The following is a 57671-nucleotide window of genomic DNA, read 5'->3' as shown; positions in this document are numbered from 1 at the left end:
TACTTTTTAGGTCCATAATTTCTAAGTAGCTCTTCTTCTCCCATTTGTACAAGTTTTTTGGTCATAAGTCCACCGACATATCCACCTAACATTCCATTTTCATGGGATGATTTACTTGCACCACCAATATTTGAATGTGGTAATCCCAATTCATCTGCATATTCTAATTTCATTAACTCTAAAGCTTTTCTAGCTTTTTCATCTATTATTTTATTTCTGCTCATTTTACTTCCTCCTTTTTTTATTTTCATATCTATTTTTTGATTATTTTTAAAAAATAATCTAAAAGCTTAAATATAAATAAATTCAATGTTTTCCATTTATCAAAATATAATCAATTAAAATTTTATATTTTATTTGTTTAAAGTGTTTTTTACGTGGTATATATTTAGTATCGAGAAAAAAATAGTAAGTATTTTTAAATATATAGGAGGAATTTATTATGAAAAAATTTATTTGTACTGTTTGTGGATATATACATGAAGGAGAAACTGCACCTGAAAAATGTCCAGTTTGTAAAGTAGGAGCTGAAAAGTTCATAGAAAAATCAGGGGATTTAGTTTGGGCTGATGAACATAGAATAGGTGTTGCCAAAGATGTAGATCCTGAAATAATAGAAGGTTTAAGAGCTAACTTCATAGGGGAATGTACTGAAGTTGGAATGTACTTAGCTATGTCTAGACAAGCTGATAGAGAAGGTTTCCCTGAAGTTGCTGAAGCTTACAAGAGAATAGCTTTTGAAGAAGCTGAGCACGCTGCTAAGTTTGCAGAATTACTAGGTGAAGTTGTTGTTGCTGATACTAAGGCTAACTTAAGTGCTAGGGTTGACGCTGAATACGGTGCTTGTGATGGCAAAAAGAAATTAGCTACTCGTGCTAAAGAATTAAACTTAGATGCTATACATGATACTGTTCATGAAATGTGTAAAGATGAAGCTAGACATGGTAGAGCTTTCAAAGGTTTATTAGAAAGACTTTTTAATAAATAATAATTATTTTAGTAATTATTTTAGATCTGTATAAATATAATTTATATTGTGGTAATAAAAAATATATTTTGCATAATTGGAGGGAATTATTATGAAGAAATTTGTTTGTACTGTTTGTGGATATATACATGAAGGAGAAGCTGCACCTGAAAAATGTCCAGTTTGTAAAGTAGGTCCTGAAAAATTCATAGAAAAGTCAGGGGATTTGGTTTGGGCTGATGAACATATAATAGGTGTTGCTAAAGGTGTAGATCCTGAAATAATAGAAGGTTTAAGAGCTAACTTCATAGGGGAATGTACTGAAGTTGGAATGTACTTAGCTATGTCTAGACAAGCTGATAGAGAAGGTTTCCCTGAAGTTGCTGAAGCTTACAAGAGAATAGCTTTTGAAGAAGCTGAACACGCTGCTAAGTTTGCAGAATTATTAGGCGAAGTTGTTGTTGCTGATACTAAGGCTAACTTAAGTGCTAGAGTTGATGCTGAATATGGTGCTTGTGATGGTAAAAAGAAATTAGCTACTCGTGCTAAAGAATTAAACTTAGATGCTATACATGATACTGTTCATGAAATGTGTAAAGATGAAGCTAGACATGGTAGAGCTTTCAAAGGTTTACTAGAAAGACATTTTAATAAATAATATTATTTTTATTGCATAGATTACCATTTAATGGTTATAATTTTATTATATAGTTAATTAATCCACTATATAATTTGCTTTGCTACAGGAATAGGGCTAAGGTTAATACCTTAGCCCACTTTTTTTATATTAGTTTTTCTGCTTGTGGAATTACTATAAGTCTTGTTCTTGGACCCGTTGCAACTCCATAAGCCGTTAGAAATCTAGGTTCATTGACTAGTGCAAATATTAAAAGACCTTTTTCTGAAATAAAATTAGCTCTATCAGGGGTTGCACCTATCATTAAAAATTGTTCATTTGCACCTATCATTGTACCAGTAGCAGTTATTAAACCTTCTCCTCCATTTACAGCACTTAGATAATATCCATTAATCGTTCTTATAGCAACTTTGTCTCTATTTAATCCTTGTGGTATTAATAAAAAAGTCTCACTTGGGCCTATTGTAATTGAATTAACAAATACATATCCTCCTCCGCCATTTGCAGCAGATACAAAAAAACCACCATCAATTTTTAATGCTACTTTAATTGTATTACCTGCTTTTAAGCTTTGTATTATTTTGTATATAGGAAGGTCATATTGCTCTTGTAATTCAGGAGGAATTATAAGTTGACTTGGCTGCTGCCTTTTATATATATTATACATAAGTACGCTCCTTTAACTATAATATTTAATACAGTATATGAATATCACTAACAAGGTGAAACAAAAATAACAACGCCAATTGGCGTTGCTACATAAACTAATCTTTGATCATAATTATCTATTTGTCACCTAATATTTTATCATAACAATAAAAAGGTTTTTCTTTTCCTAAAAAACTCATTTCCCCAATAAGCTTATATCCACATTTTTTAAATAATGAATTCATCTTTGTATTTATGGAATAAGTATCTGTTTTTAGATATCCTATATTATTTTCCCTTGCTAATTCTTCTGCAAATTTCATTAAACTTGTAGCAACCCCTTGATTTCTATATGCATTGTTAACTGCCATTCTATGAACTACCATTGATTTTTCATCTAAAGACCAATTTAAACCTGTGTATTCATCAGGCTCTATGTAATTAACACATATAAAACCTGCAACGTCATCATCTATATCTTCAACATATAAATCTTCTTTTTCTATATCATGTGCAAAATTCTTTGCTTGAGGATAATTTTCATCCCATTGTGTATTATTATAAGAACGCATTTCCTCTACTGTTTCTTTTATAATATTCATAATACTATTTAAGTCATTTGATGTTGCTTTTCTTATCATAATTATCACTCCTTATAATGTTTTGTTTCATACCACTCTTGTTCAATATTTTCTCTCATCTTTTTTGCTAGTTTACACATAATATCCTTTTCTTCTTCAGTGAATCCATTAAAACAGGTTTCTATATTTCTGTTTTCTTCTTCAACTATAAGATTGTAAATCTTAAGTGCTTTTTCTGTAGGATTTAGTCTATATATTCTCTTATCTAATTCATCTTGTTCCTTATTTATATATCCTTCTATTATAAGTTTTTGTATAGCTTTAGTTGTTGTTGTTTTATCAACTTTTAACAAATTTGATAGATTTATTAGATTAATCCCTGGGTTTTCACATACTCTAGTCAAAAATATAAACTGACCCTTTTGCAAATTCAATTCTTTAAACTTCAAATCACTTATTGAGTGTACTGTTCTAGATAATTGGCCTATTTCTCTTAAAACATTACTTTTTAAATTACTAATGGTAATCACCTCTCATTTTAGTTGAACATTCAACTTTATTTATATTATCATAATATAGTTGAATGTTCAACCATATTATGATATAAAGTTATCTATATTTGTGTATTTAAAACACATACTTTAAATATGCAAAATTACTTATGAATATAATATATCTACTCAACATATAATATAAAATCTTAATTTGTATATTACTATAGGAGGTTTATATTATGAATGAAAAGTTATATTTAGTTTATGAAAATCATCTAATAGGCAAGTCGTATATTACATCTGTCTCTAGACACGAGTTATGGAGTTTGGATAATATTCACGGTAATAGTTTCCAGGATATAGCATATTCAATAGGAGATGTGTCTGCAAATATAGCATTTTCTAGTTTTTCTAAAGACGAAGCAATAAGAGATTATAGCGAAAGAATAAGTAGATTAGAAGTAGAATCACCAGTATATTAATAAAAAACTCCTCTGGATATCCAAAGGAGTTTTTTAGTTTCATAACTTATGCCAATATCAATCTATCACTTAATGAATCTTCAGGTTGAGCACTTTCAAATAAACTTAGTACCTTTTCTATAGTTAGTTCACTTTTTTCCTTTCCTTTTAAATCTACTATAATCTCTCCTCTATGCATCATTATAAGCCTATTTCCATTATTAATTGCATGATTTAAATTATGAGTTATCATAAGGGTTGTAATTTTCTTATCTTCAACTACCTTATTAGTTATACCTATAATCTTTTCTGATGTCTTTGGGTCTAATGCAGCAGTGTGTTCATCAAGAAGAAGCAACTTAGGATTTGATGCAGTTGCCATTAAAAGAGAAAGTGCCTGCCTTTGCCCCCCTGACAAAAGGCCAACCCTTGTATTTAACATTTCTTCAAGACCAAGGTTTAATTCACATAAAATCTTCTTAAAATAAGGAATATCCTTTTTATTAATACCTAATGTTAGATTGTATTTATTTCCCTTATTAAATGCCATAGAAAGATTTTCAAGTATTGTCATTGAAGGTGAAGTTCCCAAAGTTGGATCTTGAAACACTCTTCCAATAACCTTAGCTCGTTTATGTTCAGGAAGATTAGATATCTCCTTATTATTTAGCTTAATAAAACCACCATCATTCATAATATTTCCAGATATCATATTTAAAAGTGTAGACTTACCTGCTCCATTACTTCCAATAACAGTTATGAAATCCCCTTCTTCTATATTTAAAGATAAATTATTAAAAATAACATTTTCATTTATAGTTCCTTTATTAAATACTTTGCATAGATTTTGTATTTTTATCATTTTTAACTTCCCCCTTACTAGTCATTATAATTGACTTAAATTTAATAAAATCTCCATTTAAACTAAGTGCACCAATTACTACAACAGAAGTTATTAACTTTAAGTCCGTTGGGGGAAATCCTAAATTTAGCGCTAATCCTACACTTGTTTTATATAGTATTGAACCTACAATTACAATTGTTGTAGCTTTTAAAATTGAAAACTTTCTTAGGGCAGATTCTCCAAGTATTATAGCTGCAAGGCCCATTACAATTATTCCAGTTCCCATACCTACATCTGCAAACCTTTGATGTTGAGCCATTATAGATCCTGATAATGCTACTAATCCATTAGATACCATAAGAGCAATTATTTTCATTATTCCTATATTAACACCTAAAGATGTTGCAACACTAGGGTTATCCCCTGTAGCTCTTACAACAAATCCAAGTTTTGTGTTAAAGAAAATATCTAAAATAACTTTAGCTATAATAGCAAATATAAAAATTATCAATACCTTAGAAATATTACTTGAGAATATTGTTGTTTCATTGAATAAAGGTATATTTGATTTTCCCATAATTCTTAGATTTATTGAATAAAGGCCTATCATAACTAATATCCCAGAAAGTAGGTTTGTAATTTTTAGTTTCACGTGTAAAAATCCAGTTACAGCTCCTGCAATAGCCCCAAATAATGTGGCTACTATGCAAGATAAAAAAGGATTTACTTCTTTAGTTATCATTGTAGTAGCCACTGCTGCTCCAAGGACAAAAGTTCCGTCTACTGATAAATCTGGGAAATCTAAAATTTTGTAAGTAATATATACCCCAAGGGCCATTATTCCAAAAATTAGCCCCTGTTCAATTATAGTAATTAAGAGATCTATCATTATTACTCAACCCCCTTAAGAAGTTGAGCCTTTTTATTTAACTCATCTGGAATCTTTATATTAAGTTTTTTGGCTGTATCAAGATTAATAACTAGATTGGTATCTTCTAAAGTAGTTACAGGGATTTCCTGGGGTTTCTTTCCATTTATAATATCTACTGCCAAAAGACCTGTTTGTAACCCAAGTTTGTAGTAATCTATACCTTCAGTTGCAAGAGCTCCTTGTTTAACCATTCCTTCTTCTGATGCTATAAAAGGTATTTTTTTCTCAATGCTTTTATTAGCTATTAAAGATGTTGAAGATGCAACTAGATTATCAGTTGGTGCATACAATACATCAACTTTATTCAATAAAGATTCAAGTGCTTGAGGTACATCATTAACACTAGTAACCCCTGCTGTAATTATTTCAAATCCAAAATCCTTAGACATTTTTTTAATAGCATCTACTTGAATTTCAGAGTTTCTCTCACTTGTATTGTATAATACACCTATTTTCTTAGCATTTGGAATTAATTGTTTTATAAGATTAAACTGCTTTTCTATTGGAGTTGCATCACTTGTACCAGTAATATTTGTCTCTGGCTTTTCCATAGACTTAACTAAACCAGCATCTACTGGGTCAGTAACAGCAGTAATTAAAGTTGGGATTTCAGTTGTTGCATTCAAAACAGCCTGGGCTGTAGGAGTTGCAATAGCAAGTATTAGATCCTTTTTGTCTGATACAAAGCTTTGCGCAATAGTTTGAGCTGTTGGCATATCCCCTTGAGCATTTTTGTAATCAATCTTTATATTTTCACCATCTTTAAATCCCTTTGATTTAAGAGCGTCAATAAATCCCTTTCTTGAACTATCCAAAGCAGAGTGCTCTGCTATTTGAGTTATTCCAATTTTAATAACCTTGTTTTTTTGTGATTCATTACTAGACAGGTTTTCTACTGAACAACCTGTTAAAAGAATTGAACTCGTTAAAAGAGTTGAGATTAGAACTTTGATTTTTTTACCTACCATGCTACCATCCTCCAAAATATTATAATTTTTTGTATAATAAAAAAGCTCTCCGCAGAAAGCACTATACACTTAAACAATCCCTAATCAAGGGCCCCTACAAACCTACCATGCTACTATTATCCTACTTAGCTTCTATCCTACTTAATCTTCCTATTCTACAATAACTTCTATATTCTATTTTTTTATATAAACTATTTATATTTATTATTGAAACTAAATATACCAACTAAAAATTTTAATTAATACTGTATACAATATATACTTAGTTATTATTATATAAAACATTTTTATTTTTGAAACATGTACTATACTTTTTCTGCAATTATACGATGCCCCAAACCTATAACAACTTCATTGAAGTGCAAAAGACCCATACTTGCAAATACACAAACACATAGATGTTCTTTATATCTTGCAATTCCAATTTTCCCTCCAACATTAAACCCTGTAGCTTTAGCAGCAACTTGCATAATAGCTTCTCTTGTTGCTCCTGCTACTCCACCATCATGTGAATGGCTCTCTATTGTTATTCCACTTCTTCTAGAAGCAATAATTGCTCTTTCAACTACTTTGGGAATAGATGTTATTAGGTCTCCTCCGATGTTTACAGCAGCTGTTAATATCTCCTTATTCTTGTAATCATTAATGAGTTTTTGTTCATCATTTCTCGAAGATATAGCCATTTGTATTGATGCCTTTGCAATATCGCTACTGTCCCATCTCATTTTTTCACCTTCCCTTGGTTTTACTTAAATTATTATATATAATATATCAGTTAACAAAATTTGTAAATAATAATTTATAAATATCAATTAACTTTATTTTTTAGATTATCAAATGACAATATTTTACTTGTTATTTTGCAGCTTCTTTCGTTTTTCTAAATTCTTTTAGTAAAAATAATATTACTATAATCATTGCCCCTATATCTGCTATTGGCTGTGAAATCCACACTCCATTTAGACCATATATTTTAGGCACTAAAATTATTACAGGTATCAATATTATAACTTGTCTTAATAAACTTAAAAAAATAGATATCTTTGCACTACCAATTGATTGGAAATACATTGCTCCTAAAATAGAAATACCTATTGTAGGTAATGTTATTATATATTTATTTAAACCGTTAAGTGCTAATTTCATAAGCTTAGCATCATTTGTAAATATCCCAACAAATAATTCTGGGAATAATTTAATAATTATACACCCGATAGTTAGTATAATAGTTGATAATATAATAGCCAATAATAATGTTTTTTTAGTACGTTCGGGCTGCTTTGCTCCATGGTTATATGCAATTATAGTTTGCATTCCTTGACTTAATCCAAATACAGGCATTAAAAACATTAAAGATATTGATGACACAGCTGTCATAGCACCTATTGCCAAATCTCCTCCATATACTTTTAACACTCTATTTGTAATTAAATGTATAGACCCTGCTGCAAGCTCCATAAAAAATGGAGTTAATGCTATAACTACTATAATCTTTAATAACTTTTTTTCTAATTTTATATTTTTTATTTTTAATTTTAGGCTTGATTTACCTAGTGTGAAATAATGAGCTGACCACAAAAATGTTACTAATTGACATATTACAGTACCCACAGCCGCACCTCTTATTCCCATATCAAATAAGAATATAAATACTGGGTCTAATATTAAGTTTAGAATACAGGTTATTACCATCATTTTTGCTGCTAAATTTGGATTTCCATCAGCTCTTATGGCACTATTAAGAGCAAACCCTGGTAAGTTAAACCATGCTCCTGCAAATATTACACTCATATACTCTCTTGCATACTTAATAGTATCCTCACTTGCGCCAAACATATAAAGTATATTATCTAAGAAAAATATACCTACCAATACCATTACTATACCTACAACTAATTCTAAAGCAACTGTATTCCCTAGAATTTTTTCTGCTTCATCCCTGTTGCCTTCCCCTAGCTTTATTGATATATTCGTGCTTCCACCAATTGCTATAGCTACACAAAATGCACCTAAAATTGTAAATAAAGGCATAGTTACTCCAAGCCCGGATATGGCAAGCGCTCCTACATCTTTAATAGACCCTATAAACGCTCTATCTACAGTATTATATAAAGATGCTGTCATCATAGCTACTATTGCAGGTACTGAGTATTTTAATAATAAAATTCCTATTTTTTCGTCTCTTAATGCCTGTTGGTTGTCCATAATTTCCACCTATCCTACCATATCATAAGTTATGCATACTGGTTTTTTATTTCTAGGATCTTTTACAATCTCTGCATCTATATTAAATAATTCCTTAAGATTTTCCTTCGTCATAACTTCATCTGCATTTCCTTCACATGCTATCTTTCCTTTTTTTATACCTATCATATGATCTGCAAATCTAGCTGCATTGTTAAGCTCATGTATTACCATAACTATTGTTGTACCATGTTTTCTATTTAACTCTTCTAATAAATTAAGTACTTCTAGTTGATGTGCTAAGTCTAAATATGTTGTAGGCTCATCAAGTACAAGTATCTCTGTTTGTTGAGCCAAAGCCATTGCTATCCAAGCCCTTTGTCTTTGTCCTCCAGATAAAGCTTCTATTGGTCTATCTCTAAACTCTTTTATTCCAGTTACTTCTAATGCCCATGTAACAATGTCATTGTCTTCCTTCTTTAACTTACCAAATCCCTTTTGATGAGGAAATCTTCCATAGGCTATTAATTCTTCTACAGTAAGACCACTTGGTGCTTGAGGACTTTGGGGAAGAACAGCCATTGTCTTTGCTAATTCCTTTGAACTTTGTTCTTTTATATTTTTATCATTTATATATATATCGCCACTCTTAGGTTGTAAAATTCTAGCTATAGTTTTTAAAACTGTTGATTTTCCACAGCCATTAGCTCCTATTATTGTAGTTATTTTTCCCTTTGGTATATTTAAATTTAAATCTTTAACTATATCTATATTTCCATATGAAATATTTAAATTTTTAGTACTTATACAGTTCATAACTATATCCTCCCGACTATTTAAGCAACGGACCTGTTTTTTAGGTCGTTGGCGACTTTTTATTCTGATAACATCAAATAAATGAAGTATGGAACTCCAATTATTGCAACTACTATCCCTACAGGAATTTCCATAGGTGCTATCAAGTTTCTTGCTATTGTATCAGATACTAATAATATTAATGTTCCCACAAGTGCAGCTGTGGGAATTAATTTTTTATGCTTAGGCCCTACTAGCTTTCTAGATATATGAGGTGCAACTAAACCTAAAAATCCTATACTCCCTGCTACAGATGTTGCTACACCAGCTAAAATTACTGCATATATTATTAATTTTCTTCTTTCTTTTTCTACTTCTATACCAAGTCCCGTTGCTAATTCATCGCCTAAATTAAGTACATCTAAATACCTTGACTTATATATTGTAATTGCGATAAATATTATTATAAAAGGCAAAATAGCTAGTACATACTTCCAACTTGCACCCCATATACTACCTGATGTCCAAGCCATTATTCTATTGAACTCTGTCGTTGTAAATTTTAACTGAAATATAGTAAGCAGTGATGTAAATGCAACATTTATTCCTATTCCGATTAATAATAATCTTGATGAATTTATTCCATTTTTCCATGCTAATATATAAATTAAAAATGCTCCAAATATTGCTCCACCTAGTGCTACTACAGGCATTGTAAATATTGTCATATTACTTATACCATCGTAAACATTACCATTCATAAAATAAATATAAATTACAACAAACAATGCTGCTCCAGAGTTTATTCCCAAAATTCCTGAGTCTGCTAAATCATTTTTGGTAACTCCTTGTAAAATAGTACCTGCTGTAGCCAAAGCTGTTCCTACTAATATTGCTATGACTATTCTAGGCAATCTTAGCTTAAAAATAGCAATTTCATGACTTTTAGAACCTTCTCCTATTAATGTCTTTATTACATCTAATGGAGCAATAGATAGTGATCCCATATTTAAGGAAACCAAAAATGTAATAAATATTAACAATATTAAACTCCCTGTAACTAGGGCAAACTTTTTATTTTTATTCATATTCATAATTATTTTGCATCCTTTCTTACAAGGTATATAAACATAGGAACTCCTATCAGTGCAGTAAGTGAACCAATTGGTGTCTCATAAGGAGGATTAATCATCCTAGCCATAATGTCACTGTATACCAATAAAACTGAACCTAATATCATCGAGCTAGGTATTATATATTTATAATCTGATCCTACTATAACCTTAGCTATTTGAGGAACTATAAGACCTACAAGCACTATATTTCCAGCAACTGAAACCGATGCTCCAGTTAAACATATTACTATTATTAAGGATATAAATCTTACTAAATTTGTTTTTTCACCTAATCCTATGGCTACTTCTTCTCCTAGGCTTAGAATTGTTATTTTAGGTGCCATTATTATAGCCCCTATTAATGCAATGCCTCCTACTATTAACAATAGTTTTACCCCTTGCCAATTAGCACTTACTAGCCCTCCAGAAATCCAAAAACTTAATTGTTGAGCTAAGTTGAAGTACATTGATATTCCCATTGCTAAGGATATTAATAATGTCCCCAGTGCTGTTCCAGCAAGAGCAAGTTTTACTGGGTCCACCTTTCTAGCTGACCTTGAACTAACAAAATAAACCAAAGATCCACTTATACTAGCTCCAAGAAAAGCAAATATCATAAGTCCAAAACTTCCAATAGCTAAGTTAGGATATATCCTTTGCAGTACAAATGCTACTGCTATCATAAATGTAGCACCTTGCGTTATACCCATTACCGAGGGCTCTGCAATAGGATTTCTAGTTATTCCTTGCATTATTGCACCAGCCACCGCCAAAAATCCCCCTATAAGTGCTGCTGCAATAGCTCTAGGTATTCTAACATCTCTAATTATTTTTATATTTACATCGTTGTTATTTGTATATAAACTTTGTAGTATTGTTGAAAAATCTATTTGTTTAGCCCCTAGTGATATAGACATTGCCATACCAGCTAAAAGTAAAACAAGTCCTATAATCATTAATGAATAAGCTAAAGTTTTTTTCTTCAATTTTGCCATTTTGAGTCCTCCCATAACTTTAACTACACGTGAAACATCCCATAAAACTTAAAATTTCACTTTGATCATGTCTTAAGTGACCTTGAAAAACAGGTCTGTTCCTCAAAAATATAAAATAGTAGGTGCTGAAAATAAAGTACTTTCATCACCTACTGAATATTTAGCTACTATTTTACAACTTCATCTTTGATTGATTGTAATACTAATTCTCTTCCTATTGGATTGTAGGCTTGGCTGAAGTATGGGCTTGCATCAAGTATTGTTACATTGCCTTCTTTTACTGCTCTTATTTGTGACCATACTGTACTTTTATCTAAATCAGTTTTATCTGCTTCTGTAGCTATAACTATTATATGGTCTGCATCTATTTCAGTTAATCCTTCCATAGTAACAGTTGGCAAAGTTATACTATCTTGCTTAGGCATATTAGCTGGTTGCGGTAATTTCATATCATCTTTTAAAACTGTTCCAATTCCACCTTCACTAAATACCATGAATTTGCCTGACATAGCTAGTACTGTTAAATATGTTTTATCTCCATTAGCTTCTTTTATTTCTTTACCTAACTTTTCTGCTTTTACATAATAATCATCTAACCATTTTTGGGCTTCTTCTTCTTGTCCAAATAATTTAGCTACATCTTTAAATTTAGCTTCCCAGTTATTTGATTGATCTTCTAACATAACTGTTGGTGCTATTTCTTTTAATTGATCATATATTTTTTCTTGTCTTGGTGCCATTATTATTAAATCTGGTTCTGCTGCTAGTATTGCTTCAATATCCATAGTGTCCTGCATTGAGTGACCAACTACTTTTGCATCTCCTAATTTATCTTCTACATATGTAGGAACCTTATCCGTTTGGTATGAATCTACATTTGCCGTACCTACTGGAGTATGTCCTAATAATACTAGCTCTTCACTATTTCCTGATATATCAACTATTCTTTGTGGATCAGCTGGTATTTCAACTTCTCCCTTTACTGACTGTACTATTCTTGTTTCTGCTTTATCACTGTTACTTTCACTGCTTCCCGAACAACCAGTAACCAATCCAAGTGTAGCTACTGTTACTCCTAATAATACTAATGATTTTAACCTTTTCATGTAATATCCTCCTAATGATTTTTCCTATGTAATTATTATCATTCACTCTTGTTAATAATAATTATTATCAATTGACTTATAAATTCATTATATCATTTAAATAATTTATGTCAACATTTGTTAAATATATAATAATTTTTTATATTTTTATTATATATTTGTATGTAAATCTATCTTAAAAGATCAAGCAATGATGTTTAATAGAACTTTTGGCGATCTTCTTGTACGAGCAGCAAATTAGCTATTGATGTAGTTGGTTTAAAAAATGATGCTGTTACAGAGTGTACTCTAAGCTGAAAAAATATTTGAGTCTTTAAGACTTTATAAAACAAAGAAATTAAGGTCCTTAGAATGCAAAATTAGATATATAGCACTACCATTATTGTCAGACCATGTATTAAGAGAGGTTAATCATTTCTTAATATTGCTTAGAAGATTTAATGGAGAGATATAAAAAGGAGTGTGTTTTTAATTAAAAACACACTCCTTTTTAAAATAACTTCTCAATATTATCTTTTGTTTTTTAATTTTTTTAGTTCATCCATTATGTTATCATTTAATATCCTTATGTGAGTCCCTTTCATCCCTAGAGACCTTGACTCTATAACTCCTGCACTTTCGAATTTTCTTAATGCATTTACTATAGATGATTTTGTTATACCGACTCTTTCAGCTACTTTACTTGCAACAACTACTCCATCGTTTCCGTTTAATTCTTCAAACATACGTTTAACTACCTCAAGTTCTGAATATGATAATGAATCCATCGCTATTTGAACAATAGCTTTCTTTCTCATTTCATCTTCTAATTCTTCACCTTTAGCTCTTAGTATTTCAAGACCTACAATTGTAGCACTATATTCTGCTAGTACTAAGTCTTCATCACTAAATTTTTCTTCAAATCTAGCTAGTACTAATGTTCCCAATCTTTGTCCGCTACCTAGTATGGGTACTATAGTAGTATACTTGCTATATCCTGATATATCATCAGGGAAAACTTCTAGCAATTCGTTTCCTGTTAGATTATCTACAGTTTCATTTAACTTCATTGCATTTATTGTGTATTCTATTGGATACGTCTTTTCAGTAGTTTCTGGGTCTTCTATAAGTGCACTGCTTTTTTCATGGAGTAAATAAAGTCCTATTAATGTACCCTTAGAACTTAATATATATATGTTAGAATTTAATACATCTCCTAATACATTTGCTAGTTGGTCAAAAGATACATTAGTACCTCCAATAGACTGTAGTACCCTATTTATAGTTCTTGTTCTTTCTAGTATTTTACTTGACAAACCTAATCATCTCCCAATAAGATTTATATAAAACTTTCATAACATAGTTAAATAAAGTTTTTGTAAATATAGTATTTTTTTTAACATTGTGTCGACTATTTATTATAATAAAGAATCATAAAAACTTTTGCAGGTTCATTACTCTCGTTGATATATGCATGTGGATGATCTGCTTCAAATTTTATAGAATCACCTTGAGAAAGCTTATATATATCGTCTTTAATACGAACTTTCAAAGAACCAGAAGCAATAAGGGTATATTCTTCTACACCTTTATAATGAGGTTCTGACTCATGGATACTTCCAGGGTCATATTCATTTAAATAAATTTCGAAATTCTTTTCATCGTCATATTCAAATAACGTGTAAGAATTGTATAATTCTGTACCTAAAATAGGGTTAAGCGATTTGTTGTATATAACTGATACAGGTGGCTTTTTTTCCTTTACAAGGGTACCAAAGGCAACTTTTATTCCATTGGCAATTTTCCACAGAACTGTAACAGTGGGATTTGTAACACCTCTTTCAATTTCACCTAGCATACTTTTACTTACACCTGTTAAATTAGATAAATCTTGTAGTGTAAGATTCCTTTCCTTTCTAATAGCATTTAAATTTTGTCCAACTATAGACTTAATATCCTCCATGGCAACCTCCGTATTTTATATCGTGAAAAAGTACGATATATCGTATAATGTACGGCATAGCATATTTATTTACATTATATAATATTTTTTAAAAATTTAACAGTACAAGAAAAGGTGTAAATACGACTAATAATAAAGTAATACAACTTAAAAAATTAAATGTTATGGATGAAATAAAAGACAGTGTTCCTATTTCCATTGGCTGTATTCCCGTTGCAATTACATTTGGTTTTCTTGCAAAATCATATGGTATTCCAGATATTATAATACTCTTAATGTTTATAGTAATTTAAATAGAATTGTATAATCTACAAATTTTCTTTTTTATATAATTCTCTCGTTACCTTCAAAAACATTATTTATTTAGTTTGATTTCGTAGATTAGCAAAAGATTAACAAACCACATAACTTCGATTTATTGTAAAAAAATAACAACGCCTATAAGCGTTGCTATTACTGGTGCGGAAAGGGGGACTTGAACCCCCACGAGAATACTCCCGCCACCCCCTCAAGATGGTGCGTCTGCCGATTCCGCCATTTCCGCATGTTTAATTATATAATTATATTTTAAAGAATTTTCGCAAAATAGTCAATAACAAAAGAGCTTATAAAAAATTATAAGCTCTTTATTTTATATTAGTTTATTTTTATTCATATAACCCCATAGATAAATACTTTTCTCCTCCGTCTGGAGCTAGTGTTACTACAGTTTTTCCTTTTCCTAATTCTTTAGCAACTTCAATTGCTGCAAATATAGCTGCACCTGATGATATACCTACAAGCATTCCTTCTTCACTTGCTACAAGTCTTGCTGCATTAAAAGCATCTTCATCTTCAACAGTTATTATTTGATCAACTAAATCTGCATTGTATATACTAGGTACAAATCCAGCACCTATACCTTGTATTTTGTGTGGTGATGGGCTACCACCTGATAATACTGGAGATTTTGAAGGCTCAACAGCTACAACCTTTATATCAGACTTTAATTCTTTTAATTTCTTTCCTACTCCTACTACAGTTCCACCAGTTCCTACACCAGCTACAAATGCATCTACATTTGGTACATCTTCTAATATTTCTTCTGCAGTAGTTGCATAGTGTTTCTCTGGATTTGCTATATTTTCAAATTGTTGAGGTACAAAATACTCTTCTCCAGCAGACGCTATTTCTAAAGCTTTTTCTATAGCACCTTTCATTCCTTTTGCACCTTCAGTTAATACCAATTCAGCGCCATATGCTGATATCATATTTCTTCTTTCAACACTCATAGTTTCTGGCATTACTATTATAACTTTGTATCCTCTTAATTTTCCTATCATAGCTAAAGCTATACCAGTATTTCCACTAGTTGGTTCAACTATTATACTTCCTGGTTTTAATAATCCCATTTCTTCAGCTTTTTCTATCATTCCAAGTGCTGCTCTATCTTTTACACTTCCGCCAGCATTGAATTTTTCTAATTTTACATATATATCAGCCATATTTTCATCAGCTATATTGCTTAATTTTAACATTGGTGTTTTACCTATCATTTCTAATACACTATTAAATATCATTTTTATTTCCCCCTTTATATTCTTCCTTAATTCCTATCAATTTACTATGTTTTAATTATACAACTTAATACATTAAAATGTCAATAATAAATTACTATGTTTTTGAACTATAATTTCCCAAATAAAAAATAGGGATTTATCTTCATAAATCCCTATTTTTATTTTATTTATATAGCTTGTTCAGTTAGTTTATCTACGTTTGCAAGAATCTCGCCTATGTTTCCTTCTATAAATAAATCACAGTCTATATCTTCAGTTTTTACATCATCAATAACTACTAATTTACCTTTAGTAAGCTTTTTAACTTGATTCTTTGGTGACAAAAGTAAATTTGTTCCTATAACTACTACCAAGTCAGCCCCTTGTATATCCCCTATAGTCCTAAACCACTCGAATTCACGATAAGGATCTCCATATAAAACTATATCTGGTCTTAAATGCGATGAACACTCTCTACATTTATTTTTATTTAAAAAATCCTCAGATGTATGTTTAGTTTTACAGTTTTTACAATATATATTATTTATTCTTCCATTTAAATGATAAACTATATTACATCCAGCATATTCATGAAAGTCATCTACTGCTTGTGTAGCTATTGAATGAACCAAACTGTCTCCTTGCCATTTAGATAATATTTTATGGACATTGTTGTGATTACATTCTTGTAAATCCTTCACCCTTGTACTGTAAAATTCATGGAATTTATCGTAATTATTATCCAAAGAATCTACCAAAGCTGCTATTTTAGGATCGGCATCATTCCACCATCCTTCTTTTTCAAAAATATCTGGTATATTACTATCTTCATTTATTTTATAGCCTGTTATGACTATTGTGTTTTTAGAATCTTTTAGATAATTGGCTAGCAATCTTTCATTAGTCATACGTTTATCCCCCTTTAAAGTCTTTCATGTTATTTTTCTATATTAAGGCTCTCTATTCCTTCATATATATCAAAATCATTTGAATTAAAATCCCCTTTTATTCTTTTGTTTACAACTATATTGTCGTTAGTTATAGCAAGTGGTACAAATAAAACTTTATCTCTTACATATTTTTGAAGCTTATGATGACTTTCAATATCTTTTTGTTTTCCTTTATATACCAAAGTATCTTGAAGATATTGAGTTAACTTATCATCTTGATAATTTAATGAGTTTATTATAAAGCTTGGATCTGGAACATGAGAAAGCTCCCATCCAACTAATGCTATGTCGTACTCCCCTTTTGATAAAGCTTGTGTCATTTCATCTTCACTTAATTCTAGTGTAGTTACTTTTATGCCTATATCAGCTAAATTATCTCTTATTGTGTAAGAAGTTTTTATTCTTTCAAAGTTATCTTTATTTACTATTAGTTTTAACTCTATTTTTTTCTTGCTAGTAACTACATTTTTATTCTCAGCAGTATTATTTGAATTACTTTCGTTATTTGTATTTTTTTCACTTACTTTACTTAGGTATTCCTTTGCCTTTTTCTTATTATATGGATAAGGTTTTAGGTTTTTATTATAGTATTTAGATGTTGGATATAGAGCAAAACTAGTTCTTTGTGCCTGGTCTATATAAGCTTCTTTTACTATGCTATCCCTATCTATTCCATGTATTATAGCTTTTCTAAAATTTATATCTTTGATATAAGGATTATTAAAATTAAGTATCATATTTTCAAATCCTCTACCTTCATAACTTATAGTTCTAAATTCATTTTCTCTAAAACTAGCCAAATCCTGTAAACTTACTTTTGTTATATCAGTTTCTAAGGCCATAGTCATCGTAACCTGTGCTTCTTCATCAGGAACTATACTAATTCTTATATTCCTTGCATCTTCTGGTATATCATCATGATAGTCAGTATTTGGGACTAAAAGCATGTAGTTTCTCGGTTCGTACTTTTCTATTTTGTATAGTCCAGTTCCAACTAAATTACTTCTATCAGACTTTATTTTTTCATCATCTAATCCATCTAAAATATGCTTTGGTATTATAGGAAATGTAAGTGTTTCTATAGAAAAAGCATATGGAGTAGTAAAGTTTATAGTAAAGTCCTTTGAAGTATTTACTACTACACTAGATATATTAGCTACCAAAGGATTGTATGGATTATCTTCCTGTGCTTTTATTGTATCTATAGTAAACTTAACATCACTAGCTATTAATTTTTGCCCATCATGCCAATTACTATTTTTTAAAGTTATATTAAGAGAATTTCCCCCGCTCCCGAAACTGTAACTTTCAACAAGTTGCGGAACTACATTGTAATTTTTATCTATTTTGAATAAACCTTCGTATACTAATTTCATTACATAATCTACAGAAGTATAATTATTTAAAATAGGATTTAATGTAGCTGGCTGAATCATAGATAAATTTATCTCATCAGAGTTAATAGCGCTGACAACTTCATTTTGCTCATCTTTTTTATTTAATATATTTTTACTACATCCGAAAAGTAGAGATGCCGTTAATACAATCATTAGTATAACTCTAACTTTTTTCATTAGTATCTCCTTCCATTTACTCTCATGTACTAGTTGTACAACTCTGTATATGTCCTGTGATTTTTTTGTACTTTTTCTAAATAGTTTGCCGTTTCTTTAAAAGGTATAACATGAAGCTCATTTCCGTCCTTGCTATACTCTTTATTTTTAAGCCATTTAGCCACATTTCCAGAACCGCCGTTATATGCTGCTATTACTAAATTTGTATCTTTAAACTCCATATACAATCTATTCAAATACCAACATCCTATTTTTATATTTGTCTTTGGATCATATATATCTATATCTTTTAACTTAAGTTCTTTTTGTGCCCACTTTTGAGTAATAGGACTTATTTGCATAAGCCCTTTTGCATCTTTATGTGATATAGCTTTTGAATCAAATTTACTTTCAGCCTTTATTATACTAAAAACCAAATATGGATCTATATTATATTCATTAGAATACTTAAATACATATTCATTGTATTTTATTGGATATGCAGTTTTTAAAACTTCTTCACGTTCAAACATTACCCCTACTACCAAAGCTATGATTATAGCTATAATGACAAGGATTTTTTTAGTCACATCATATCTCCTCCATATTTTTCAAAAATTCCTCCACTTGTTTATTAAGCATTTCTAGATCATATGAATTATCTATTATATAATCTGCGTATTTTTTCTTATCGACCTGACTCATTTGAGATTTTATTCTAAGAATTGCATCTTCCCTAGAACAATTATCTCTTTTTATAATTCTTGTAATTTGAACTTCCTCATCACAAACTATTAAAAGAATTTTATCCACTAATTCACAAAAATTTGCTTCTATTAATAATGGCGCATCAACTATCACCATTTTTTCATTATTTATTTTATATTCATTTATTCTAGACTCGATAATTTGTTTAATTTTTGGATGAGTTATGCTGTTTAATTTTATAAGTTTAACATCATCATTAAAAACTATATTTCCTAGCTTTTTTCTATTTAAAGTTCCATCAGGATTTTTTACTTCATCTCCAAAGTAATCAAATATCTCATCTAAAGCAGTTGTGTTATTTAGTATTTCTCTAGATATTTTATCTGCATCTATTATATTTATATTTTTGCTTTTAAGTATATTAGATACAGTACTTTTCCCAGTTCCTATACTTCCAGTCAAACCTACAACTAACATATCTTCACCTACTTTGTATCGTACCATGATTTACCTACATTTAAATCTACCTTTAATTCAACATCCATAGAAATTGCATTTTCCATTTCTTTTCTCATTATATCTTTTACTATATCTATTTCATCTTCATAAGTTTCTATTATAAGCTCATCGTGTACTTGAAGTATAAGCTTAGATTTTAAGTTGTTTTCTTCAAGTTTATTGTAGACATTTACCATAGCTATTTTTATTATATCTGCTGCACTTCCTTGTATTGGAGCATTCATAGCAAGTCTTTTTCCAAAGTTTTTAAGAATATTATTTCTCGAATTTATCTCAGGTATATATCTTCTTCTATTTAATATTGTTCTTACATGGCCATCATTGGTAGCTTCCTCTATAACGTTGTCCATATACTCTTTTATCCTAGGATATTTTGCCAAATAAGTATCTATATATGTCTTAGCTTTTTTAACTGGTATATGTAAGTTTTGAGATAAACCAAAGTCACTTATTCCATAAACAATACCAAAGTTAACAGCCTTTGCAGCACTTCTAAGTTCGCTAGTAACTTCATCAAGTTCCACGTCAAATACTTGAGATGCAGTTTTTGTATGGATATCTTCTCCATGTTTAAACGCATCTATCATATTTTCATCACCACTTATACTAGCAAGTACTCTAAGTTCTATTTGAGAGTAATCTGCATCTACAAACTGACAGTGCTCATCTGAAATAAATACCTTTCTAAGATTTCTACCAAGTTCAAGTCTTACAGGTATATTTTGAAGGTTAGGTTCTGTAGATGATATTCTACCTGTTGTAGTTATAGTTTGGTTAAACGATGAATGAATTCTCTTACTTACTGGATTCATTATATTTAATAAGCCATCTACATAAGTAGATTTAAGTTTAACTATTTGTCTATATTCTGATATTTTGTTTATTATAGGGTGTTTGTCTTTTAGTTTTTCTAAAACTTCTGCATCAGTTGAATAACCTGTTTTTGTCTTTTTAACTACAGGCAATTCTAGTTTTTCAAATAATATAACCCCTAATTGCTTAGGTGAATTTATATTAAATTTCTCACCTGCAAGTTCAGATATATCTTTTTCTAGAATTTCTATAGAAGCTGTAAATTCAACACTTAACTCTTCTAATTTTTGTTTATCAACCTTGATTCCCTCGTATTCCATAAAACCTAGTACTTCAACTAAAGGCATTTCTACATCATGAAAAAGACTATCCATATCCATTTCTTTTATCTTTTCTTCCATCATAGGCATTACATTATATACTACATATAATATATCACCCATGTGAATTTTAAGTGTTTCAAAATCTAATTCCTCGTATTTCTTAGCCTTTACACCTTTTCCTAGTAATTCTTCCTTTGATGTTAGCTTTTTATTTAGATATTTAGCCACAATATTGTCATATGAATAAGTGGAACTAGCTGAATCTATTAAATACTCTGATATAGTTATATCAAAACTCATATTATCAAGCTTTATACCGTAAGATCTAAGGGCTATATAATCTTCTTTTAAGTTGTATCCGTATTTTTTTATTTCTTTACTTGATAAAATTTCTTTGAAGTCTTCTATATTTTCTTCATTTATATAGTATATGTTTTCACCATCTAAACTAAAGAACATATGTAATATGTTTTTGTTAAGTAAATTGTCTACCTTAGTTACAGTTTTTAATAAAACATATTTTTTTTCTTTTATTTGATTTATAAAATCATTTATATTTTCTAATTTATTTATACTTATATTTAAATTTTCTTGGACAACCTCTGAACTTTCATCACCTGATGCATTGTTAGAAATCTTTGATATTAAGCTGTTAAATCCAAATTCATTAAATAATTTTATAACCTCATCAGTATCGTATTGCTCTAATCTTAATTCATCTAAATCTATTTGTATTGGCATATCTCTAATTATTGTAGCTAGCCTTTTACTCATTATTGCTGATTCTTTATTTTCTTCTATTTTAGTTTTGACACTGCCCTTTAATTTGTCAGTGTTTTCTAGTAAATTTTCTATACTTCCAAATTCTTTTATAAGTTTTATACCTGTTACTTCTCCTACACCTGGTACTCCTGGGATGTTATCCGACTTATCTCCCATAAGTCCTTTCAGGTCTATAAATTGATTAGGAGTCATTTGATATTTTTCCATTACTTTATCAAAGTCGTATTCTTCCACATCAGCTACACCTTTTTTAGTTATAAGTGTTGTAGTGTTGTTTGATGCTAGCTGTATAGCATCTTTATCTCCAGTAACAATGTATACCTTGTAGTCATTTTGTTCTGCTACTAATGATACTGTCCCTATTATATCATCAGCTTCAAATCCCTCTAATTCAAGTCTATGTATTTTGAAAGAATCTAATAACTTCTTTAGAGGCTCTACTTGTACCCTTAGTTCATCTGGCATTTTTTTACGCCCTGCTTTGTATTCTTTGTATTCTAAATGTCTAAATGTTGGGGCTTTTTTGTCAAATGCAACGCTTATGTGTGTTGGCTTATATGTATCTATTATCTTAAATAGCATTGTTGTAAATCCGTATATTGCATTTGTATGTAATCCATCTTTATTCATAAGTTCTGGAAGTGCATAAAATGCTCTATTCATTATTGAGTTTCCATCTATTATAATTAATCTTTTGTCCAAAATTATCACTCCTAAAATTATTATGTTCTTATTATAAACAAATCTGCTATATATTATATTATCACAATAATTACTATTGTATTGCATAAAGTTTCCTGTGGTGTTATAATATATTTAGTTAAATAATGAGCCGGTTTGCTGGAATCGGCAGACGGGGCGGACTCAAAATCCGTTGTCAGCAATGACGTGTGGGTTCAAGTCCCACAACCGGCACCAATAAACAACTAGAAACAGTTGTAAAGATTGAAAATACTAAGTTTTATAACTTGGTATTTTCTTTTTTTATGCCCTAATACCCCAACCACAGAAAAATGTATCTTATACCCCAATAATTTAAGGAATAAAAAAGAGCATGATCCAAAATAGACCATGCCTATGAGTGAGATTATCGCTGCATTCAAATAAAAGGTATTCAGAATATATCCATCTTTATATCTATTTATACATATACTTATTAAATTGACTATGCTTAAAATGAATGTTTAGATTTTTAAATATGGCTCTGTTTTAATATAGTGTTGAAATTGACTATATATTGAAAAGGAGGAGAAATATTTCTCCTTCTTTTGCTTCATGGTATATAAATATTGTGCAGTTAATTCTAATCTTAAATTGTAATGTGTTATTTATAACTATATTACTCCCATATTATCGTTATAGATTATATTGTTAGTATATATCCATTATACCATCCTATAATTAAGCCTTCATAACATGCTGCAATAAGGAAAGCAGCTACTAAATGCCATATCCAGCTACTACGCCCATTTCGTTTTAGTTTTAAAGCGCTACCTATATTCATTGCTGCAAACAACCATGCAATCGTAAACCAGAGAACAGAAAATATATAACGACCTAATGTTTCGTGTGGGTCATAAAGCCAAGGAGAAAAATAAAACCATAGTACTATAGGTGAGAATATTGCTGTTGCAAGATATATAAAGTTCAAATAAATCTAACCCCCTCCGTACAACTTCTTTTTAGCACACAGTTTTATACAACTGTGTAATAATCTATAGTTTGATTATATATTAAATATAACAATTTCAACACTGATTTAAAACATAGCCTTAAATATAGATAAATAGATTTAATAGTCTTAAAATATTTTTTTAATCTAGCGTTATTTATAAAAAGTATTTTTTGAGTATTTTTTCTATTAAATCTTTTGCAGGCAATCATACAAAGTATTGTTTACTTATCTTTTTAAATTAAACATCACTTTCCTAAATCGCCTTAATTATTTTATTGAATACACAAAACTAAATATAAAGTCTGCTGTATCTATAAGACCAACAAATAAAAAGGATGCCCTGTTAAGAGTACCCTTTATAAATTATTTTACTTCTAATATTTCGCAAATTTCATTAAACCGTTCTATAGCTTCTTCTTCAGTTGCGAAAGACTCTATATACTTAAATGTTTCTACTTCATCATATTTTGGGATTCCATATTCTATATATACTTTATTTTTAGTTCTATAAAATTCATTTATGTTTTTTGCATTAATTACATAAATTGATGATTGCTGATATACTTTTAGAAATTTACTCATAACAACCTCCTATTTTATTTTTAGAATTAAAATAAAATACTTTGAGTTATAATTAATACACTATATATTGCTAGGTATGATACAATTCCAGTGGCAAACTTCTTGTAAAAATTCTTACCTTTTAAAGTTATGACATCAAATGTTATTGATACAATCGCTATTGAAGGAATAATCGCTATTACTAAAGCGAGTATGAACTCTAAATTAATAACATCAGGCTTAACAGCAAACATCATGTATGTACCTAATAAAGCTGTAATGATAGTTATATATAATTTTCTATGTTTTGCAAGATGTTCTGCTCCTTTATCTACCTTATCAAAGAATTGAATTAGTTTATCCAATATACTCACCTCCTCCCTATCCGTTTTTAATTAATGTATATGTTAAGATTTGGAGGTTTAGACATTACTAATCAATTGTAATTATTAATTACAATTGATTTTGGATATGTTTTTAATAAGTGCTAAAAATATATATTAGAAACGGCATTTTAAAATATATCTGAGAGGTAAAAAATATGAAGAGAATAATATTAATATTTTGTATGGTAAGTATGTTTATTATAGTTGGAGGATGCTCTAATAAAGTAAATAAACCGAATTTAGAGAATTCAACTGACCAATTAAATAAGCCAAATTTAGAGAATGCGATAACCAAACCAAAATTAGAGAATTCAATAGACAATTCTTCTGAATTCGATTCAAATAATTTTAAGCAAGAATTTAGCAAAGTTTATACATTTAATAATCTAATGCATGGTTTTTTGTCTGTAACTCCCATCATTATTGAAGTAGATGACGAAAAAATTTCGATATACGAATATAAAAATAAAAGCAAACTCCAAAAAGATGTTGATTCAATAAGTGAAGATGCTTCGAGGGTAGGCTTTAATACTTGTATACTTTGGGACCGCCCACCACATTATTATAAAAAGGGCCTTATTATTGTTGAGTATTTTGGAGATAATCAAGAAATTATAAAAAATATTGAACAAGTTATGGGAAGCCAATTTGCAGGTCATAAGCCCCGCTAATATTGAATATAGACACTGTAAACAGTTGATATTACAGTTATTTATAGAGGATTAATAGTATTAAGAAGCTTTTAGAAGTAGCCTAAATTCAATTTAAATAAGCCTCTTTTTAAGGACTCAAAAAACTCAAGATATTTCTTTTTAGGGAGTCAGAAAAGTCAGGAATGTAATTATGTATTAGTGGTTTTGCTCAAATAGAAAAGGAATTAGATATAACCTAACTCCCTAAACTTATCTTTAATATTTCTATCCAGTTTATTTAGTTTCTTCCTATCCATATTCATCATTTGCTCCACTACTGGCCATTTATAATCGTCTCTATATTTTAAATCTAAAATTTGTTTTGCCTCTACAGTTAAATTATATATAAGATCATCAATAGAGCTAACTATCTTACGCATTTTAAGTTGAGTTTCTTTATCGTATTTATCGTAATGATATTCAAACTGTGCTCTTATACTTATGTATTGTCTAATTACTTGTTTTAAAAGCATAATATCACTCCTTTTTTAAGGTGGGCGAAATGGCCGAAATATATAGCCCAACCAACTCAAATTTGAGGTCGTCTCATAAAGTAAAATGACCTAACGGATTGTTAGGCCACCTGGTTGGGTTTTTAGTTTAAATAATTATATACACAAATGACAATGCGGGGTAAGCATTGAATACTTATATTATACCATATGTAGTGTTATGCGTAATACTGTTCTATATAAATATTACTGTTAGAATATATGTTTTTATTTGCCTAACATTTTTCTTATTCTATCTGATCCAGCTTTAGCTTTAAATATTATTATATTGTCCCTCTCTTGCTCTAACTTCTTTACATCCTCTATAATCTTATAATATTTATCATACCTCATGTACTTTGGCTTACCCTCTAATAATAAATACCTGCTAGGATAAGGATATTGTAATTTATGTTCAGGTACATTTAATTTAGATGCTAACTTATATATTTTATATTCTATTAGTGATGTACCCCCTTCGTCATAGAGGTTTGTTCTATTCTTATATATGTTTATACCTAATTCTTTCAAACAACTCCTACAGACTAAGTTTAAGCCCTTAAAATATAGCTTTGTTCTATTTTCCCCACAATACGGGCAAGTTAGAAACCTTTTATATCCGTATCCTGTTTTCTGATAGCTTATATATATTTCTTCATCATTTATATTAATTATGTCATCCTCTACAGTTATGTTTAGAGTAATATTATTTATCTTAATACTACCTTTTACATTTTTCTTAGATAAATTGTTTATGTCTAGGTAATACATTTTAAAACCTCCTAAATACTAAGCTTATTCCATATATACATTATATCATTTAAACTTATTAAAAACCTTATATTTACTAGGCTGTAAACACTATTAATTGATTCCGTTATTAGCGGATTTGTTAATCGACCGAGTACCGACCGTCCTCGACCTGGCTCCCTCGTCCTGGGTTGTGACTCATATTCCGACTCATACTAATAATAGGAGTCGAGTTTAGAATTCTTCTTAATCCTTAACTTATACAGTTATACCTACAAATAAAAAAGATATAGCACTTAAGCTATACCTGATATTAATATATTTATTTACTTTAAGCACTTCCTACAGGCTATTTCTAACCCTTCAAAATACAGTTTTGTTCTATTGCCATTACATACAGGACAAACTAAAAGCCTCTTGCGACTAAAGCCCTTTTTCTCATATGTAGTATGTATTGCTTTATCATTTATATAAGCAGTGCCATCTTTAATAGTCATGCCGTAGCTAATATTATCCAATACTACAGTGCCTTTTAAGTTATCCTTAGGAAAATTCTTTATATTTAAGTGATTCTTCATTTAATACCTCCTAACTATTAAGCTATACCTATCCTTTCAAAAAAATTAAGTCTTATTAAAGCCACTTCCTCGGCTGTTTTCTTATATGTCATAGTTTCAGTTTGTTTTATTCTTTTAGCTTCATCATACCTTCTGAAACCTTCCCACTTTTCGCTTATATATTTACTTCTACGTTTTAACATTCTCCTAGCTCTAAAGTCATTGTCTCTAGTAGCTGTCTTCGATACATTTAATTCTTCAGCTAAGGTTGTAAATGTCTTACCTTCAAATAGTCTTGAATATAATACGTAATACTCTTTTTCGCTCAAATACTTTTTCATTTCTCCTATATAGAAACCTATTATTATCTTATCCTCGGTCTCTTGCTCTATGTCTACTTTATGATCCTGGATTGTATCCTCTATTGTTTTATCTTCATCATCACCAACTGTAGTATTAGTTGATATTGTTTTTATATCGTCTTTTCTTTTATCGTAATTTCTCAATTTAATTTCTTTGTATATTTCTCGACTTATACAAGTAGCTAAATAATTAAGCTTAGGAATGCCAATATCTTCTTTAAAGCTTCTTATGCCACCTATTAACCCTATAGCTCCTATTTGTGCTAAATCCTCTTTAGTTAAATCATTATATAATCCATTTAATTTCCTATGTATTTTATTAGCTATCTTGTATACTAGTTTTTTCCACTGTTCCCATACATCATTATTTAATTCTTCCATAGCTATTCCCCCTATAGTCAAATAAAAGAGGGCCTATTAAAGCCCCCTATGTATTTATATTGTAGCTAAAAATGCTAATTGATTTAATGTTCTATTTTCGTCTCCCTTATCCATTACATGCATATTTTGTACTGTTATATTTACTGTTTTATTATTACTAACTTCTTTATCCTTTTTATCTAATCCTAATAATCTAGGTAATTCTTTAATAGGTAGTATAGCTTCAGGTCCTCGTTCTCCGCCTATCATAGGATTAGGGCCATTATATCCAAATACAGTAGGTTTAGTTAAAATACCACCTTTAGCATACCATTCTAACTTTGGTACACTTGGAGGATTTATACCTAATGATCCAGTTATTCTTACCTTTGGTAATTTTGGTAATTTGATTTCAGGTATCTTTAATTCTAATTTAGCAAACAATCCTTTTATAAAGTCTATAATAGTTGTTATTTTAGTTTTAGCTGACTCTATAGGTCTAAGCATAGCATCCTTAATATTATTCCATATAGGTGTAGCTTTTGCTCTTATGGTATCCCAGTTTCGCCATAGATAAATTCCTGCAACTGTTAATGCTCCTATTGCTAAAGTTATTAAACCTATAGGACCTGTTACAAATGCCATTGTAGTACCAAATACTTTTGCTGCTATATCCATTCCGTATAATGCAGCTATTGCTACAGTTTCGGCAGTGCTAAATAGTTTTGTAGCTATAGTTGCTGCATTTACTGATATAGCATATACTCCAATTCCTGTAGCTAAAGTTCCAAAAGCCGCCGCTAACATTAATAATCCAGTTTCGTTTTCTTTTGTCCATTTTTTGAGATCTTGCATTTTATTGCCTAAAACTTTTATTTTCTTGTTTGCATTCTCTATTTTATCAGTCAAGCCTTTGATACCACTAATGACATTATCAAGAAATGGGGCTCCTATGGTTGCCATAAAAGATTTAAATGTGGTAGTAAGGTTCTTTGTACTATTAATTAGATTATCAGCTTCCCTTGTTCCTTGCCCTATAGCTCCATTTCTTTTATAGGTTTCCTCCATTAAATCAAGAGCCATATTCTCACGTTGAATAGTAGTAAGTTCGTTCCACTTCTTACCGTATCTATCAGTTGCTTGTCTATTTATTTCTAACTCATTAGTATAAACCCCTATGTTATCTATCATGGCAAAGTTACCTTTTAAGAAAGATACCATAGCTTCATTCACATAATCTAAGTCCTTATCATAATAAGCGGCTGCATCAGAAGCTAATCTTGTTGCTCTTTCAGTCATGGCTAAAGATTTAGAAACATCAGCACCTCCACCTTTAAACATACTGAAATACATTGACCAGTTTTTCTTTAGATCATTAACATGTACGTTCAAAGTTTTAGATTGCTGATTTATAAGCTTTAAGGCTTCTTTTGCTCCACCGCTTTTAAAGGTTTGTTCAAATTGTGCGTTTAAGGCCTGGGTATCAGCAGATGCTTTAATAATTGCAACACCAAAATCTTTTATTTTATCAATAGCAAATCCTGTGGCTATAAATGCACCTAATTTTTTAAATACTCGTGTCATCTTATCAGAGCCTTTTTCTGCTTTATTTACTATATCATCAATACTTTTATTGGCTTGACTGTTATCTACTGCTATCTTTCCAACTATTTTAAAAACCTCTAACATGTTCCAATCACCTCCTTATATATATTTTACCATTAAAACGTTGAAACTACAGTGTTTTTACCAATATAAATTCATTAATATGTAAATATTTCAGAACCTTACAAACGGATATCAAACTACACTAGAATAGCAAGAAGACGTTAAGAAGAAAGGATATAAATATACATATTTAATACCTACATAACTATGTTATAATACCTTCATACTTAGCTAAATAGGGGGTATTATGATATTAGATAAATTATTTAAGAAGAACCTAAAAAGTAAAGTGTCAGAACGCGTAGAATTATTCAAGAAACTTAAGAATGAAGATTTATTAATCGAGGAGTTTATGATTGATAAAAAAGGAGAAGATATATATCTAATAGTTACAGTTTCAGACTATGGTAGAGCTAAAATCGGAAAAATACATATCTTTGATTATAAAGATAGTAAGGATAAAGTGATTTTTACCATTAACAATAATGAACTTGTCATAGCAGATATTCAAATATTTAATAGTAAAAATAGGGGAATTGGAACTAAGGTTCTATCTATTTTAGAAAAAATAGCAATAAATTATAGTGTAACTAAAATTACAGGAAAGCTATTTAGCACAGATGAATCTAATTTAGAGAGACAAGTACATTTTTATCAGAAAAATGGATTTAAAATAACAAACGGTTTATTAGAAAAAAGTATAACATATTAAAGTACAACAAATAGGTTGACATATAGTAAAAAATGATGTACAAGCGCATATATGATAATTGAGTAACAGAAAAAGTAGTAGGATTAATTGCTTGCTATCTTCTTTTTTATGCCTATTTTGAATAAAATCTATTTAATAAGAAAGTATTGTTTTCTCAAATTTGAAAATAAACATTTATCTTTTTCTGCTTTGACTATTTTTTACTGTAATAATTGTAAACTACATAGGTTTTAAACTGTATATCTTTTAATATATATAAACAAGCAAATATAAAGAATACCCTGGAAAAAGGTATCATCTGCAAACTTATATTATGCTTAGGATTTTAGCTATTATATTAAAATATTTTTCAGGTTATAACGCCCCTAATAAGCTATTTCTTCAGGAGTATTTTTGAATTCTAGATTAATTAGTATTTTTTCTAACTATTTTTATTATTTTGGAGGTTTTTATAATTTTCTACAGAATATTAATATTAAGTTACCAAATATATATTAAAGGGGGGAAATGCTTATATGCATAAAAAATTAAGCAAACTTATAGCTATTGGGTTAATTTCTGTACTTTCATTATCTACAGTATTAACTACTGTAAATGCAGCTGAGAATTCCGATAACACAATTCTAGAAACACACTTGGAAAATGCAGAAATTCAACCAGGGGATATTGAAGGGGCAATGGATTTACTAGATAATATTCAATTTGATTCAGTGGATTCTGATAATGAAAACATAGGTTATGTACAAGAAGGAAATTACGAATCTATAGTAAATACGGAAACAGGAGACATAACACACATAATTTATGATTCTAATGGAGAAATATCAGAACAATATACGACTAATTACTATGAGAATATAAAAAATTTCGAAACACAGACGCAAGAAGAAGCACAGCCACAAGAAAATGTACAAAATACAACATCAGTAAACACGGTTGCTGCTTATAGTACAACGGGCATAATAGACTCAAATAGTACGACAGGACCTACAGATGCACTATTTTACGCCGTTAACAGAACTACTAGAGATTATATACAAATAAAAAATTCAAGCGGAACAACTAAAAATTATTCAAAAGCCTTAGGAACTTACTATTCTGGAAATACTAAATATTTTATGGATTCTGTTGATAATGCTGATAGATATGTAAATAATCTATATGGTAGCATTGGAGGTACTGCACTTGTTGCTATAGTAGGTTATTTTGGATTAATAGGTGGACCACTTACTGCTACAGCAGTCAAAGGGGGCTTAGCAGCACTCGGATTAGCTTCTTTATATAGTTTAGTTAACAGTATAACTACCAATTTTAATGATTATAGATATTGGGTTCGACAAGCAAATCACTATTATTACAATATTTAATAAGAGGGTATCTATATGCAAAAATATATAGCAATATTTAGCCTAGTACTAGTTATATTAATTAGCACTATTGTATTCATGTTTTTTAAAATAAATGATTTAGATAGTAATGTTAAAAAATTAACACATGAGTTAGATTATATCAACACACAACTAACTCAAATCAAGGATGAAGTAAAACAAAATAAATAATTTACATAGTTAAATTAATATAATTACAAAATAAAGTGGCCTAACGATTGTTGGGCCATTAGGTTTGGGTTTCATATACTTAAATAAAGACAACCATAGAGAACAGATAGCCTTATAATACGAGGTGGGTTTACTAATTGTACTCATATATCTTTTTATACATTGGATGATGCTAGATATATAAGTATAGGAGAAGATTTAGTTCTAATGATAGAAGAATTAAGAGGATAGTTAATAACTATTCTTTTTTTATGCAAAAAAATAAGGACATAAGAGTCCTAAAAATTATTAATAAATATTATAAGTCTGTCTAAACATCCTTTTGCACATACCCATTACTTCACTATCGTAAAATTGCACTTTATTTATTAAAGCTTGTAGTTCGTTTGCAGTATAGTCAAAATCTAAATCAACGTTATTGTAACATTGGAAGACTTTTCTTACAGCAATTTCATATATTCCTAAAGCCTTTTCTAATTCATCTATATCGCATGGAAGTAAAATGATATCATATAGTTTAAAATTAATTAGTATTAAAATAGAATTAAATTATATTATGATATTTAAAATTAATCACATCTAGAATTTATATTAAATGTATTGTGCAATTATGTGACGGAGTTAGACTCAATATAATTATAGAAAATTGAACATGAATAAGCTCCTATACATTAATGTATAGGAGCTTATTTAATAATTTCTAATTTATTCAGTAACTAAGTTGAATTCTTTTTCAACTTCAACCATTTCTTCAGGAGACAGTTTTTCCATTGTTATTCCTGTAGCTCCATATAATAATGAAATTAAAGGATTTATTAAGTTAAGGAATGCGTATGGTAAATATGCTAGTGGAGATACCCCTAGTGTAGCAAACATATAGGCACCACATGTATTCCATGGTATTAATGGTGATGTTAATGTACCACTATCTTCTAAACATCTCGATAAGTTCTTAGGATGAAGTCCACGCTTTCTAAATTCATCTTTATACATTCTTCCAGGCAGAACTATAGATAAATATTGATCCCCTGTAACTATATTAGTAAGTGTACAAGAGAATAGAGTAGCAGCAACTAATCCAAATGTACCTTTTGCAAACTTTAATATAGACGCTGCTATAGCTTCTAACATACCTGTTGCCTCTAGTATACCTCCAAGAGATAGTGCACAAAGTATAAGTGAAACTGTCCACATCATACTATCAAGCCCGCCACGGCTTAATAAATCATCAACAGCGGCAACACCAGTTTCTGAAACATATCCATAATGTGCAGCATTTATTATATCTCCTAGTGATGCCCCTTGGAAAACTCCAGCAAATACAGCACCTAATAATGCACCTGCTATAAGACCAGGTATAGCTGGAACTTTAAAAATTACCATAGCTATAACACCTATAGGAGCTATGAACAATACAGGAGTAAGTGTATTGAAGTTACTAGCTAATGAACTTCTCATTAGTTCTATTTGTGCAATATCAAGTGCTTGACCTGAATATTTCATTCCCATTATAGCGTATATAATCAATGATATTATTAAGGCAGGACCTGTAGTAAATATCATATGTTTTACATGTTCAAATAATGTAGTCCCGGCCATTGCAGGAGCTAGGTTAGTTGTATCTGATAATGGAGACATTTTATCTCCAAAGTAAGCACCTGATATTATTGCACCAGCAACAACAGGAGCAGGTATTCCAAGACCTTGTCCTATACCTATTAATGCTATACCAACAGTACCAGCAGTTGTCCAAGAAGAACCTGTAGCCAAAGCAACTATACAACATATAACTGTTGTAGCAACTAAGAATATTCCTGGTGATAGTATTTTAAGTCCCCAATATATCATTGCAGGAACTACACCACTAAGTATCCAAGTTCCTATTAATGCACCAACTATCATAAGTATAAGAATTGCCTGCATTGCCATAGTAATTGTATTAAGGATACCTTCTTCAAGCTCACCCCATGAAAAACCTAATCTTGTAGTAGCGACTAACGTAGCTACTATTGCACCAAGTATTAATGGAATATGAGGAGAAGCTTCATACTTAAAAATAGCAATTGCTAAAAATGCTATTAATGATAATATAGGAATTAGTGCTTCTAATAAATTAGCTTTTCTTTTGATTTTCGGATTAGTACTCATAATATACCCCCTAGGCTTTTGTATATATTTTTGTAAACGTTTTCCGTATTTGCTATATTTCTTACATTTATATTTTTAGTACCATAAATTTTAAAGAACCCCTATCTGATTATCTTGTATTATCTCCTTCTAATGCAAATGTTGTGTTAATTACAGGTCTGTCTAACATTACAACATCTAATGCTAGAGCTATGCCTTTACTTAGCTTTCTTAATACCATTTGTTTTCCCCCTTTTGAATTTAGTTTTGACATGATGATATAAATACCATCTATGTATAATAATACCATAAATTGGTACAATAGTCATAATTATTGTTATTTTTTATCACCTAGGTTTTAATTCTATTAGTCCTTAGAATTTAAAAATACTTACATTTAATGTAAGTATTAGACACTATTAAAAATATTTAATTTTATCCATTAAATGTTCTGACTATTATGTTCTCCAAAATGTAGTTATATTGATTTTCAATGTCTTTGAAATCGCCCTTTTCCCAATCATTCAAAATACTTAACAAATATTCCTCATCTTTATAATTATACTTTTTTATTAACTTTCTAGCTTTATTTATATTAAATTTGCTTATTAATCTTTTGCCCCAGATACTTCCCTCTTCAGATATTACTTTTGTATTTCCCATTTGAAGCATTAAACCCATTAATTCTTTATAATTTCTTTCAAATTTTCTTGGACTAGGCTTTTCAGCTACCATACCATCAACAAGAATAAACTTTTCTGATGAAGATGGATCAGAATTTAATTGCTCTAAAAAATTATTATCTAAATATACTCCATAACTAATTAATACACCAACTATAAATAATATTATTGCATTTTTCTTTATTTTACTTCTATTGCTTTTTATCCATTCCATTTTCCCACTACCCCTTCTGTGATACATAATTACATTTTATATTATAAGCGAGTTTATAATAATATAAAACTAATATTAGTAGTCTATTTACTTATAAAATAAAAACAATAAGAGAGCTCTTATTGTTTTTATTTTATATCTATTGTTGAACTGGATTATTTGATAATTCTATTAAACTTATTATAGGAGGATTAAATACTCTAAATTGTAAAAACTTTGGTCCACTAGCACCTAACCCCGGAGATACATATTGAACTCTCCCATTATAATAATGAACCCCTTTAATATTAATTTCTCCTGGGAATAATCCAGTATTAGGTGAGCCAATAGCTCCAATAAAGGGAAGTCTAAATTGCCCTCCATGTGTATGGCCAGATATACTCATATCCCAATTAATCCATTCATTATCAACTGCCTTTAGAGTATTTGTTCTATAGAATTTTATGTTTTCATTCTCATAATTTATTTCCGTAGGCACATGTGCTACCTCAATTTTAAATGGATCGGATTCATTTGAAAATTCTTTTTTGAAGTCAACTTCAATACTTTTAACTTCATCTGGTTTTTCCATAGCTATTTCATTAACTGCAACATATGGACTAAATGTAAGCCAAATAGATGCATCATCTTTTTTAAGTTTTACTCCTGGATATAAACTTTTTACATTATATTTAGTAAACAAGTCTACATACTTATTTCCCTTTACTAAAGTTGATATTGAATTGTCTACATCTGCATTACCTAATATAAAATATTTTTCAACATCTTTAGGTAAACCTTTCAATAAATCTTCTAATGGCTTTAAATCTGGATTATCTTTATTTACATAATCTCCAGTAAATAAAATAGTTTCATAATCTACTTCATTTATTTTTTCTATAAGCTTTTCTTGGTTTTTACCAAATTTTTTTCCATGTAAATCCGTTATTTGCAAAATCTTATACCCTACAAACTCTTCTGGTAAATCTCTATGATTCATAGTCACTTTATCTATAGTAACATTTTGATTTTCAACGAAGATATATCCAATAACCCCCATAATTAAACACATAACTATAATTGCAATTTTTCTATATTTCATTTTTATCCTCCTAAAAATTAATTTTATTATCCCAGCACTTAGTATAATTATTAATTCTTAAGATTTAGCATCTATATTTCTTAAGTATTTCTTACGATTTTAATTTAAATATAAAAATTTTGTGTATATTATTCAAAATAAATGACTAATTATTTTTAATACACAATATTTTGTTATTATTCAGAATGTTATCCACTACATATTGTGGTTAATGTTGATAACAAAGTATATTTAGGACTTTTTTAATAAAATTATGTAAACTTATCCACAGAAAACAGTAAATATACATTTTTTGGATTTATATTTATTAAAAACTTGTCCTTCTGATATAATTTATTTAACTACTATACTTAGGGGGATATTATGAAGAAAAAAAATAAAAAATTCAATACTAGTACAATTGTTATGTTATTATTTGGAGCTTTATGTGGAGTTGCTATGGGATTTATATCTAGCATGGATTTTGCTCTTTCCTCTCAATCAACCCCTGATTATATAAACATAATTATATTTTTATTAACATATATAGGTGCCGTTGCGGTACATGAACTTGGTCACGCAATAGGATTTACATTAAATGGTCTAAAAATGAGAGCTTTATTTATAACTATGTTTTTACTTATAAAGGAAAACAAGAAATGGAAGTTTAAAATCCGTCCAAATAATGTTACAGCAATTGGTGGTATCGCTATTCCTGACTTGGATGTAGTAAAAGATGAAAATGAATTTAATAGACTTCAAAAATCATATGCAAATGCAATTATATCAGGACCAATTACATCTACTATCCTTTTAATTGGAGGATTGGCAATTTCAACTAGTTTTATATTTTTAAGTTCTGATATATATTTGCAATCTATATTTTTTAGTTTTGCTAAGTACCTTACTATAATTTCATTATTTTTACTTGGTACTTGTTTCTTCAAAAGCGAAATAGCAATTGGGGATTTTCCAGCATACAAACTTTGCAAAAAAGATGGATTTTTTGTAGCTATCCAACTATATCAATATGCTCTATTCTCATCAGACCCTAATAAAATAAGAAGTGAAAATAAATATTTAAAAGAAGTTATACTAAATGGACTTTCCCAAAAACTAGAAGATAAGGATACTAGTATATTTACTTTAAATATATTAGATACACTTATAATTGAATATTTATCAGGAGTATCTAAGGATTTGCCAAAGGTGGTAGAAGATTATATAGACTTTTTAATTGATAATAAAGAATGGATGTCGAGGTTAAAAAATTATGAAGTATCTCAAACTTTGCGTTTTCATATAATAAGGCTACTTTATATAAATGAGGAAAATAGAGAAGAATCAACTAAGCTTTATGAAGAACTTAAAAATGATGTAAATATGAAAAAACCATTTATAAAATACTTCATAAAACAAACAGATCACCTTTTTGGATATGCTGACAATAGCAATTATCTCAAAGATAAAAACAATATTGTAATTTCATCGGCACATGGCTTATGGAAAAACTTCGATGGGTACTTTATAGATGAGACGAAATTAAATGAATTATAAACTAAAAAGACCATATAGACTAAACTATATGGTCAAAATTATATTTTTCCTACAAAATACCTAACATCTTAAGAGCAACTGGAGTCCACGAACTTAGCACCCAAAGTACCAACATCCCTAGAATAATTATAGTACTGGTGCTTTCTTTCTTTCATCTATTTCAGCTTGATAAGTGTTGACTTTTTCTCTTGTTAATCTATATCCGAATACCATTATTAGTCCAGCAACCAAAGCAAATATGCCAGGTATAAATAAGAATACATTTATTACAGCACTTTTTAATGCTAAAGAAGCAGTTGTTGGATCTGCTCCTGCAACGAATCCCGCTGCAGCTAATACTATAGGAATTATTGTACCTCTTGATACCACAGCTGTTTTAAGAGATAAGTTCATTAGGCCCATAATAAATGGATTTGCATTTTCTCCTGTTTTCCATTCACCGTATACGACAACATCTGAATATAGACCTACCATAACAGATGTTAATATACCAAGGAATGCTCTTGCAAAGCAAACAACTACAAAGAACATCGTTACGTTCATTGCTACAAATTTACAGAAAATAAGTGATAATGCCAAGCCAAATAAACTAACAATTGCTGCTGTTCTAGTAGATAATGCCTTTGCCATTGCTCCACTTATATATGCACCAACAACCTGTGCTATAGCTCCAACTAATAGATAAATTGGGAATAATGACATATCTTGTGCAACATATGTGAAGTAATATGCAGCAGCTGCTGTCATTATAAAGTTTGTCATATATCTAAAGAAATCTCCTACTAGTAATACCATAAGAGGTGGATTTTGGAAAAGACTCTTTATAAGAATTCTAAAAGTTACCTTTTCTGATTTTTTACCATTTAAAAGGCCTCTTTGAACTTCTTCTCCTGTTTCCTCATATCCTTCTGTTATCTTAAATACAGTCCAATAACCTAACATCATAAGGAAAGCCATTATTCCTGCTAATAATGTAAATCCTAATACTTCATTACCAGTAGTTTTTCCAAGAAGTAGTGCAAAAGGCATACCTATATATGAGAAGAATACCCCTGCTAAAGAAGTCCATGTAGCACGTCTTGAAGCAAGAAGACTACGTTCTTCAGGATTATTTGCCATAACTGAAATTAAAGAAACATTTCCAACCCATGCTATATTCCAAACAATGTGGCTTAAAATAAATCCTGCACATACTATTGCTGCTGCAACTGGTTCTGGTCCAATCTTTGTAAACTGGAACATAAACAGTATTACAACTAACGGTGGTGCTACTAGCATCCATGAGCGATTTCGACCCCATTTTAATGGTTTCGTACCACTTATAATTCCACCATATACTGGAGATAAAATAGCATCAACTATACTTGTTACAGACCCTATAAGAGCAACCATAGGAAGTGAAAACTTCGCTACATTTGTTAAGAAAAATACGAAACAAAATAGTTCAACGCTGGTCATAAGTGAAAATCCAAGGTCACCAACGCCATAAAAGGTTTTTATGGTTTTGCTTAATGGCTTTTTCATACATACACACTCCTCAATATTTTTTATAAGGGGTAACCATTTTTAAAGATTTCATAAATAATACCTTGGTTGCTCTAACAAGAGTCTATAAGTTTTAAACTTCTTACTCAAAGTTTTAAAATATTAGTATATACATAGAGCATAGACTCTTGAGATAAAAATCTATGCTCTATTTATTCTTAAAGAACATTACAATATATAAATATACTGGTGACTATAATAATAAGAACATAAGGAACTGGAATAATCTATCTTCATAACCTTGAAGTTTTTCTTGACCAAAATCAGATACAGATGGATTATCAGCTCTATACTGATTCCAAGTTCTGTAATATTTACTTTCTAGTGGTCTAGATGGCTCTACCTTGTAATCATCTTTATTGAACTGCATACCTGCTACTTCGCCAGCATTAGTATATACACCATAATCTCTAACAAATTCTGTAACAGCTCTTAGATTCTCCATATTTATATCATTAATAGAAAGCGGATTTTTATCAAATGAGAATATATACTTACCACCTGGAGCTAGAATATCTATTAATTCCTTAGCCTTATCAACACATTGTTCCTTAGTATGAGTCTTAAGCATTGTTACCGGATATAATCCTGTAATAATATGCTTTTTACCTAATTTCTCTTTTATTAATTTTGGATTTCCATATTCAAACATCATAAGTGTATCTGTAGGTAGTTCATATAAATAATCTAAATATCTATCCCAGTTATCTTCACAGAATATTCTACAGTGAATTCCGTGAGATGCATATTCATCAATTAATCTCTTGAAACTAGGCCACCATAGGTTTGCAAAGTCCTTTTCTCTCATAAATGTAGGCATATGAAGTGGTAAGAATACGTGAGAATAATTTGATACAACTTTAGGCATACCTTTTTGAAGAACTATTGGATAAAGTGCCTCACAAGCATCGTATACTTTCTTAGGCATTCTTCTTACATCCATACTTACACCTTTGAAACTCCTAAGTTGATCTGCCAAAAAGTCAAATGGTGCTTCTGTAAATCCACCTGACCCAAGAGGTCCTCCAGGATAATATCCATATTTTTCTGTTAATTTGCCAACCAATGCTCCACCTGTCATCATATCGTTGTTATATCCAAGAACACCTTTAGTAAAGCTCAACATCATATTAACAGGGTCTTCTAAATTAAGTGCTTTATATTGTCTAGGGATAACGTTTTCAAGCAAACAATCATAAGGCTTTTCAATTAAAAAGTCGTACTCCTCTGGTAACATACCAACTACTTCTGGATGTTGAAAAAATCCATTAGAACCCATGATAAATGATTGTGATTCTAATGCTTGATAATAAGATGGATATCTTAGTGAGCTTCCACCAGGAGCTGCATCAGTATAAAACTCATGGCAAAGTTTATCTAAAGTCTTTTCTACTATCATAGGATTCCACTGTGCTTCTACTATGTTATGACCTCCATATTCAGCTACAAGCTCAAAAGGTAAACTTATATTAACCGGAACTCTCTTTGGAATTTTATTATCAAAGACATCTTGGAATATACTTATTCTCTCTTCTTGTAAAGCTTTTACATCAGTCATATTATTTCACCCACCCTTGACATATTTTTATACCTTCTGCAGCATTAGTTGTAAATGCATCAGCACCTACAAGATCACATGCTTCTTTTGTCACAGGATTTCCACCGATTATTACCTTTACATCTTCCTTTAATCCAGCTTCTTTCAAAGCATCTATAGTATCTTTCATTGCATCTATTGCCAAAGTTAAAACTCCACTCATTCCTACTATCTGTGGTTTTAATTCTCTTACCTTCTCGACAAATGTATCTACACCTACATCTATACCAAGGTCATGTACCTCAAACCCTGCAGCCTCTGCCATACTTTTAAAAATATTTTTACCAATATCGTGTAAGTCACCTTCTACTGTACCAAGGACTATTGTTCCTACTTTTTCTGATTCACTTGATCCTATAACAGGTTTTAAAACATCTATAGCACTCGTCAATACTTCCCCAGCAAATATTAGATCGCCAACAAAATACTCTCCTCTATCAAATAAATCTCCTACAATTGCCATTCCTTGTTGACATGCATTTACAACCCTTTGAGCTTCTTCTTCACTAGGATTTGTTTCCAAAAATTCATTTAGCATATCTAATACCATTTCTTCATCAAGATCTCCAACGGCTTGTTTTAATACATTTAAATCTAACATATTCAAAATCCCCCCTATTAGAAAATCTAACTTGTATATACAGGATATATTTATGTATATACTAAATTGTATTATTTATTGAATCATTTATTGCACGTCCTTGCAAAAATATCTAGAATTTTCTGAATTTATATTAACTTTTTGAAAGTTTAATTTTATTAACAGTACGCAATCTAATTTCATATAAATATAATAATATAAGCTATCCAATTATATTTAAGGTGGTGATATTATCAATCGTCAAACGGTATACGATTCCTTAAACCCATGCATCGATTATCAGGCTTCAATAATTAGAATGTTTAATCTTGTTCCAGGATTATCAATAGATATTTATGTAAATGATATCCCTAGATTTGTCAATGTAGAATATAGAGAGCTTAGCGACTATATTCCAACTGTACCTGGAAAACGTAATGTGAAAATTTATCAGTCCCAAACTAACAATCTTTTATTAGAAGTTCAAGATTTTGAAATACCTGCTGGCCAAATAATGACCTATGCTTTCTTTGGTAGCCCAAGCAATCTAAGACTTTTGCCAATAATAGATGATGTTAATGAAAAAGTTATGCGAGATCGCACAAAAGTTAGATTTTATAATTTAGATGCTAATAGCATAACATTTAGTGCAAATCCAAATATAGGTTTCACATCTAGAGCTCTAGCTTCTGGTGAAGGAACTAACTATTTTGAAACAAATCCAGGTAATTATACATTGCAACTTCGTTCATCTACACAACGCCCCCAAACTGTGACAATTACCTTGAATCCAAGTAGGCTATATACAGTGTATTTCTTTGGCAGTGTAAATCCAGATTCTCCAAATTATGCTCAAACTAATATATTGCAAGTTACATTAGTTGCTGATGGAAACAGTTTATTTCATAAATGTATTTAAATAAAAAAAGACTAGGTATTAGCAAAAAATCTAGTCTTTTTTTATAATTTTAATTTCTTATTTTTAATGTAGTATATACCTAAACATATAATAAAAGTTGTAACAACTATAATTGAATAAGTCTCCATAATATAAATTATTTGGTGTATATTATCACCTAAAATATATCCTAAATATATTAATATAAAGTTCCATATAGATATTCCGATAGCTGAATATATTATAAAAACAAATATATTCATTTTTAATATTCCTGCTGGTATTGATATAAACGTTCTAGCTAATGGAACTGCTCTAGCCAATAAAACTGCAGATTTATCATGTTTTTTTAATAAATTCATAGATGAATTAACTGATTTTCTTGTTTTGGGAAATTTTTTTAGTACATACTTAATTACAGGTTTACCAAAATATAATCCTATATAATAGTTTATAATGCTGCCTATTACCCCTGCTAGAATCGATACCAAAACTGCTGAATATAAATCTATATTTCCACTAGCAACCATTATTCCTACAAAAGACAAAACAATTTCGCTAGGCAATGGGACATTTGCATATTCTAACATGACCAAAATAAATATACTTATCAAACCATATCGTTGTATAATTTCTTGTATAGTATTTATATCCATATTAGCCTCCTTAAAAGTTTTATCTTTATTAATTTCCTTATCTTAAGTTTATTACAAAACTTTAATTTTAACTATCCATTAACATTTCATTTTCATTACAATGTTGTAACAAAGGCGTAACCCTTTATTGATAGTAACAATATACCTTTGAAAACTTATCTTTTCATACTTTGCATTAATTATGTATATTGCCATTTATTATTTTATATTATAATGTATTTTATATTATAACTTATACTATTGATTAGATTATATAAGATGGAGGAAATTTATTGATTACTACAGTAATAAAAGCTTTTGTTTCATTTGTCGCCACCAATATTGATGATATATTTGTCCTTATGCTTTTTTATTCCCAAATAAATAATATTATGAAAAGAAAACATATTATTATTGGTCAGTATCTTGGCATTATTACTTTGACTATAGTAAGTATTATAGGGGCTTTGGGTATATCAATAATTAAAGATGAATATATAGGTCTACTTGGGTTAATTCCAATATATTTAGGAATAAAGACATATGTTGATTATATAAAAGAAAGTAAGAATACTGAAAATTCAAGTGATATTGAAGACATAACGGAAAATCAAGAAAACCATACAATAACTTTTATTGGGAAGTTTATTAATCCAAGTATTTTGAAGGTATTCATTGTAACCTTTGCAAACGGCGGAGATAATATTGGAATTTATATTCCACTTTTCGCAAGTATGAATTGGGTTGGTGTTTTGGTAACAGTAATAATATTTCTAATTTTAACTGCTCTATGGTGTTTTATTGGCATAAAGTTGGCAGAACACCCTTTTGTCCAGAAGAATATAGAAAAATATAAGTATATTTTTGTTCCAATAATATTTATAGGATTGGGAATTTCTATAATAATTACATATTAAGTAGATTCATATAATATAAAGTTGGCAGAAAGGCAGTGATTATAACTATGAATGGATTAATAATTCTAACAAGTATGTTTTTTGTAACATTTATTGCCTATAACTTAATTAAGATTAGAATATTTAAATATATTTTAGCTCCTATAATCAGTATTTTATATGGATTTATGCTATTCTTTATTGGCATGGATATAAGTGGTGGTTTATACTTTGCACTTTCTGTAATGCCAGTTATTGTTGGTTTACTTTATATAATTAAGCATAATTATATAAATAAGAAGTGAATTATTTAGATTGCATTTGTATAATATCATAAACAATATATAAAGATAAAAAATATTACTTTTAGGAGGTAAAAACATGGGAAATGACAAAAGATTTGAAATTAAATCTTCACAAGGAATGATAGAGACTTATAGAGTAATAGTGGATAAAGAAACTGGAGTAAATTATCTATATGTTAGTAATGGAACTTCTGGGGGATTAACTGTATTATTAAATTCAGAAGGAAAACCAGTTATAACAAAAGATTAATAATATATTTTGTTATAACTGAATAAAAATCTTTTATAAATCAATAGAAAAGGCTAATGATTATGATGAAATTTAGTATAGTTTAGAAATTGAAAAGGAGCATGTTTATTATATCAACAGCTCCTTTTTAAATATATTAATTTATTTCATATATCCTTCAGTACTATAGTTATTGTACCTTTTGATATACCAATTCTCCACCAATATAAGTCTGAAGAACTTGAACATTATCCAAATCTTCTCCGTCTATAGTGAAAATATCCTTATCTAAAACAACGAAATCCCCATTATATCCAGATATTAACTGTCCAGTATTAGGTAACTTACTAACCACTGCTGCCTTTTTAGTATAAAGAAGAACAGCTTGTGGTACAGTTATTTTTTCATCTTCATTAATATTTTGACCTTTGTAAGCCTTTCTTGTAACAGCTGCTTTTAAACTTATAAATACATCTTCTGCAACTGGCAAAAGTGTAGCAGGACTATCAGAAGATAGTGCAAAATGTTCTACGTTATCATATACAGATTTTAGCCCATAAGTTTGATTAAATCTCTGATCATCTAAGTTTTTACGATAGCTATCGTATTCTGCATAGAAGAATATTATCTGTTGAGTCAATCCAATACCATATTGGTTTATTTCTTCGATCATATCACGACTTAAAACAGTACAGTGCTCAATACGTACAGAAGGTCCACCTTCTACCCAAGGCTCTTTATCTTTGAAAGTATCAATAATTAACTGAATAGCTGCATCTCCCATAGCATGTATTGCCAACTGTAGTCCACGCGTTTTTGCATATTCGTAAGCTTCTAATAACTCATCTTGAGACCCTACAGTAAATCCACGATCATTACTATTTGGATAAGGCTCCTTCATAAATGCAGTATGACCAGAAATACTTCCATCCATGAATAACTTAATTCCATTAATACGAATTTGATTTTCTTCATTTTTTGTACCTACAAGTTCCCCACTATTACTATCTTTGAATTGTTTCCAATGATAATACATACCTAGACGTTGTTTAAATCCGCATTTTGTAGCTTCGACGTATATATCATAGTCATTTGGCATAGCCATAATTTCTGTTACACCAGTAATTCCAAGCTTTGCAAAACGATTAGTTAATTTTGCCAAAGACTGTACATTTTCTTCAAGAGTCACCGGTGGCTTAATTTTATCTATAAGTTTTGCTGCACCTTCTAATAAAAAGCCAGTAGGTTCTCCATTTTCATCTCTTTCAATTATTCCACCTGGAATATCTTTTGTATCCTTTGTAATTCCTGCAAGTTCTAATGCCTTAGAGTTTACAACACGAGAGTGAAAATCAGAACGAGTAACTTGAACAGGGTGAGTTGTTGAAACCTTGTCTAAATCTTCTTTTGTTGGAGTTCTTCCCTCTTCCAATTGAGATTCGTCAAATCCCCATCCTTCAACCCATGAGTTTTCATCTTCATGATTTATTGATTTTTTCAAAGCCTCAATCATTTCTTCAATGTTGTTTACATCTGGAGCCATACAAGAAACTTGTTCTTGAATAGCTCCTACGTACATTGGGTGAATATGAGAATCTATAAATCCTGGCACTACTGTTTTGCCATTTAAATCTATGTATTCTCCTACAAGGTCTTTTGTATCTCCAGTCCAAATTACTTTACCATGTTCTAATATCATAGCAGAAACAAATGTAGTTTCATCTTGACCCGTAAAAATCTTTCCATTTCCATAGGGAACTTTGCTCATATTAATTCCTCCCGTTATATCTTCTATATTTTAAAATACATATATCCTTAATGTTTATATTTTCAATAAATAATAATAGCAATTTAAATACCAAAATTCTAAATAAAGATATAGTATCAATAAAAAAATTAAATTTACAACCTATAAATTAGATAGTTATGGGATTTTTGTTTAATTAAATATTATAAATATTTGTTTTGAAATTCACCATTCAATTTGAACTATTTCAGAGTTATAGTCAATTTTAAAAATTAATATAAAACTAAAGTAAAAATTTTTTAACTAAAATTATAATTTTTTTTACTTTTGCAACCCTTATTTTCATGATAATATACAACTTTAGTAAAAATGTTTAGCGGGTATAGTATTGAAAGTAAGCGATAAAATAAAAGAATTGAGAATAAATAAGAACTTAACTCAAGAAGAACTTTCAAATTAAGCAAACTATAGAATAGTTAATATAATATCAAATTATATTTTTTCGCAAATTGTATGATATGATATATAAGTGAGTCAAAACTACTTATTATTAATAATCACTTTAATTAATAAATTCAAATTGCTCAAACTTATCATTTTGATAATCACAATCATTAAGGGGGAAAAAAATTGAATAAGCCTAAATTATGGACAAGAAATTTTATCAGTATTTGTATTGCTAATTTTCTTGTGTTTACAATGTTTTATTATTTATTAGTTACACTTCCTATATATGCACTACAAGACCTAAAGGTAAGTTCATCAGCAGTTGGACTTATTACAACTGTATTTTTAATTTCGGCAATTATAACTCGTCCTTTCTCTGGAAAGTGGATGGGAACACTTGGAAAACGTACAATCTTTCTAGGTGCCCTACTTATTTTATTTGTATCATCAACTCTTTATTTTATACCGAAATCTATTACGGGAATTCTTATACTTAGACTTTTTCATGGAGTCGGTTTTGGTATGGCTACAACGGCCATGGGTGCTATAGTTGCAGATCTTATACCTAAGTCTCGTCAAGGTGAGGGTATGGGGTATTATGGTTTGACCAACAACTTAGCTATGGTTATTGGTCCCTTCTTAGGTCTAGTAGTTATCCAAAATCAAGGAGCAAACGCAGTATTTATGATTCATGCTGTTGGATCATTAATTGCATTACTTTCAGGATTACTTGTCAAACTTCCTAAGTTAACATTGGCCAACAAAAAATCTAACTTAAATGCAGGGTTTAAAGAAATGTTTGTAATTCCTGCCATTCCTATATCATTAGTTGCAGGATTTTTTGCATTAGTTTATTCTTCAATTATAGCCTTCGTTTCTGTATATGCTAAGGAAATTGGATTAGAAGCTGCTTCTAGTTTTTTCTTTGCTGTATATGCCTTAGTTCTGTTAGTTTCAAGGCCTTTTACAGGAAGATGGTTTGATAAATACGGAGCAAATACTATTATTTATCCTTCTATTTTGTGTTTTGCAGTTGGAGTTTATCTACTTAGCATATCTACAACAGCTGTGATGTTCCTTGCATCAGCAGGCCTTATTGGTCTTGGTTGGGGAACTGCCGCTCCAAGTCTTCAAACAATAGCAATTCAAGTAGCATCAGTAAAACAAAGACCTTTAGCTACTGCTACTTATCTTTCTATATTTGATATTGGATTTGGGCTTGGTTCATTTATATTTGGTTTGGCGGCATCAAATTTAGAATATGGCTTATTGTATTTTTACGGCTCATTGCTTATTGTAGTTGGAATTGGAGTTTATTATTTACTTCACGGAAGAATTGCTTCACGTAATTTAAGTAAATCTGATGAAGTTGTAGAAACTGAATCTTTAGGATATGAGGCTTAAAATAATATTGAACTCAAAAAGCGTTGATATAAATATCAACGCTTTTTCTTATAATTAATTTAAATTTATAATTGCTTCATCATTTGATACAGTTACATCGGTTACTCTTAAATAATATTCTATATTAGGATTTAGCAAATCAAATGCTATGTACCCTGTTTTAGTTATGTTTGGATTTATTTCATCAAAGAAAAACATATCATTATTATTTACATATACATCTGCTTTGGAATCTGGTTCATATACGATTCCGTCTTTGTCTACTAATTGAAATTGTGAATTATCAACTATTCTATCTTCTTTATCATTGTTTGTAACATTAATTTTTAGTATGAGATATTTGCCCTTTGCCTTTTTATTAATATAATTGTCACCTACAGTATCTTTGAGTTCTGTTCCATCTACTTCATAGGTTAGTTCGCCAATCTGTATCTTATCCCCTATTTTGTGAGCATCGGCTACTTCTTCTTGTTTAGTGTCAGTATTGACAGTTTGTATAGTAGAAACTTTTTCACTATCTAATGAACTTATAATACTTAATGCAATAACACTTATAATACCCCATTTCAAAAATTGTCTCATCCCATACCCCCTTCTTTTGAAACTTAAATCCTTATAGTATATTTCGCTGTATGGTAATACCTCACCTTTCTATAATATCCAAATATTTCTAGATTTATTCGAGTTTAATTGTAATAAAAAAAGAAGTGATTTCTCACTTCCATTTACCTAATTTTGCTATATATATGTTCAGCTATATAATTAACTATAAAGTTCTTCAAACTAGAATTAGTCAGTATCTCCTTAACCAACCTATCATTTCCCTCTATTTTCTCTTTTAATATACAGTAATCAAGTACTTTATTATAAGTTAATTATATCATTTATTTTTTAAAAAATTTATAATAAATGTATAATAATTTATAAAATGATAATAATAGTTTATGTAAAATAAAATATTCCAAGATAGCTCAACGGTGGAGCACTCGGCTGTTAACCGATAGGTTGAGGGTTCGAATCCCTCTTTTGGAGCCAATATTTAAAAGAGTTGTCATATGACAGCTCTTTTTTATATTTAAAAATTGTAAAACTACCAAAATATGTAAGTATTTTACTTGTCTATTTTGAACATAATAGATTTGTAAGTAATACACTTACAAAAAAATAAAAACTTATGGAGGTAACATCATGAACAATAACAACAATAGAAATGAAAACAATAACAACAGGAACAACAATTTTAACAATAACAGGAATGAAAACAACAGAAACAATGAATTAAACAACAACAGAAATGAAAACAACAGAAACAATGAATTAAACAACAACAGAAATGAAAACAACAGAAACAACAATAACAGAAACAACAACAATAACCAAAGATAATACATAAAAAAAGAGTTGTCATATGACAGCTCTTTTTTTATGTTCAAAATATACCTACTTTATTATCCTTGAGTATTTTCGTCACTTCTGTATTCTAAAATATCTCCAGGTTGACATTCTAAAGCTTTACAAATCGCCTCTAAAGTTGATAATCGAATAGCCTTTGCCTTTCCATTTTTCAATATAGAAAGATTAGCCATTGTTATTCCAACCCTTTCAGAAAGTTCTGTAACGCTCATTTTCCTTTTAGCCAGCATCACATCAATATTGATTATAATTGCCATTTTATTCACCTCATATCGTTAAGTCATTATCTCTTTTTATATCTATGGCTTCTTTTAAAAGCTTTTGAAGAACACCAGCAAATACTGCAATGGCAGAAGAAGCAAAAATAAAGATTAATGGGAATCCTAAGATACCTGGGGCGTCGTCTGCATCCGCTATGGGATATAGAAATGGTAGCAGTCCTGCATATATAATACTAATTGTGATTGCACAATATTTTATATTCTTTAGAGCATTTACAGATAATTCAGAGAAAGCTTTATTCTTGTCAATATGGCCTAAAAGTTTTAAAGTCTGATACAGAGCAAAGAAAAACGATATAGCTGTTGCATATACACCTGCTAAAACTAGATAGCCAAAAAAATCTGCACCTCCAGGCAACCAAAATATACATAAGGCAAGAATCGGAATTCCAATAAGAATAACAGCTATCCTTAAAATGAATGTTTCTCTTAGTTTCATAAAAAGCACCTCACTTATCTATTATTAATTTTATTTTAATATATAATTTATCGTTTTGCAATAAATTTTTATCCTTTTAGTTATATTATTATTTTTATACAAATATCCTTTAAATTTTAATATTGATTCAATACTTCTTTTCTATTTATAAAATTTAATTCTATTATCTAATGTAAGGTCTACTGCAAGTTCATCAATTTCTAAATACAAAAATGACCTTATATAGGTCATTTAATTTATATACACTTGTGTAGTATGGTATTTCCACCTACTACCAATATAAATTGTAATATATTTCCTAACATGTAAGATGATGAAGTATGATCTAAACTTTCAGCAATATATACAGTATGTATTGCTGAAAGTTTAGATTTAGATTATCTAGATAACTACTTTATACTTTGTTATATATATAACAAAGTATTTTTTATGACCAAAATGTGTTTTTAAAGTTCAAAATGTTTGAATAAGTAAAGGTTGATGTTATTATCTACTCATATATCACTACAACAAAATATCAGAACAGGATAATCAAATTTTGATTTTGTCCTAAAATTTAACGAAATATTGGGGGTAAAGCAGAGATGCCAAACCTTATAATATATAAAAATCAAGTTCTCTAAGTTTTCGAGAGCGTACTTACACTAATGAGGAGGAATGATTAACAATGCAAAAGAAAGTATCAAAAGTGCTTATTTCCGTTCTCTCGCTAATGCTCCTAGTCACAGGATGTAGCAGCACCCAGACGGGAAACCAGAATCAAAACACTGAAAAAAATAAGGCGTCCAAAGAAACTGAAGCCGTTTCTAGCGCATCTAAAACTAGCTACACAAGTATCGATAAACTAAAAGATAAATATGATATCATAATTATCGGTGCGGGTGGTGCCGGAATGACTGCAGCCCTTGAGGCAAAAGCTAACGGCATGAACCCAGTTATTTTTGAAAAAATGCCGGTTGCAGGGGGTAATACATTAAAATCATCTTCTGGAGCGAACGCCTCCGAAACAAAGTTCCAAAAAGAACAAGGAATTAAAGACAGCAATAATTTATTTTATGAAGAGACATTAAAAGGCGGTAAAGGTACTAACGACAAAGATTTGCTTCGTTTCTTCGTTGACAACTCTGCAAGTGCAATCGATTGGTTAGATTCCGAGGGAATTAAATTAAATAATATAACAATTACTGGAGGTATGAGTGTAAAACGTACTCACCGACCTGAAGACGGTTCCGCAGTGGGTCAATACCTTGTTAGCGGTTTATTGAAAAATGTACAAGAACAAGATATTCCACTTTTTGCAAACGCCGAAGTTAAGGAAATAATAGAGAAAGATGGCAAAATTAACGGTGTTAAAGTTATCTTCAACCAAGAAGATGAGAAAACAATTAGTGCAGACGCTGTAATTGTGGCAACAGGTGGTTATGGGGCTAATATGGATATGATATCCCAATTTAGACCTGATTTAGCAGATATAGTTACAACAAACCAACCAGGAACTACTGGTGATGGTATAAAAATGGTTGAAAAACTTGGAGGTACAGCGGTTGATATGGATCAAATCCAAGTTCACCCAACAGTACAGCAAGAAAAATCTTATCTTATAGGGGAAGCAGTTCGTGGAGAAGGCGCAATTCTAGTTTCTAGCAAAGGTAACCGTTTCGTAAACGAACTTGGTACTCGTGATGCAGTAACATCAGCAATTAATTCACTTCCTGAAAAATCGGCTTTTCTTGTATTTGATGCCGGCGTAAAATCTCGTGCTAAAGCCATTGAGCAATATCAAGAAATGGGCTTCGTAATCGAGGGAGATTCTATAGAAGCATTGGCAAAAAAAATGAATGTTCCGGCTGACCAGCTAAAAAAGACTCTGGGTGCTTGGAACAACTCTGTGAAGAATAAAAAGGATGCTGAATTTGGCAGAACAACTGGAATGGACAACGACTTGTCTGGGGCGCCATTTTACGCTATCAAAATTGCTCCTGGAATTCACTACTCTATGGGTGGCGTGAAAATCAATGCCAACTCAGAAGTTTTAAATAAAGAAGGTAATCCTATTCCAGGTCTTTATGCAGCAGGTGAAGTTACTGGGGGCTTACACGGTAATAACAGAATTGGCGGTAACTCTGTTGTTGACATAGTTATTTTCGGTCGTCAAGCTGGAATTAAATCTGCTGAATACGTAAAAGCACAATAAACACCAAAGTTGTATCAAAAGCACTCATTTATTGGGTGCTTTTTTATTTTATAAAAATTTATAAATAAATGTATAATAACAAAAAAAATGATAATAATAGTTTATGTAAGATAAAACATTCCAAGATAGCTCAACGGTGGAGCACTCGGCTGTTAACCGATAGGTTGAGGGTTCGAATCCCTCTTTTGGAGCCAATAGAAAAAGAGTATGGTCTACTCCCCCTGATCATACTCTTTTTCTATGTAACTGTCGTATTGAATTAAAATTTATCAACTATTATTTTACGTATTTGTACCTCACTTACATTGAACTTCCTTGCAAGCTCCTTGTAATTCCCTCCATCAAAACTCTCTCTAATAACTCTATTTCTAATAGGTTTCACAAGTGAATTTTCTGTAGGTATGTATAGTGAAGTTCCCCCACATAACTTACATAACTTACATAACTTAATAAAATCATCTATTCCTATTTCATCAACTATATCCATAAGTGAAATCGGTATATCTTCTTTGGTCAAGTATTTCAGCATATTATCCCCCTACATAACACTAATTAACTACCATAAATTCTATAATTTAATTTCTGTCCTTTAAGCTCTACTATATAGTCCTTACTCATCTCTATAATCCTACTTCCAATAGATTCGTCTAATTATAAAAGTTCATCTAATAATTTCTCAGTACTGACTATAATTGGTTTGTTTTTTAGATATCTGTAATTAATAAGCTCAAATATAATATTTATATCTGACTTAGTAATACTCCCTTTGAATAAATCATCAATTAAAAGCACCTTAGCTTCTTTGTATCTTTTTAGCTCTCTATTGTAATTTTCTTCATCCATAATACTTTGTTTTATCCTAGTTATAGTATCTCTATATGGCATATACACAACCCCTACAGATTCTTTCATAAGATTATTAACAATAGCAGTTGATAGATGAGTTTTTCCACTACCTACTTGTCCCATAAGTATTATAGAGTTTTTTCTAGTATCTTTTATATTTTCAAAATTAGAATAATATCCTTCAGCTTTTGAGAAAGCTTCAAGTAGTTGCAAAGAATGTATTTAAACCTAAAGGTGCTGATTTGGTGGGAATTGTAGAAGCTAAAATAATAGCTACCGATACTACTGAATTTGAATTAGTATAGTTATATACAAAAAAGCTCAGTATTTTATACTGAGCTTTTTGGGCATGAATTTATATAGGTTTCGCCTTTATTTACTTTCTCTTTCTCTATCTGTACTTTTTCATCTTTATAAGAACTAAATTCTTTTCTTATTACAATTGCAGTTATTATAGTAGCTACAAGGTCCGCTACTGCTTGAGCTATCCAAACACCATCTAATTGTAAGAATCTAGGTAATATAATTATCATAGGTATTAATAATATTACTTGTCTTAATAAACTTAACATCATAGATTTCTTAGGCTTACCTACTGCTTGAACATATGTTGAACCTACAATTGATATAGCTACTATAGGTAGGGCAAATGAATATTTTTTAATTCCATTTACAGTTATATCCATAAGTTCTTTGTCTTTACCAAATAAACTTACTAGGCCTTCTGGTGCAAATTGTATTACAAGCCATCCTAGTATTAACATAATAGTTGAAGCTATTACAGATATTTTATATGTTTCTTTTGCTCTATTATAATTTTTAGCTCCATAGTTATATCCTATTATAGGCTGAGCTCCTTGAGTTATACCAAATATAGGCATTAAGAATACCATCATTATTGAAAATATTGTAGCCATAGCTCCTATAGCCAAATCTCCACCATATGTTTTCAAAGCATTGTTACTTATAACTTGAACCAAACTTGCAGCTATTTGAATAACAAATGGTGCAGTTCCTATTACAACTATACTTTTAACTGATTCTGTTTTTAATTTTAGACTTGATATTCTAAATTTCAAGTTAGATTTTCCTCTAAAGAAATATGAAAGACCCCACAAAACTGAAAATGTTTGACATATTATAGTTGCTAAAGCAGCCCCTTTTATTCCCATATTTAATACATTTATAAATAAGAATACTAATATTACGTCTATTACACATGCAACGACCATTATCATTGCTGAAAGTCTAGGATTTCCATCTACTCTTATCATATGGCTTAATGATAAAGAAAGAACAGCGCATACTGTACCTAATAATAATACATTTACATAAGCTTTGGCATATGGTAGTGACCCTTCACTTGCTCCAAATAATTCTAATATACTATCTGCAAACAAAAGCCCTACTATTGTCAGTATTATTCCTATAATTACTGATAATGTTAATGTATTTCCTAAGATTTGTTCTGCCTCATCTTTTCTTCCTTGGCCTAATTTTATAGATATATTAGTTGCTGCGCCTATACCTACAAGTACTGCAAATGCTAATATTATAGTTGTAACAGGCATAGTTACACCTACTCCTGTTATTGCAAGTGGCCCAACCCCTGGTATGTTTGCTATAAATATTCTAGCTATTATGTTATATAGTGCGTTTACCATCATTCCAATTATGGCTGGTATTGAATACTTTATAAGTAGTTTTACTATCGATTCTGTACCTAACATCTCTTGACTTTTATCCATATATTATCCTCCTATTTTTTACTTGTACTTATACATACTTTTTTAAGTAATTTAATAATAATTTCTTTTTCTTCATCAGTAAGATCTTGAGTCATTGTATTTTCCAATTCATCAAAAACCTTGTAAACACTAGATTTTACTTCTTTTCCTTTATCCGTTAAATATACATTGTGTGCTCTTTTATCACGTTCATCCTTTAGTCTTACTATAAAATTTTCATCTTCAAGCTTTTTTAAAGCTCTAGCTGTTGTTCCTTTATCTATTTTTAATGCATTAGCAATATCGTCTTGAGTTCTTCCATCTTTTTTATAAAGTTCTATGAGGAACATTACTTGCCCTGAGCCTATTCCTTTTTCAGAAAGAGATTTTGTAATAAATATTCCACCTTTTCTATAAATGTGAGATATATATTTTCCTATATTTTCATTTCTATCCTTTTCCAATGTATTCACTCCTATTTATAAATGTCAAATCACATTATACGCAACTATATATTATATGCATATTAGTTGTGTTTGCAACTATATTATAGTATATCATATTAGTTGTGTTTGCAACTATATTTCTATAATCTATTTTTTAACATATTAAATATTAATATTAGGTAAATAAATCAACTTAAAATTGTGAATTTCATATATTACTAATATAAAAAATTAGCACTATGTCATATTAATAAGGAGATACTATATTGAATAGCAGAGAACATACTCAAGAACCTCCCACATTATTTAGCTTCTTAAATAATGAATTATCTCTACCCTGTTTAGATTATACAAGTGGATTTGTTAGAGCATTTAACGCCTTGCCTTCAGAGGTTAAATTTGATGTATATATAGACAATATATTATTGGAAAAAGAACTAGAATACAAACAATTTAGTTACTATATTCCAACATCATCACTTGTAAGTCATAATATAAAGGTTTTTTATTCGTCTGATCCAAATATACCTGTGATAGATACACAAATAAAAATAACAAATGCAAATGTAGAAACTTTATGTATCTCTGCAAAACCCTAGATTATTAATTGTAACAGGTGACCCTACCCAACAAGTTTATCGAGATAAAGCATCCCTTAGATATGCTAATTTAACAGAAGATAATATTATAGTTAATATAACTACTGCTAGTAATATTACCGCATATATAACTTTGAAACCAGATGAGTATAATAACTATTTAGTTGCTGACCCAGAAGCATATAGATTTAGATTTATTTTAGCAGATAATCCAGAAAGTAATTATACCCCTTCTATAACTCATAGTCTAAATCCAACTAGAACATATACATTTTATATAGTTGGAAAATTAGATATTGGCGCAAGATATCCATTAGAAATTGTAATATCAGTAGATATGACAACAGTAATAAAAACATGTCCACCTGATATGAAAAAAAACGGTCTTTCTAAATAGAAAGCCGTTTTTTAATATACATAAATTCAATATGATTTTTCTAACATGAATTTCACTTATCTTAAATTCCCTATATAATTATTTATTTTTTCCTGAAGCTACAAAAGCAGCTATTTCATTTGCAGAGCTCATACCAGTTTGCAAAGCACCTTGTATCCAAGCGTGAGTACCTGATATGTGCTCTCCTGAAAATACTACCCTACCACCATACTCTGGTAATTTTGAAACATAGGAAAATAGCCTTTTTTGATTGGGAGCAAGATAATGAAATCCACCTTCAAATGGATATTCCCTATTCCACTGAACAGTTTTATAATTGATTAATATCTTATCTAAATATCCCCTTGGAAGGTTATGAACCATTTCAATATTTCTTTTAATCTTAGTAATTCTTATATTATCTGGTAAGTTACCTAATCTTATTGCATCTAATGCATAACTATATGTGAATAATACTCCAGGATTATAAGAGTTTTCATTACAATTTTCATTTATATCATAAGATGGATACCAAAGAGATACTATAGGCAAATCAGTATAAGAACCTCCTCCACATATTGGTCCATACAATCTATTTTTTTCCCAAAAACGTTCTTCAAACAATATAACAGTTTTGTGTGCTGTTTCATAGTTTAGTTCCCTTATAGCTTGCATTTTTTGAGTAGAAAATTGAGGATATATTTCTATATTTCTAAGAGATGAAAAAGGAATAGCACATACAACATAATCAAAGGTAGAACAATGTGTTTCTTCTTGGTTATATTGATAATATAGTGTTACAGGGCTATTATTTTTAGGTTGAGTAATTCTTGTTACATAATGATTACTTTTAAATGTAACATTTCCTAATAAATCATTGTCTATATCTTTATATTCTTTAGGATACTTACTAGTTAATGATTTATAAAATGATAATGGTAAATTAGCCATTCCTCCATCGATTTGATATACAATTTCAAAGTCAGCAGTGTATTGTTCTTGAAGAAATTCTAATACATTTGTATATAAAACTCCTCCTATAAGTGAATTTACACTAGATAACATACTTATTGCGTCTTGACTTAATCCATATAAAGTTGTTGCCTCACGGAAATTTATAGAATCAAGATATAAAATCTCAGGACTATAATATGGTTTAACCTGAATTAATTCTTTCCTAACTTGTGGAGTTAATTTGAATAAATAGTAATTGAAAACATCATTTAATAATTTATTCCATGGGGTAGCTCTCTCCCTAGGAGTTAAATTATACAAAGGATATATGTTCCTTGACACACTTATTCCATTAGGATCGTTTTGGGCATAGGTATTTTTAACATATCTAATTGCATTCTCATTTGACCATATAAATGGTTTTGTTTCAAGATTGAAAAGATCTATATAGTGCCAAGATGTTTCATGGCCAATTGGTATTCTCATAGCACCTAGTTCAGCATACAGTTTTTTATCTTTATCAAAATAATGGGTGTATATTCTTCCTCCAATTCTATCTTTTAGGGCATCAAATATAGTTATATTAAATCCTAGTTTTCTAAGCTCAAAGGCAGCAGCAAGGCCTGATGCTCCACCACCAATAACTGCTACATTTATATTTTTAAAAGACCCAGGCTTAGCTATATTAGTAATATCAATAGGAGGGCTTAATATATTTAATATATTTTCATAATCTTCTACTCTATTTTCGTTTTTTAAAACTTCATAATACATTTCATGTCTTTGACTTTTGTTGGGGCTATTTATTAATGTACTCATCACAAGCGCTCCTTAAATTTATTAT

The 57671-nt window shown here is 29.8% G+C and carries 63 protein-coding genes and 4 tRNA genes (1 of these 67 running past the window's edge); 21 read left to right on the top strand and 46 right to left on the bottom strand.

Annotated features, from left to right (window positions below; translation table 11 throughout):
• Positions 1–224 carry the 5' portion of an alpha/beta-type small acid-soluble spore protein gene (locus ACUSRV_RS06575; protein WP_490141133.1) on the bottom strand. Its footprint begins 1 nt before the window's first position, so the window shows 224 of its 225 coding nt (coding positions 1–224); its start codon is at positions 222–224; the stop codon is cut by the window's left edge — 2 of its three bases fall inside, at positions 1–2.
• Between the two features lie 218 nt (positions 225–442).
• Between ACUSRV_RS06575 and ACUSRV_RS06570 the strand changes: the two genes are divergently transcribed.
• Together ACUSRV_RS06570 and ACUSRV_RS06565 are read left to right on the top strand one after the other, a co-directional pair.
• Complete coding sequence (locus ACUSRV_RS06570) at positions 443–988, top strand: NADH peroxidase (protein ID WP_490141132.1); 546 nt, start codon at positions 443–445, stop codon at positions 986–988.
• Between the two features lie 91 nt (positions 989–1079).
• The gene (locus ACUSRV_RS06565) at positions 1080–1625 is read left to right on the top strand and encodes an NADH peroxidase (RefSeq protein ID WP_490141131.1); all 546 of its coding nucleotides are present in this window, start codon (positions 1080–1082) and stop codon (positions 1623–1625) included.
• Positions 1626–1749: 124 nt separating this feature from the next.
• On the opposite strand, the gene ACUSRV_RS06560 is transcribed toward ACUSRV_RS06565, so the two are convergent.
• The 3 genes from ACUSRV_RS06560 to ACUSRV_RS06550 form a co-directional block, all read right to left on the bottom strand.
• Positions 1750–2271: a fascin domain-containing protein gene (locus ACUSRV_RS06560; RefSeq protein WP_490141130.1), complete on the bottom strand. Its 522-nt coding sequence runs from the start codon at positions 2269–2271 to the stop codon at positions 1750–1752.
• 118 nt (positions 2272–2389) lie between these two features.
• Positions 2390–2893 (bottom strand): GNAT family N-acetyltransferase, encoded by a 504-nt coding sequence (locus ACUSRV_RS06555; protein ID WP_490141129.1) that lies wholly within the window; start codon positions 2891–2893, stop codon positions 2390–2392.
• Positions 2894–2898: 5 nt separating this feature from the next.
• Positions 2899–3363 carry a MarR family winged helix-turn-helix transcriptional regulator gene (locus tag ACUSRV_RS06550; RefSeq protein WP_490141128.1) on the bottom strand — a complete coding sequence of 155 codons (465 nt, stop codon included), beginning with the start codon at positions 3361–3363 and terminating at the stop codon, positions 2899–2901.
• Between the two features lie 203 nt (positions 3364–3566).
• Here ACUSRV_RS06550 and ACUSRV_RS06545 point away from each other — a divergent pair, with 203 nt between their 5' ends.
• Positions 3567–3809, top strand: coding sequence for a hypothetical protein (locus ACUSRV_RS06545; RefSeq protein ID WP_490141127.1), 243 nt, complete (start codon positions 3567–3569; stop codon positions 3807–3809).
• A gap of 46 nt (positions 3810–3855) precedes the next feature.
• Here ACUSRV_RS06545 and ACUSRV_RS06540 read toward each other — a convergent pair whose 3' ends face one another.
• The 9 genes from ACUSRV_RS06540 to ACUSRV_RS06500 form a co-directional block, all read right to left on the bottom strand.
• Positions 3856–4650, bottom strand: a complete 795-nt coding sequence (locus ACUSRV_RS06540) for an ABC transporter ATP-binding protein (protein WP_490141126.1) — start codon at positions 4648–4650, stop codon at positions 3856–3858.
• A complete protein-coding gene (locus tag ACUSRV_RS06535) occupies positions 4616–5521 on the bottom strand; it encodes an ABC transporter permease (protein ID WP_490141125.1) in 906 nt (301 codons plus the stop codon). The genes ACUSRV_RS06540 and ACUSRV_RS06535 overlap by 35 nt, the downstream gene beginning before the upstream one ends.
• Before the next feature lie 2 nt (positions 5522–5523).
• A complete protein-coding gene (locus ACUSRV_RS06530) occupies positions 5524–6531 on the bottom strand; it encodes an ABC transporter substrate-binding protein (protein ID WP_490141124.1) in 1008 nt (335 codons plus the stop codon).
• 305 nt (positions 6532–6836) lie between these two features.
• Positions 6837–7256, bottom strand: a complete 420-nt coding sequence (locus tag ACUSRV_RS06525) for a HutP family protein (protein WP_490141123.1) — start codon at positions 7254–7256, stop codon at positions 6837–6839.
• Positions 7257–7386: 130 nt separating this feature from the next.
• Positions 7387–8736: an MATE family efflux transporter gene (locus ACUSRV_RS06520; RefSeq protein WP_490141122.1), complete on the bottom strand. Its 1350-nt coding sequence runs from the start codon at positions 8734–8736 to the stop codon at positions 7387–7389.
• A gap of 9 nt (positions 8737–8745) precedes the next feature.
• Positions 8746–9531, bottom strand: coding sequence for an ABC transporter ATP-binding protein (locus ACUSRV_RS06515; RefSeq protein ID WP_490141121.1), 786 nt, complete (start codon positions 9529–9531; stop codon positions 8746–8748).
• Positions 9532–9590: 59 nt separating this feature from the next.
• Positions 9591–10604, bottom strand: coding sequence for a FecCD family ABC transporter permease (locus tag ACUSRV_RS06510; protein ID WP_490141120.1), 1014 nt, complete (start codon positions 10602–10604; stop codon positions 9591–9593).
• Between the two features lie 2 nt (positions 10605–10606).
• Positions 10607–11620: a FecCD family ABC transporter permease gene (locus ACUSRV_RS06505; protein WP_490141119.1), complete on the bottom strand. Its 1014-nt coding sequence runs from the start codon at positions 11618–11620 to the stop codon at positions 10607–10609.
• Positions 11621–11787: 167 nt separating this feature from the next.
• Positions 11788–12726: an iron-hydroxamate ABC transporter substrate-binding protein gene (locus ACUSRV_RS06500; RefSeq protein ID WP_490141118.1), complete on the bottom strand. Its 939-nt coding sequence runs from the start codon at positions 12724–12726 to the stop codon at positions 11788–11790.
• Positions 12727–13027: 301 nt separating this feature from the next.
• Between ACUSRV_RS06500 and ACUSRV_RS06495 the strand changes: the two genes are divergently transcribed.
• Complete coding sequence (locus ACUSRV_RS06495) at positions 13028–13180, top strand: DUF2935 domain-containing protein (protein ID WP_490141371.1); 153 nt, start codon at positions 13028–13030, stop codon at positions 13178–13180.
• 55 nt (positions 13181–13235) lie between these two features.
• Here ACUSRV_RS06495 and codY read toward each other — a convergent pair whose 3' ends face one another.
• The 9 genes from codY to polA form a co-directional block, all read right to left on the bottom strand.
• A complete protein-coding gene (codY, locus tag ACUSRV_RS06490) occupies positions 13236–14021 on the bottom strand; it encodes a GTP-sensing pleiotropic transcriptional regulator CodY (RefSeq protein ID WP_490141117.1) in 786 nt (261 codons plus the stop codon).
• Positions 14022–14116: 95 nt separating this feature from the next.
• Positions 14117–14668, bottom strand: a complete 552-nt coding sequence (locus ACUSRV_RS06485; protein WP_490141116.1) for a helix-turn-helix domain-containing protein — start codon at positions 14666–14668, stop codon at positions 14117–14119.
• Between the two features lie 457 nt (positions 14669–15125).
• A tRNA-Leu gene (locus tag ACUSRV_RS06480) sits at positions 15126–15212 on the bottom strand.
• A gap of 103 nt (positions 15213–15315) precedes the next feature.
• Positions 15316–16227 carry a cysteine synthase A gene (cysK, locus tag ACUSRV_RS06475; protein WP_490141115.1) on the bottom strand — a complete coding sequence of 304 codons (912 nt, stop codon included), beginning with the start codon at positions 16225–16227 and terminating at the stop codon, positions 15316–15318.
• Between the two features lie 167 nt (positions 16228–16394).
• Positions 16395–17114 carry a Sir2 family NAD-dependent protein deacetylase gene (locus ACUSRV_RS06470; RefSeq protein ID WP_490141114.1) on the bottom strand — a complete coding sequence of 240 codons (720 nt, stop codon included), beginning with the start codon at positions 17112–17114 and terminating at the stop codon, positions 16395–16397.
• A 29-nt stretch (positions 17115–17143) separates the two neighbouring features.
• A complete protein-coding gene (locus tag ACUSRV_RS06465) occupies positions 17144–18730 on the bottom strand; it encodes an ABC transporter substrate-binding protein (RefSeq protein ID WP_490141113.1) in 1587 nt (528 codons plus the stop codon).
• Between the two features lie 29 nt (positions 18731–18759).
• Positions 18760–19299 (bottom strand): lytic transglycosylase domain-containing protein, encoded by a 540-nt coding sequence (locus ACUSRV_RS06460; protein WP_490141112.1) that lies wholly within the window; start codon positions 19297–19299, stop codon positions 18760–18762.
• Position 19300: 1 nt separating this feature from the next.
• A complete protein-coding gene (coaE, locus tag ACUSRV_RS06455) occupies positions 19301–19921 on the bottom strand; it encodes a dephospho-CoA kinase (RefSeq protein WP_490141111.1) in 621 nt (206 codons plus the stop codon).
• Complete coding sequence (polA, locus tag ACUSRV_RS06450) at positions 19903–22557, bottom strand: DNA polymerase I (protein WP_490141110.1); 2655 nt, start codon at positions 22555–22557, stop codon at positions 19903–19905. Before polA ends, coaE begins: the two co-directional genes overlap by 19 nt.
• A gap of 129 nt (positions 22558–22686) precedes the next feature.
• On the opposite strand from polA, the gene ACUSRV_RS06445 reads away from it, so the two are divergent.
• Positions 22687–22773: transfer RNA gene (locus ACUSRV_RS06445), tRNA-Leu, on the top strand.
• Positions 22774–23218: 445 nt separating this feature from the next.
• Here ACUSRV_RS06445 and ACUSRV_RS06440 read toward each other — a convergent pair.
• The 3 genes from ACUSRV_RS06440 to ACUSRV_RS06430 form a co-directional block, all read right to left on the bottom strand.
• Positions 23219–23506 (bottom strand): hypothetical protein, encoded by a 288-nt coding sequence (locus ACUSRV_RS06440; protein ID WP_490141109.1) that lies wholly within the window; start codon positions 23504–23506, stop codon positions 23219–23221.
• 387 nt (positions 23507–23893) lie between these two features.
• Complete coding sequence (locus ACUSRV_RS06435) at positions 23894–24112, bottom strand: hypothetical protein (RefSeq protein ID WP_490141108.1); 219 nt, start codon at positions 24110–24112, stop codon at positions 23894–23896.
• Between the two features lie 26 nt (positions 24113–24138).
• Positions 24139–24456 carry a hypothetical protein gene (locus ACUSRV_RS06430; RefSeq protein ID WP_490141107.1) on the bottom strand — a complete coding sequence of 106 codons (318 nt, stop codon included), beginning with the start codon at positions 24454–24456 and terminating at the stop codon, positions 24139–24141.
• A 176-nt stretch (positions 24457–24632) separates the two neighbouring features.
• Here ACUSRV_RS06430 and ACUSRV_RS06425 point away from each other — a divergent pair, with 176 nt between their 5' ends.
• Positions 24633–25148 (top strand): hypothetical protein, encoded by a 516-nt coding sequence (locus ACUSRV_RS06425; protein ID WP_490141106.1) that lies wholly within the window; start codon positions 24633–24635, stop codon positions 25146–25148.
• Between the two features lie 206 nt (positions 25149–25354).
• On the opposite strand, the gene ACUSRV_RS06420 is transcribed toward ACUSRV_RS06425, so the two are convergent.
• The 5 genes from ACUSRV_RS06420 to ACUSRV_RS06400 all read right to left on the bottom strand — a co-directional run bounded on the left by ACUSRV_RS06420 (position 25355) and on the right by ACUSRV_RS06400 (position 29378).
• Positions 25355–25642, bottom strand: coding sequence for a DUF722 domain-containing protein (locus ACUSRV_RS06420; protein ID WP_490141105.1), 288 nt, complete (start codon positions 25640–25642; stop codon positions 25355–25357).
• Positions 25643–25888: 246 nt separating this feature from the next.
• Positions 25889–26431, bottom strand: coding sequence for a hypothetical protein (locus ACUSRV_RS06415; RefSeq protein WP_490141104.1), 543 nt, complete (start codon positions 26429–26431; stop codon positions 25889–25891).
• Positions 26432–26736: 305 nt separating this feature from the next.
• Complete coding sequence (locus ACUSRV_RS06410) at positions 26737–26988, bottom strand: hypothetical protein (protein ID WP_490141103.1); 252 nt, start codon at positions 26986–26988, stop codon at positions 26737–26739.
• Between the two features lie 17 nt (positions 26989–27005).
• On the bottom strand, positions 27006–27710 hold the full coding sequence (locus tag ACUSRV_RS06405; RefSeq protein WP_490141102.1) for a sigma-70 family RNA polymerase sigma factor: 705 nt from the start codon (positions 27708–27710) through the stop codon (positions 27006–27008).
• Positions 27711–27764: 54 nt separating this feature from the next.
• Entirely contained in the window at positions 27765–29378 is a 1614-nt protein-coding gene (locus ACUSRV_RS06400; RefSeq protein WP_490141101.1) for a hypothetical protein, read from the bottom strand.
• Between the two features lie 226 nt (positions 29379–29604).
• Here ACUSRV_RS06400 and ACUSRV_RS06395 point away from each other — a divergent pair, with 226 nt between their 5' ends.
• From ACUSRV_RS06395 to ACUSRV_RS06385, 3 genes are all read left to right on the top strand, one after another.
• Positions 29605–30069 (top strand): N-acetyltransferase, encoded by a 465-nt coding sequence (locus tag ACUSRV_RS06395; protein WP_490141100.1) that lies wholly within the window; start codon positions 29605–29607, stop codon positions 30067–30069.
• A 515-nt stretch (positions 30070–30584) separates the two neighbouring features.
• Positions 30585–31436, top strand: coding sequence for a hypothetical protein (locus ACUSRV_RS06390; RefSeq protein ID WP_490141099.1), 852 nt, complete (start codon positions 30585–30587; stop codon positions 31434–31436).
• A 15-nt stretch (positions 31437–31451) separates the two neighbouring features.
• Positions 31452–31628 carry a hypothetical protein gene (locus ACUSRV_RS06385; protein ID WP_490141098.1) on the top strand — a complete coding sequence of 59 codons (177 nt, stop codon included), beginning with the start codon at positions 31452–31454 and terminating at the stop codon, positions 31626–31628.
• Between the two features lie 705 nt (positions 31629–32333).
• On the opposite strand, the gene nhaC is transcribed toward ACUSRV_RS06385, so the two are convergent.
• The 3 genes from nhaC to ACUSRV_RS06370 all read right to left on the bottom strand — a co-directional run bounded on the left by nhaC (position 32334) and on the right by ACUSRV_RS06370 (position 35733).
• Positions 32334–33776, bottom strand: coding sequence for a Na+/H+ antiporter NhaC (gene nhaC, locus ACUSRV_RS06380; protein ID WP_490141097.1), 1443 nt, complete (start codon positions 33774–33776; stop codon positions 32334–32336).
• Between the two features lie 414 nt (positions 33777–34190).
• Positions 34191–34652: a DUF6241 domain-containing protein gene (locus ACUSRV_RS06375; RefSeq protein ID WP_490141096.1), complete on the bottom strand. Its 462-nt coding sequence runs from the start codon at positions 34650–34652 to the stop codon at positions 34191–34193.
• Between the two features lie 139 nt (positions 34653–34791).
• The gene (locus ACUSRV_RS06370; RefSeq protein ID WP_490141095.1) at positions 34792–35733 is read right to left on the bottom strand and encodes a metallophosphoesterase; all 942 of its coding nucleotides are present in this window, start codon (positions 35731–35733) and stop codon (positions 34792–34794) included.
• 363 nt (positions 35734–36096) lie between these two features.
• On the opposite strand from ACUSRV_RS06370, the gene ACUSRV_RS06365 reads away from it, so the two are divergent.
• Positions 36097–37269 (top strand): M50 family metallopeptidase, encoded by a 1173-nt coding sequence (locus ACUSRV_RS06365; protein WP_490141094.1) that lies wholly within the window; start codon positions 36097–36099, stop codon positions 37267–37269.
• A 126-nt stretch (positions 37270–37395) separates the two neighbouring features.
• On the opposite strand, the gene ACUSRV_RS06360 is transcribed toward ACUSRV_RS06365, so the two are convergent.
• From ACUSRV_RS06360 to ACUSRV_RS06350, 3 genes are all read right to left on the bottom strand, one after another.
• Positions 37396–38793, bottom strand: coding sequence for an MFS transporter (locus tag ACUSRV_RS06360; protein WP_490141093.1), 1398 nt, complete (start codon positions 38791–38793; stop codon positions 37396–37398).
• 214 nt (positions 38794–39007) lie between these two features.
• Positions 39008–40372: a uroporphyrinogen decarboxylase family protein gene (locus ACUSRV_RS06355; protein WP_490141092.1), complete on the bottom strand. Its 1365-nt coding sequence runs from the start codon at positions 40370–40372 to the stop codon at positions 39008–39010.
• Position 40373: 1 nt separating this feature from the next.
• Positions 40374–41012 (bottom strand): cobalamin B12-binding domain-containing protein, encoded by a 639-nt coding sequence (locus ACUSRV_RS06350; protein ID WP_490141091.1) that lies wholly within the window; start codon positions 41010–41012, stop codon positions 40374–40376.
• Between the two features lie 298 nt (positions 41013–41310).
• On the opposite strand from ACUSRV_RS06350, the gene ACUSRV_RS06345 reads away from it, so the two are divergent.
• Entirely contained in the window at positions 41311–41910 is a 600-nt protein-coding gene (locus tag ACUSRV_RS06345; RefSeq protein ID WP_490141090.1) for a DUF4397 domain-containing protein, read from the top strand.
• A gap of 41 nt (positions 41911–41951) precedes the next feature.
• On the opposite strand, the gene ACUSRV_RS06340 is transcribed toward ACUSRV_RS06345, so the two are convergent.
• On the bottom strand, positions 41952–42545 hold the full coding sequence (locus tag ACUSRV_RS06340; RefSeq protein ID WP_490141089.1) for a DedA family protein: 594 nt from the start codon (positions 42543–42545) through the stop codon (positions 41952–41954).
• 272 nt (positions 42546–42817) lie between these two features.
• On the opposite strand from ACUSRV_RS06340, the gene ACUSRV_RS06335 reads away from it, so the two are divergent.
• Both ACUSRV_RS06335 and ACUSRV_RS06330 read left to right on the top strand, forming a co-directional pair.
• A complete protein-coding gene (locus tag ACUSRV_RS06335; RefSeq protein WP_490141088.1) occupies positions 42818–43441 on the top strand; it encodes a cadmium resistance transporter in 624 nt (207 codons plus the stop codon).
• A gap of 360 nt (positions 43442–43801) precedes the next feature.
• Entirely contained in the window at positions 43802–43975 is a 174-nt protein-coding gene (locus tag ACUSRV_RS06330; RefSeq protein WP_490141087.1) for a DUF6440 family protein, read from the top strand.
• A gap of 169 nt (positions 43976–44144) precedes the next feature.
• Here the strand turns inward: ACUSRV_RS06330 and ACUSRV_RS06325 are convergent, their stop codons facing one another.
• Positions 44145–45722 carry an amidohydrolase gene (locus tag ACUSRV_RS06325; protein WP_490141086.1) on the bottom strand — a complete coding sequence of 526 codons (1578 nt, stop codon included), beginning with the start codon at positions 45720–45722 and terminating at the stop codon, positions 44145–44147.
• A 609-nt stretch (positions 45723–46331) separates the two neighbouring features.
• Between ACUSRV_RS06325 and ACUSRV_RS06320 the strand changes: the two genes are divergently transcribed.
• A complete protein-coding gene (locus tag ACUSRV_RS06320; RefSeq protein WP_490141085.1) occupies positions 46332–47552 on the top strand; it encodes an MFS transporter in 1221 nt (406 codons plus the stop codon).
• A gap of 54 nt (positions 47553–47606) precedes the next feature.
• On the opposite strand, the gene ACUSRV_RS06315 is transcribed toward ACUSRV_RS06320, so the two are convergent.
• The gene (locus ACUSRV_RS06315) at positions 47607–48134 is read right to left on the bottom strand and encodes a DUF4352 domain-containing protein (RefSeq protein WP_490141084.1); all 528 of its coding nucleotides are present in this window, start codon (positions 48132–48134) and stop codon (positions 47607–47609) included.
• 378 nt (positions 48135–48512) lie between these two features.
• Between ACUSRV_RS06315 and ACUSRV_RS06310 the strand changes: the two genes are divergently transcribed.
• Positions 48513–48587 (top strand) — tRNA-Asn (locus ACUSRV_RS06310).
• A gap of 153 nt (positions 48588–48740) precedes the next feature.
• A complete protein-coding gene (locus ACUSRV_RS06305; RefSeq protein ID WP_490141083.1) occupies positions 48741–48938 on the top strand; it encodes a hypothetical protein in 198 nt (65 codons plus the stop codon).
• Between the two features lie 62 nt (positions 48939–49000).
• Here the strand turns inward: ACUSRV_RS06305 and ACUSRV_RS06300 are convergent, their stop codons facing one another.
• Positions 49001–49222: a helix-turn-helix domain-containing protein gene (locus ACUSRV_RS06300; protein WP_490141082.1), complete on the bottom strand. Its 222-nt coding sequence runs from the start codon at positions 49220–49222 to the stop codon at positions 49001–49003.
• Positions 49223–49232: 10 nt separating this feature from the next.
• Complete coding sequence (locus ACUSRV_RS06295; protein ID WP_490141081.1) at positions 49233–49685, bottom strand: DUF2975 domain-containing protein; 453 nt, start codon at positions 49683–49685, stop codon at positions 49233–49235.
• 667 nt (positions 49686–50352) lie between these two features.
• On the opposite strand from ACUSRV_RS06295, the gene ACUSRV_RS06290 reads away from it, so the two are divergent.
• Positions 50353–51879: a flavocytochrome c gene (locus ACUSRV_RS06290; RefSeq protein ID WP_490141080.1), complete on the top strand. Its 1527-nt coding sequence runs from the start codon at positions 50353–50355 to the stop codon at positions 51877–51879.
• Between the two features lie 119 nt (positions 51880–51998).
• Positions 51999–52073: transfer RNA gene (locus ACUSRV_RS06285), tRNA-Asn, on the top strand.
• Positions 52074–52138: 65 nt separating this feature from the next.
• Here the strand turns inward: ACUSRV_RS06285 and ACUSRV_RS06280 are convergent.
• Positions 52139–52408, bottom strand: a complete 270-nt coding sequence (locus tag ACUSRV_RS06280; RefSeq protein WP_490141079.1) for a Mor transcription activator family protein — start codon at positions 52406–52408, stop codon at positions 52139–52141.
• A 122-nt stretch (positions 52409–52530) separates the two neighbouring features.
• Positions 52531–52938, bottom strand: a complete 408-nt coding sequence (locus tag ACUSRV_RS06275; protein WP_490141078.1) for an ATP-binding protein — start codon at positions 52936–52938, stop codon at positions 52531–52533.
• Positions 52939–52970: 32 nt separating this feature from the next.
• Between ACUSRV_RS06275 and ACUSRV_RS06270 the strand changes: the two genes are divergently transcribed.
• The gene (locus ACUSRV_RS06270; protein ID WP_490141370.1) at positions 52971–53030 is read left to right on the top strand and encodes a hypothetical protein; all 60 of its coding nucleotides are present in this window, start codon (positions 52971–52973) and stop codon (positions 53028–53030) included.
• A gap of 24 nt (positions 53031–53054) precedes the next feature.
• Here ACUSRV_RS06270 and ACUSRV_RS06265 read toward each other — a convergent pair whose 3' ends face one another.
• Entirely contained in the window at positions 53055–54473 is a 1419-nt protein-coding gene (locus tag ACUSRV_RS06265; protein ID WP_490141077.1) for an MATE family efflux transporter, read from the bottom strand.
• Between the two features lie 11 nt (positions 54474–54484).
• On the bottom strand, positions 54485–54916 hold the full coding sequence (locus ACUSRV_RS06260; protein WP_490141076.1) for a MarR family winged helix-turn-helix transcriptional regulator: 432 nt from the start codon (positions 54914–54916) through the stop codon (positions 54485–54487).
• A gap of 248 nt (positions 54917–55164) precedes the next feature.
• Between ACUSRV_RS06260 and ACUSRV_RS06255 the strand changes: the two genes are divergently transcribed.
• Together ACUSRV_RS06255 and ACUSRV_RS06250 are read left to right on the top strand one after the other, a co-directional pair.
• Positions 55165–55497, top strand: coding sequence for a hypothetical protein (locus ACUSRV_RS06255; protein ID WP_490141075.1), 333 nt, complete (start codon positions 55165–55167; stop codon positions 55495–55497).
• A gap of 133 nt (positions 55498–55630) precedes the next feature.
• Positions 55631–55894, top strand: coding sequence for a hypothetical protein (locus ACUSRV_RS06250; protein ID WP_490141074.1), 264 nt, complete (start codon positions 55631–55633; stop codon positions 55892–55894).
• A 78-nt stretch (positions 55895–55972) separates the two neighbouring features.
• On the opposite strand, the gene ACUSRV_RS06245 is transcribed toward ACUSRV_RS06250, so the two are convergent.
• On the bottom strand, positions 55973–57646 hold the full coding sequence (locus tag ACUSRV_RS06245; protein WP_490141073.1) for a flavin monoamine oxidase family protein: 1674 nt from the start codon (positions 57644–57646) through the stop codon (positions 55973–55975).
• Positions 57647–57671 lie beyond the last annotated feature (25 nt).

The sequence above is a fragment of the Sporacetigenium sp. TC11 genome (assembly GCF_058146105.1).
The sequence above is the reverse complement of the archived record's forward strand: the minus strand, read 5'-3'. Positions and strand labels throughout refer to the sequence as shown.

Coding starts and splice junctions, on each gene's coding strand:
- ACUSRV_RS06500 (WP_490141118.1), bottom strand. CDS start 12,726: ATGAAAAGGTTAAAATCATTAGTATTATTAGGAGTAACAGTAGCTACA.
- ACUSRV_RS06355 (WP_490141092.1), bottom strand. CDS start 40,372: ATGACTGATGTAAAAGCTTTACAAGAAGAGAGAATAAGTATATTCCAA.
- ACUSRV_RS06570 (WP_490141132.1), top strand. CDS start 443: ATGAAAAAATTTATTTGTACTGTTTGTGGATATATACATGAAGGAGAA.
- ACUSRV_RS06435 (WP_490141108.1), bottom strand. CDS start 24,112: ATGAGTAAATTTCTAAAAGTATATCAGCAATCATCAATTTATGTAATT.
- ACUSRV_RS06555 (WP_490141129.1), bottom strand. CDS start 2,893: ATGATAAGAAAAGCAACATCAAATGACTTAAATAGTATTATGAATATT.
- ACUSRV_RS06385 (WP_490141098.1), top strand. CDS start 31,452: ATGCAAAAATATATAGCAATATTTAGCCTAGTACTAGTTATATTAATT.
- ACUSRV_RS06420 (WP_490141105.1), bottom strand. CDS start 25,642: ATGCTTTTAAAACAAGTAATTAGACAATACATAAGTATAAGAGCACAG.
- ACUSRV_RS06370 (WP_490141095.1), bottom strand. CDS start 35,733: ATGAAATATAGAAAAATTGCAATTATAGTTATGTGTTTAATTATGGGG.
- ACUSRV_RS06470 (WP_490141114.1), bottom strand. CDS start 17,114: ATGACTAATGAAAGATTGCTAGCCAATTATCTAAAAGATTCTAAAAAC.
- ACUSRV_RS06505 (WP_490141119.1), bottom strand. CDS start 11,620: ATGGCAAAATTGAAGAAAAAAACTTTAGCTTATTCATTAATGATTATA.
- ACUSRV_RS06405 (WP_490141102.1), bottom strand. CDS start 27,710: ATGGAAGAATTAAATAATGATGTATGGGAACAGTGGAAAAAACTAGTA.
- ACUSRV_RS06375 (WP_490141096.1), bottom strand. CDS start 34,652: ATGGAATGGATAAAAAGCAATAGAAGTAAAATAAAGAAAAATGCAATA.
- ACUSRV_RS06300 (WP_490141082.1), bottom strand. CDS start 49,222: ATGGCAATTATAATCAATATTGATGTGATGCTGGCTAAAAGGAAAATG.
- ACUSRV_RS06485 (WP_490141116.1), bottom strand. CDS start 14,668: ATGGAGGATATTAAGTCTATAGTTGGACAAAATTTAAATGCTATTAGA.
- ACUSRV_RS06365 (WP_490141094.1), top strand. CDS start 36,097: ATGAAGAAAAAAAATAAAAAATTCAATACTAGTACAATTGTTATGTTA.
- ACUSRV_RS06525 (WP_490141123.1), bottom strand. CDS start 7,256: ATGAGATGGGACAGTAGCGATATTGCAAAGGCATCAATACAAATGGCT.
- ACUSRV_RS06510 (WP_490141120.1), bottom strand. CDS start 10,604: ATGAATATGAATAAAAATAAAAAGTTTGCCCTAGTTACAGGGAGTTTA.
- ACUSRV_RS06465 (WP_490141113.1), bottom strand. CDS start 18,730: ATGAAAAAAGTTAGAGTTATACTAATGATTGTATTAACGGCATCTCTA.
- ACUSRV_RS06325 (WP_490141086.1), bottom strand. CDS start 45,722: ATGAGCAAAGTTCCCTATGGAAATGGAAAGATTTTTACGGGTCAAGAT.
- ACUSRV_RS06400 (WP_490141101.1), bottom strand. CDS start 29,378: ATGTTAGAGGTTTTTAAAATAGTTGGAAAGATAGCAGTAGATAACAGT.
- ACUSRV_RS06535 (WP_490141125.1), bottom strand. CDS start 5,521: ATGATAGATCTCTTAATTACTATAATTGAACAGGGGCTAATTTTTGGA.
- ACUSRV_RS06515 (WP_490141121.1), bottom strand. CDS start 9,531: ATGAACTGTATAAGTACTAAAAATTTAAATATTTCATATGGAAATATA.
- ACUSRV_RS06290 (WP_490141080.1), top strand. CDS start 50,353: ATGCAAAAGAAAGTATCAAAAGTGCTTATTTCCGTTCTCTCGCTAATG.
- cysK (WP_490141115.1), bottom strand. CDS start 16,227: ATGATATTTAATAGTGTATTAGAAATGATAGGTAAAACACCAATGTTA.
- ACUSRV_RS06280 (WP_490141079.1), bottom strand. CDS start 52,408: ATGCTGAAATACTTGACCAAAGAAGATATACCGATTTCACTTATGGAT.
- ACUSRV_RS06295 (WP_490141081.1), bottom strand. CDS start 49,685: ATGAAACTAAGAGAAACATTCATTTTAAGGATAGCTGTTATTCTTATT.
- ACUSRV_RS06305 (WP_490141083.1), top strand. CDS start 48,741: ATGAACAATAACAACAATAGAAATGAAAACAATAACAACAGGAACAAC.
- ACUSRV_RS06315 (WP_490141084.1), bottom strand. CDS start 48,134: ATGAGACAATTTTTGAAATGGGGTATTATAAGTGTTATTGCATTAAGT.
- ACUSRV_RS06345 (WP_490141090.1), top strand. CDS start 41,311: ATGTTTAATCTTGTTCCAGGATTATCAATAGATATTTATGTAAATGAT.
- ACUSRV_RS06540 (WP_490141126.1), bottom strand. CDS start 4,650: ATGATAAAAATACAAAATCTATGCAAAGTATTTAATAAAGGAACTATA.
- ACUSRV_RS06530 (WP_490141124.1), bottom strand. CDS start 6,531: ATGGTAGGTAAAAAAATCAAAGTTCTAATCTCAACTCTTTTAACGAGT.
- ACUSRV_RS06395 (WP_490141100.1), top strand. CDS start 29,605: ATGATATTAGATAAATTATTTAAGAAGAACCTAAAAAGTAAAGTGTCA.
- ACUSRV_RS06410 (WP_490141103.1), bottom strand. CDS start 26,988: ATGAAGAATCACTTAAATATAAAGAATTTTCCTAAGGATAACTTAAAA.
- ACUSRV_RS06360 (WP_490141093.1), bottom strand. CDS start 38,793: ATGAAAAAGCCATTAAGCAAAACCATAAAAACCTTTTATGGCGTTGGT.
- ACUSRV_RS06265 (WP_490141077.1), bottom strand. CDS start 54,473: ATGGATAAAAGTCAAGAGATGTTAGGTACAGAATCGATAGTAAAACTA.
- ACUSRV_RS06545 (WP_490141127.1), top strand. CDS start 3,567: ATGAATGAAAAGTTATATTTAGTTTATGAAAATCATCTAATAGGCAAG.
- ACUSRV_RS06340 (WP_490141089.1), bottom strand. CDS start 42,545: ATGGATATAAATACTATACAAGAAATTATACAACGATATGGTTTGATA.
- coaE (WP_490141111.1), bottom strand. CDS start 19,921: ATGGTACGATACAAAGTAGGTGAAGATATGTTAGTTGTAGGTTTGACT.
- ACUSRV_RS06415 (WP_490141104.1), bottom strand. CDS start 26,431: ATGTATTACCTAGACATAAACAATTTATCTAAGAAAAATGTAAAAGGT.
- ACUSRV_RS06560 (WP_490141130.1), bottom strand. CDS start 2,271: ATGTATAATATATATAAAAGGCAGCAGCCAAGTCAACTTATAATTCCT.
- ACUSRV_RS06350 (WP_490141091.1), bottom strand. CDS start 41,012: ATGTTAGATTTAAATGTATTAAAACAAGCCGTTGGAGATCTTGATGAA.
- ACUSRV_RS06425 (WP_490141106.1), top strand. CDS start 24,633: ATGAAGAGAATAATATTAATATTTTGTATGGTAAGTATGTTTATTATA.
- nhaC (WP_490141097.1), bottom strand. CDS start 33,776: ATGAGTACTAATCCGAAAATCAAAAGAAAAGCTAATTTATTAGAAGCA.
- ACUSRV_RS06520 (WP_490141122.1), bottom strand. CDS start 8,736: ATGGACAACCAACAGGCATTAAGAGACGAAAAAATAGGAATTTTATTA.
- ACUSRV_RS06245 (WP_490141073.1), bottom strand. CDS start 57,646: ATGAGTACATTAATAAATAGCCCCAACAAAAGTCAAAGACATGAAATG.
- ACUSRV_RS06390 (WP_490141099.1), top strand. CDS start 30,585: ATGCATAAAAAATTAAGCAAACTTATAGCTATTGGGTTAATTTCTGTA.
- ACUSRV_RS06565 (WP_490141131.1), top strand. CDS start 1,080: ATGAAGAAATTTGTTTGTACTGTTTGTGGATATATACATGAAGGAGAA.
- ACUSRV_RS06330 (WP_490141087.1), top strand. CDS start 43,802: ATGGGAAATGACAAAAGATTTGAAATTAAATCTTCACAAGGAATGATA.